Raw genomic sequence first — 57671 nt, 5'->3', positions numbered from 1 at the left:
AATGCTGGAGCAAGTTTGCGGATTAAAAGGCTTGGTTTTATTTTCGATTTTTTTTAGAATTTTAAGAAAGTAAAAACGAAAAGCCTATGTTGTGAAATTCTGAAAATTAATCTGAATTCTCACTCAAATGGGGAATGAAAAGCGACGTCGGAATTGCTTACTCAAAATCTGACTGAATTGCTGTGCGGAATTTGACTAAAATTATGGAAATGCAGAAATCAGAACAGAACGCAAAAATTACGCATGACTTCCACTCTACTGAAAAAATAATAAATCTGAATTGGAACAAGTTTGAGGAATTGAAAACGAACGAACTTACTCAAACCCTGAAAAGAGAAACGTTGAATTAAAGTAAGAAAAAAGCACTGTAGGCAACAACGTATATAAAAAATTGCTACTTTTAGCTAAATCAAAAGGTCGTTGCATGTTTGCTACGTCTGAATTTCCGTTGGAAATTCCTCGCACGCAAACCCGCAACTTTACATATACAAAACCGTTGTGATTAATATTGCCGACTTTCGGTCATCCACCAAACATTGTAGCTTTCTTCGAGGTCTTTTAAGTTTCTAAAAATGATGTGATTTGAAAATCGACGTAGGAAGATTTTTAAAGCGCCAAACTGTTCGATTGAAATCGTTGAGAGCGCGCTCTCAGAACGTTTGAAAACGTTAAACAGTTTGTCTGAAGTTATTGAAAAAAAATGAGAAAGTCAAGTTTATTGTATTATTTAACATTAACAAATACCTGATTGACAGTTCCTTACATTAATGTTTTTTTTCAATAACTCATCATTTTCAGAAATTTAAATAATAAGGATTCGAAGAAAGCTTTTATTTTAAAACAAGCCATATATCGGTATATAACCAATTTTAAAACAAAACAAGGTTTGGTGGCTGGCTCTTTATGTAGCGTCGTCAAGACTACGTATTTTAAATTTTTTGTAGATAACTAAATCTAAACCTATAATAAAGATCCTGGAAAGCTATAAACGAAATAGAAAAGAAAAATACTAAACACAACAGCGTATATAAATAATAGCTAAGTCATTGGTCTCATTTATTTTTCGTTACTTTATAAACAGATATACAATCCGAATAGCAGTTGAATATTTAAGGCTACTATTCATATACGTACACCGTTGTGTGTCATTTAAGAAAAACCTACTACTAATGAAACAGATTTCTAAAAAAATAAAAACTGGAATTGGAGTCGGTGAACTTAAATTTGGAATATCAAAAGATGATGCAAAACAAATATTAGGTGAACCTGACGATTGTGAAAAATATTCATATTCGAATACTGAAAAAGATTTAACCGAAATTTGGTATTATAAAAATCTAGGGCTGAACATTTCTTTTGATGAGGATGAAGATTGGAGACTCGGTTCAATAACAATAGAATCTGAAACTTACTTATTTGAAAATAGTATATTTATTGGACAAGATAAAAACGAGATATTATCAAAATTAAAAAACCTTAAAATAATTGATGTTGAATATGAAGATATGTCAACTATTGAAAACCCAACTCACGAATTATATTCTTCTGACACTTTAGGAATTAATTTTTGGTTTGATAATAATAAATTATCTGAAATTCAAATCAATCCTTTATTTATAGATGATGAAACAATAAAATGGCCTGAATAAAAACGAACACACAACACCGTGTATAATTAATTGCTTTGTTCTTCCCTACTTGCGAATATTCCTGCGGAATATTCACGGGTTCGTAAATGTTTGCTAACTTAGTCGCTTAACCACGCAACTAACCATACACAATCACGTTGTACAACATTAAAAAAAAATATGATAAGAATTATAAACAATGTCCAATACCTTAAAGTGAACAACAATGATTTATTGGACTTAAATGGTGTACTAAATGAAACTTTTACGGATATTTTACTTTGTATAGAAAGCAGCTTCGATTCATTAATTTTAAATGATGGTGCCGAAGTAACAGTTTCAGGAACAACAAAAGAATATAGTTTTTCAATAAAAGCAGAAGACGAAAAGTCTGCCAATATGATTCAGTCAGTAATAGATAATTGCACTAATTAATTTTAAATTATGAGTGTAGACGAAAAGACAATAATAAAATATTTAGATATTATTATAGTTGAATGTTCAGACATAAACTTAATTAATATTAATAACATACTTTTTGACAAAAGGTATTTTAATCCAAAAGTTAAATCACAACTTGAAAATGCAGAGGACATTATATATGCTGTTAAAGAGTTTGGTCAAACTTATGGTTATTTTGGAAAAGAAAGTAGCGGAGGTTATTTGAAATTAACAAAAGAAGGTATCGCTGCGAGGAATATAAAAGGACACAACAAATATCAAAAATCTTTAAAAAAAAATCCTCTTACACTTTATCAAAAAATTTTTTTAATCTTTTTTACTGCTTTTGGTTTTTTTGGCATTTATAAATATTTTCAATCAGAAAATTTAAAAACTGAATATAATTCAACTCAAAACGAGAACAAATTATTAAAAGAACAAGTAAATATTCTTGAAAAAAGAATTGACTCATTAAATTCAAAAGAGAATCAATTTCAAATAACACCTATTAAAAAAGAATAAAACGTTGTACAACACCGTATAAAAATAATTGCTATTTTTAGGCTAAACCAAAGGTCGTTGCACTTTTGTTACATCTGATTTTCCTGCGGAAAATCCTCGCACACAAAACCACAACTATTCTTATACATAAACGTTATATGCAAGTTGAAAAATCACTCAAATGGAGAAAGTAGTTTTCGAAAAAAGCTTTATTGAAAAACTGGATAAAAACTTTCCGGAGTTGGCTAAATATTTTGATTTTAATCTCGAAATTTTCTGTGAATTTAACACATTGATTTTTGAGATAAACAAGTGCCTAATTCTTGAATTTGATAGAGCTACAATAACTCTAACAAACAACTTACTGGAACGTCTTCTAAAACTTGCTTTGATTAAAAATGATACAGGAATTGGACCAATACCGATTGAAAAATGGAATGACGTATTTGAAGAGCCGAATAAAAAATATGGTTCAATTCCATTAGGAAACTCAATAGAAAAATGTAAAAAACTTGAACTGATTTCGGACAAAGAAAAAAGCTTTCTATTCGATATAATTCGTGAGTTAATGAGAAATGGATTTTCGCACGCTGACTCAAGTAAAATTCTAGCTGATTTACCTGATAATTCGCCAATGTTTCAAGGAAGTTTTACAAATCCAAATGCTGACTTAAAAGAAGTAAGTATAAATCAAAAAATCATACCGACTTTTCAAGCTTTACAAATGGAGAATTTTGCGAAAGAAAATGCTAAATTCTATTTCGATTTTGTTTTCCATCTTATTTTTCGGATTGAAAAGCGTTTAAAAGAGAAACTGAAATAAAACCTGCATATAACACCGTGTATAATTAATTGCTTTTTAAGTGCTTACTTGCGAAAATTCCTGCGGAATTTTCACGGGTTCGTAAAAGTTTGCTAAATTAGTTGCTCAACCACGCAACTAACCATACACAAGACCGTTCTACGCAATTTAAAAACGACAATGAGAATATACAAAATTTTAATTTTTATTTTATTGATTTCGGGTTGTAATCAACCGAATTCTGAATTAATGGAACAACGAAAATCTTGGGGATTTGATAATTGGGAATCTGAATTTAAGGAAAGAGCGTTATGCTTATGTTTATTGGAGGGTTACGAAAATGAAGAAATCAAAAACTATATTTTGAAAAATGACAAATCGTATTATAACGGAATTGGAATCGCAATTTTTGACCCAACTCTGAAACAAATAATACGAAAAGAAGTTGCTAAAATAAAGCAGGACTCAATTCAATCAGTTGAAAGAGTTCCTGAACATTTAGTTGGAAAAAGAATTTTCAGTCATTGTATGGAATTTTATAAAAGCGAAAGATTGGATTCTATCGTGAAAAAAGAAATTCCTAAATGGAATGAAATAAAAAACATTCAAGCAGAAGTTTGGAAACATATACCAACTTACTAATGAATGAAACAAAAACTGCGTAGAACACCGTATATAATTTATTGCTAGTTCTAGCCTACTTACGAAAGTCCTCGCGGACTTTCTATTCGGTTTATATTTACTAAATTACGTGCTTAACCACGCAACAAACCATATATAACAACGTTGCCACACATTTGAAAAAAGCAATCTACATAGCATTAATATTCGGAATTCTGATTTCTTGCAGACAGAAAGACAGAACAAAACAAGCGGAAATTAAACCGAGTGAGATTCGTGAATATCCAACTGACCGAGAATTTAAAATAGATATTGGAGAATTAATCGGACTTGATACGACTGCCTTAAATTTTAAGCAAATAACTAATAGAATTAGTTCTTTTCAAGAAGAAAATTATGGGCAACTTACAGTAGAGTTTGAAGATAACAAAATAAAAAAACGATTAACGCCTTATGTTTATGACGAAGGATTAATAAAACAGAAGAATATTTTACGAATAAAATCTGACTCAATTTTAATTGACGATGGATATTCAATCGATGAACTGAAACGAATTTTAAAGAGACACTATTTGAATAAAGGTAAGATTCCTTATTATTCCGATTCACCTCAAAAAGCACTTGTTGAAGTAACAATCGATACGAGTAAAAACGGAAAAGAACTTAAAGAGGTGTTGATAAAACTAACAAGCACATTTGACGAGATAAACGAAGAAATAAATGATTCTATCGAATTAAGAGTTTTCTTTGATTATTTCAGGCAAATTCCGCCACCACCAATGCCACTAAAATGAACTAAAAAAATATGAAAAAGGAATAAAAAACGTGTGGCAACACCGTGTATAATTAATTGCTTGGTTCTTGCCTACTTGCGAATATTCCTGCGGAATATTCATAGGTTCGTAAAAGTTTGCTAACTTAGTAGCTAAACCACGCAACTAACCATACACAAAACCGTTGTGATTAATATTGCCGACTTTCGGTCATCCACCAAACATTGTAGCTTTCTTCGAGGTCTTTTAAGTTTCTAAAAATGATGTGATTTGAAAATCGACGTAGGAAGATTTTTAAAGCGCCAAACTGTTCGATTGAAATCGTTGAGAGCGCGCTCTCAGAACGTTTGAAAACGTTAAACAGTTTGTCTGAAGTTATTGAAAAAAAATGAGAAAGTCAAGTTTGTTATATTATTTAACACTAATAAATATCTGACTTATAGTCCCTTACATTGATGTTTTTTTCAACAACTCATCATTTTTAGAAATTTAAATAATAAGGATTCGAAGAAAGTTTTTATTTTAAAACAAGCCATATATCGGTATATAACCAATTTTAAAACAAAACAATGTCTGGTGGCTGAATATCCTATGTAGCGTCGTCCATACTACGTATTTTAAGCTTAAAGTAGATAACCAAATCTAAGCCTAGAATAAAGATCCTGGAAAGCTATAAACCAAAAGAAAATAAAAATACTAAACACAACAGCGCATATAAAAAATAGCTAAGTCATTGGTCTCATTTATTTTTCGTTACTTTATAAACAGATATACAATCCGAATAGCAGTTGAATATTTAAGGCTACTATTCATATACGTACACCGTTGTAACCAATACGAGAAAAATAATTAGCATTTTATTTTTTATACATCGAACTTCAATGTATATTTGTATTCTAACATATTATAAATGGAAAAATTATCAAAAGAACTGATTGGCGCATCTTCAACACCAATTATATTGTCTATTCTCAAGAAAAATGAATCTTACGGTTATGAAATAATCCAAAACATCAAAGAAATATCAGGCGGAAAAATAGAATTTGGAGAAGGAACTCTATACCCAGTTCTACATAAGTTAGAAAAGAAAGGCTTTATCGAGTCATCTTGGAAAATTGCAGAATCTGGAAGAAAAAGAAAATACTACAACATCAGCAATGAAGGAGAAAAAGAACTAAAGACAGAAAAAAAAAATTGGAATACAATTAATCAAATAATAACAAAAATATGGAAAATAGAACCGAATTTAATTTAGAAAATAATGTCCAAAAATGGAAATCAATTCTAACTAAAAAAAACAATTTGACTAAATCAAATATAATTGAACTCGAAAATCACTTACTTGATTTGATTGATGATTTGGAATCCAAGGGACTAAATAAAGAGGAATCTTTTCTTATCGCAAAAAAAAGAATTGGAAAAATCGATGACATCTGCTTAGAATTTGATAAGATTAATAATAACTTCTCATTTATTAATAAACTTATTCCATATTTAAAAGGTGCTCTAATTTATATTTCATTCATAATTTTGAGTAAATTATTTTTAGTTATAACTCTACTTTTATCTCAAAAGTTAAATATTGATAAAAGTACATTCAACATTATTTCTATAACACTGTTGGCTTTTGCTTCAATTTCTATCTTTAGCATAATATATTTTAATTTAAAAAGAGGAAAACAACTTTTAAGTAATGCTAATATATTAGTTACATTAATTATTATATCCTCTTTAATTACATATAGATTATATGCTCAAGTTCCACTTCCTGGAATAGATGTTTCTAAATTGGGAAATCCAATTGCTGATTTTTATACATTGGAATTAAATTTTGGAATTTATAAAATGTTGAGTGGATTAATATTGTTGACAACCTCACTAATTTTCTTTTGGAAAAATAAAAAGTATAATAAATTAAAATACACGAAATAAGTACTGGTTACAACACCGTATATAATTTATTGCTGGCTTCTTGCCTACTTACGAAAGTCCTCGCGGACTTTCTTTGTTCGTAATTATTTACTAAATTAGTTGCTTGAAACACGCAACAAACCATATACAAACACGTTGGCAATAATTTATGAAAACCGTAATCCAAATCATATTAGTAATGACATTTCTGCAAAGTTGTTCGAAAAACAACATCAATTCTGACTTACTTGGAAATTGGAAATCAACTAAAAGTGCGAATATTGTGGAATTGAATTTCTTTAAGGATTCTTTAGTTTCTAACGCTTGGGAAAAAACTACAAAATTCTCTTGGAAAAGTGACGGAACAAAAATTTACTATACTCAACTGACAAACATTAACCCTGAATTAGAAACAGACTTTATTATGGAGTATAAATTCAATTCGGAAAAAGACACTCTGTTTGTAAAAACCTCGGAATCTGAATTCACGAATGAATTTATAAAAAAAACTGCTGACTGAATAAATAGCAGAAATACTAACTGAAATAAAAAAACTATTGCCAACACCGTATAAAAAAAATTACTAGTTTTACCTAAACCAATGTTAGTTGCTCGTTTGCTAGCTTCTGATTTTCCTTCGGAAAATCCTCGCACACAAACACGCAACTTTCCTTATACATCAACGTTGTGCTTAATTATTAAAAAACATTGTGACTAAAATTAAAATCCTTTTTCTACTGTTTTCAATGCAATTATTTTCACAGAATTTGGTTGAAAATCCAAGTTTTGAAGAAACCAAAAGATGTGCGGAATTAATTGGAAATTTTGACAATAATGTAAAATATTGGTCAACACCAACTTGGGGAACTACAGATGTATTCAGTACTTGTGCTAAAGGAGCAGTTGGAATTCCTAATAATTACAACGGAATGCAAGAAACAAAATCTGGAAAGAATTATGCTGGATTCTATTTGCACTCTGATGAAAATTATCGCGAATATATTCAAGTAGAATTATCCGAAAAATTGGAAAAAGGAACTAAATACAAACTATCATTTTATGTAAATCTTGCTGAAAAATCCGATTTTGCAATAAAGAATATTGATTTTATGTTATCGGCAGATAAGTTAAACACAACTATTTCAAGAGAATTATCTGAAAAGCAATTAAAAAAATCCAAAATTGATAGCTATTCAATTTACAAAATTGACAACACAAGATTTTATGCCAACTCTAGTACTTGGACATTAATCTCTAAAGAATTCAATGCGAAAGGAACTGAACAATTTTTGACGATTGGTAACTTCAACAAAAACTCAAAAACTGACAAAATTCTTGTTTCAAATAAAAACAGATTTAATATCTCTTATTACTATATCGACTTAGTAAGTTTGGAACAAACCGATTTACCAAAAATAGAAAATGAACAAAACACTGAAGTATTTCAAGAAAAAACAGTAAAAACAGAAACTGAAAAAATTGAATTAAATAAAGACTATACTTTTACAAATGTAGTTTTCAATTTTAATAGTACTGAACTATCGGAAAATGCAAAATTGGAAATTAAATCTATTTATAAATTCCTTGAAAAAAATACTGAAACTAGAATTTTAATTTCTGGTCATACAGACAATGTTGGAACATCTATTTTTAATCAAGAGCTGTCAGAAAATCGGGCTAAATCGGTCTCCAATTTTTTAGTGTTTTTAGGCTTAGATAATAGTAGAATTTCTGCAATTGGATACGGCAATACAAAACCAATTTCGACAAATGAAACGGAAAAAGGTCGGAATAAAAACAGGCGAGTTTCATTTATGATTGTACAAAAATAACTAAGCACAACACCGTGTATAATTAATTGCTAGGTTCTTCCCTACTTGCGAATATTCCTGCGGAATATTCACGGGTTCGTAAAAGTTTGCTAAATTAGTTGCTGAACCACGCAACTAACCATACACAATCACGTTAGGTGTTATTTAAAAAAAATGAATAGATTTTCGAAAAAATATGGTTTCGACGAAAAAGTCAGTAAAGAAATCATTGAGGATTTTCCTGAATGGACAAGAGTTGCATTATTACAAATTCTAGAAGATTTACTTTATATAGATATGGATTCTAGATATTCTAGTGAAAATAGACCACTAGGTATTAAAAAAATGCACAAAGATTTTTCAAGTATTACGAGAATAGAAATGGACCAAGATGATTATGATTCTTGGTTATGTCAAGAAAGGCTTTTCGAGCATTTAAAATCAACACCTTGGTATTATGTTTATGACTTCATTGAGCTTGTTTCTAAAGAATTAAAATTGAATGAAATTAACTATCTATTTGAGGACGAAAAATTAAAAGAATTTGGGTTCAATTCATTTCAAAAAAAAATCAATGACCTTTTTAAAGAAGACAATGTTGTTTGGAGATTAAATGAAAAGGGAGAAATATCTAGAAATATACCTGAAGTTTTACTAAAAACAGTTACAACAGCAGAAAACGAACTTGAAGATAAATTTGAACCTGCTCGTAATCATTATAAAAAAGCAATTAAATATATTTTCTCAATTCCAATTGATTCTGAAAATGGAATAAAAGAAATAGTTAGTGCAATTGAAAGTATTGGACGGACAATTTATCCAAAAACTAGTACATTAGGTCAAGTAATTAAAGAATTAAAAAAAGAATCTGAATTTCCTAAATTATTGGTTGATGTAATTGATAAAATATATATTTTTTCAAATGCAACACCTTCAATACGACACGGAGGAACAAGTCATTCTAACCTGAAAATTGAAGACGCTGAATTTGTTTTTTATACTGGTGTGTCATTGATAAGATACTTAATGAAATTGGACAAAATAAAAAACAACACCTAACACCGTGTATAATTAATTGCTAGGTTCTTCCCTACTTGCGAATATTCCTGCGGAATATTCACGGGTTCGTAAAAGTTTGCTAACTTAGTTGCTGAACCACGCAACTAACCATACACAAAACCGTTGCCAACTATAACTCGGAAAAAAACCGAATGGAATTCCTCCAAACTTTACGAGGAAAAAATTACTCACAATCTGAATTAAATTTTACGAAATTATTTACTCCAATTCGGAATTAACTCTTGCGGAATTTTACTTGTTTGCGGAAAAGCCACTCAAACGGAATTAAAAAAGAACCACTTTACGAACTTCACTCAGAATTTATCCATTAAACGGAATTAAAAAAAAGAACTACTTTACGAACTTCACTCGGAATTGATCTATTAAGCGGAATTAAAAAACGTGATTACTCAGATGTCTCGCAACAGTTGGCAACAACGCATAAAAAAAATCGCTATATTTAGAACTAATTTAAAAGTCGTTGCACTTTTGCTACATCTGAATTTCCTACGGAAATTCCTCGCACGCAAAAACGCAACTCTTTTTATACAAGACCGTTAGGCACAATTAGAGAAAACCATTGGAATTAATCAAAAGCACAAAATCGAAAACTGGAAAAGGTCTGACTTACTCTGTTGGACTGAAACAAATCTCGGAACTCTTATCTGAAGTGGAAATTTATGATAAGTTGAATATTTGGTTCAATAAAAATGAAGGTGGCGGAATGGGACTTTTTATTCCAGGAGAAAACACATTAAATTATTTGAAAGGGAGTTCTAAAGAATTATTAAGATTTAACATTCTGATATCTGGAAATTATTCTACGCCTTTAGACAAATGGACAATTATACTTCACGCTGTTAAGGCAGAAATCAGTAAACCGACAAAGGAATTCCTAATTGAAATCGGAATCCCACTGTTGCGGAATTGGTTCGAATCTGAAAAACCTGAAACTTGGTTTTCTGGTCGTCGCTATTTCCAAATTGGTCTGAATGAAAGTCAAACGGAATATTGTGTTTTGGAAACTCAAAATGACCGAATTATTAAAAAGAAAATAAATAACTGTGCCTAACACCGTGTATAATTAATTGCTTTGGCAAGTGCTTATTTGGAAAATTCCTTCGGAATTTTCTCGCGTTCGTTTTTGTTTACTAACTTAGTTGCTGAAACACGCAACTAACCATACACAATCACGTTGGCAGTAATGCCGTGACCAACCTTAGTAAACGAAATGACAATGAAAAGACTTGACACAAAATCAAAAGCTGATATAAGATTCTTTACATTTTATCTATTAAACGGAACACTTGATTTTGATTTACTTAACAACAAGCTAAAAACAAACCATATTTCCTTTTTCAATGAAAACCCGAATTTACTCTTTGAATCATTTTGTGTTTTTGCAAACCACAAACAGAGAAATTCTGACTCAAATAGAATAAATAAAAGAGTTGCAGAATATATATGTAAATCTATTGAACCAGACAACTTTCAAATTTTTAACAACTTTGAAAAATGGGAATTGAATTTTGACTTTGATGGAAATGACTTTGCTAACTCGTTAAAAGATTTCGCTAATAGACTTTCATTCGACAAAATAGACAAACTAAGATTATCTGGAAATATGATAAAAGATTGTATAACCTATGGAGCAACTTTTTGGGAAACAGTATTTGTCATATGGGCTAACAATTTAGAATTTATAAACGAAAAAATTGTAAATCAAGAATATGCAATAAAAAGAGCCGTTCAATGGTATATAGACAACGAAAAAGTAGAAGATTGGGAATTAGAATTGGAAATGTAAGCAAAACACTACTGCCAACACCGTGTATAATTAATTGCTAGGTTCTTCCCTACTTGCGAATATTCCTGCGGAATATTCACGGGTTCGTAAATGTTTACTAACTTAGTTGCTTAACCACGCAACTAACCATACACAACAACGTTGGCAATAATTTGAAAGACAGCACAATAAAGATAAATGGAACATAATAATTCAAAAATATTTAAATTCAATGAAAAAGCTGATTATATATTTTATTTGTCCGAATTGATTATTGACTTAATTCAAAAAAAAGATAGACTAACAAAATACAGTTCTGAAATTGAATTAATTATAAAACACAACCCAAACGCTAAATTTATAAATTCTGACCTTTTCGATTCAATAAGCGACAAAACAAATAGATTATATCAGTATCTATTCAATCTAATTGGAGACGAAAGCAAAAAAGCAGTTTCATATAGAAAATTTAGGAAAATACTTTATAAGCAAAGAAATAACTTGAATATATCTCTTGAACAATTAACTCAAGAAGAGAATGAAATCCTTTCAGCATTTAATAGTTTAAGGAATTGGAGCTTACATATTCCTGAATCATTGTATCTTCAGAAAAAAGTGTTTTTTAATATGTCTTCAGATTTTATAAATGCAAATAAAAGTATTATTCCAATACCACAATATGACAACTTTGAAATTGAGTTTCTTCACAAAGTACAAGAGGAAATCGGAGAAGTTATGGAATGTTGCGAAAAAATTTTGGAGAGAATGAAAAATGATTATTCTTCATTGATTGGATATGAATTTAAAATCGTTTATGAAAATAATTTAGTTAAACCTTATGCATTTATGAAAGCCGTAGAGAAATCTTGGAATGTTCAGAATGGAAAATAAAAAACTATTGCCAACACCGTATATAATTTATTGCTGGCTTCTTGCCTACTTGCGAAAGTCCTCGCGGACTTTCTTTGTCCGTAATTATTTACTAAATTAGTTGCTTGAAACACGCAACAAACCATATACAACAACGTTGGCAATAATATCCAAGCAGAATGCTGAAAAAAAATATACTGAAAGAATAAACGATAGAATGAAAAGGCACAAATTTAAAACATCCAAAAAATTAAAAACAATACATCGTAAAATGATAGTAAATTTTGGTGCGGAAAACATAAGATATGAATACGAACATTATTATTTCGATGTCAAAACTGAAAAAGTAGAAAGTGTACAAGCTCATTTTAAGAGAATTGGGTTAGTGTTGTTAGAAATTTAACTAGAAGTATCTAAAATAGATGCTGGAAAAAAAATAAACATAATGCCGGAAATTTTTATGTGTTTTTATATCAATAAAGAATTTTAATAAATCAATCCGATAGATTGAGAAAAACCGAACTGAATGTTGAAAAAAGTATTTCGGAATTATTAATCGTTTGGTATCTCTAGCAAATTAAAAAACTGAACAGAACGCTGAAAATTATTTCGAATTGAAACAAACCTTAAAAAAATAAAAATACTATCGCCAACACCGTGTATAATTAATTGCTGTTTTCTTCTCTACTTGCGAATATTCCTGCGGAATATTCACAGGTTCGTAAAAGTTTACTAATTTAGTTGCTCAACCACGCAACTAACCATACACAACAACGTTAGCTGTAATAACTCACAGAACTCACGAACTAAATAAAACATTATGACTGAAAAAGAAATCAAAAAAATTAAATCACAGAAAAATGCTGCTATAATATTAATTATTGTTCCAATCATTATGTTAATATCATATCTGGGAAAGACTAATTTTAATGAATATGGTCTAAATAACTATATTATTTGCGGAGCACTAGTAGTTTTGATGATTTGTGGTGCAGTAGGTTTAAAGAATAGTTTACGAAAACAAAAAAATATAATATTTAAATAAGCTCATTAAAAGTTTATTGTAGTCTTAATTTTTTCGACTAAAAGGTACTAGTTTAGCTGACTAGAATAACGCTAGATATTCTCACTCAACTCTCGGATTTCATTTAATCGGAATTTTATGCTCGAAATCTGAATATAATTTCGCTGGATTTTTTAGCTGGTTTGCGAAATTAGAATTGTAAATACAAATAATAAATTTATCACTCGAAATCTGACTTCAGCTCTTTTTTCTAAAACGGAACTAAAACTGAAAATGGAATTTTAAACGTACAAAATCACTCAAATAAATAAAAAATAAATCAATTACTACAGCTAACACCGTGTATAATTAATTGCTAGGTTCTAGCCTACTTGCGAAAATTCCTGCGGAATTTTCACGGGTTCGTTAAAGTTTACTAACTTAGTTGCTTAACCACGCAACTAACCATACACAAACACGTTGTGTGCAATTAAAAAAAACGAAATGTCAGCATTAATTGAAAGAGTTTTAAAATTAGCAAATGAGATTGAAGAATTTCCATTAGGAAACTGTTCACCAAGTGATGACCCTGACAAACAAACTGCATTTTTGTATTCATTTAGAGACATTGCCAACAGATTTTTAGCATCAGTAAAAAGAGTAGATGATAAGGAACTTCAAGGTATGGTTAATCTTATGAACCCTAGACCTGAATTTATCACAGAAGCTTATGAATTAAAAACTGATTTGATTGGTGTAATTGACTATATAAATGATATTAAGGACATTTATAACTCAACACTTAAAGAAAAAACTCAAATATCTAATAATACAGCGAATAGTCTATCTAATCTAGTATGTGAAAATCTAATAAAAGAATCAGCGAATAATTTGCCAATGCTTTGTGAAGGCTATGGACTAGCAAATGGAACGATAGAAGAAGCATTTAAAAGTAAATACAACTATGTATATTCTAGAATTACACATATAGAACCTAATGAAATATTCAAATTAGCAAAAAAATTAAAAGGTAAATATCCAGACAGCGAATTAGATAGCTTGTTGAACATTATACAAGATGGTAACGATGTTAATTTAATATCAAAATTCGAAAATATTAGAGAGCTGATTAAAAATGAAGTGAATAAAGCTCAATTTACAATTTGGATTGCAGTTGCTTGGTTTACAGATAATGAATTAGCGAATCTATTATATAAGAAATCAAAACAAGGTGTAAACATTCAAATCATAATAAATGATGACAAAATAAATTCTAAATTAAGCACTAAATTAAAGGAATACTTTGAGGTTCATTTGGTTCCTCAAAATGGAGTTTTTAATAAATTAATGCACCATAAATTTTGTGTAATAGATTTAAAGAAAGTTATCCACGGTTCATATAATTGGACTGTTAAAGCTGAATACAATAATGAAACTATTTCATTTGTAGAAAGTAAAGTAATGGCAGAAGAATTTGCATCTGAATTTATTAAATTAAAAAAAGAATTAAGTTAAAAACTGCACACAACACCGTGTATAATTAATTGCTTTATTTCTGCCTACTTGCGAATATTCCTGCGGAATATTCACGGGTTCGTAAAAGTTTACTAAATTAGTTGCTTAACCACGCAACTAACCATACACAACAACGTTAGGCACAAGCTGAAAAAACCATTCTGGATACAATGAACAAACGAAAAATAGTTTTAGGAATAATTGTAATTCTACTTTCCTATTTGTTCTATTGGACTTTTGAGCCTTATAGTTTAAATCCATTTTCAGACAAGCCAATTTCACTATCAGAAAGTCAAAATCATCTAAATTGTGACAACTTAAATAGTTTTAGCTTCAAAGCTGATAGTATTATTAATTCCGCAATAAATAAAAATGTGTTTTTAGCAATTTCAACAGCTGTTTATTCAGAAAAATGTGGAAATTGGTTATCTACAGCAGGATTTTTAAATAAAGGAAATCAAGAAAAACCATCTAAAAACAGTCAGTTCAGAATTGCATCTGTGAGCAAACCAATGACAGCTGTTGCTATTCTTCAACTTTACGAAAAAGGAAAAATAAATTTAGATTTACCAATCCAAAACTATTTACCTGATTTTCCAAAAAAGAAAAAAGGAGAAATTACAATTCGTCAATTATTAAATCATACATCTGGAATTCCTCATTACAAATCTGATTTAGGAATTTTCAACTTTACTCACTATGATAATTGCGAAAAAGCTCTTGAAAAATTTGAGAATAGAGAACTAGTTTTTAAACCAGAAACTGAATTTTTATATTCATCATTTGGTTACACACTACTTGGTGCAATTTTAGAGAAAGTTTCAGGAAAATCATATCAAACTTATATGCAGGAAAATATTTGGAAACCAGCAAATATGACTAACACTAATTTAGAACAGACCAAAACGAATGTTTACATAAAACTCGGAAATCATTTTTACAGAAGTCCAAAAAATGATTTGAGTTACACATATTCTGGCGGAGGAATACAATCAACAGCAGAAGACCTTCTAAAATTTGGAAAAGGAGTCTTAAATTATAAGTTTTTAAATCCTTCGACAACAAAACTAATGATTCAGTTGACTAATAATGACAGTAAGGAAATGGAATATACTTTCGGATGGGATAATTGGAAAAGTCCTAAATTTGGAAAAGTCATTGAACATAATGGAACACAAGTTGGGGCAAGTAGCTATTTTAGAATATATTTTGATAAAAAAGTGGTAGTTGCTACTTTAGCAAATAATTTGAATTCAAGCGAAGAGGTTCGAAATTTATCAATTGAACTTTCATATCTATTATTAAAAATGGAAAAAGAATAAAAAGCCAGATGCCTAACACCGTGTATAATTAATTGCTAGGTTCTTCCCTACTTGCGAATATTCCTGCGGAATATTCACGGGTTCGTAAATGTTTGCTAACTTAGTTGCTTAACCACGCAACTAACCATACACAAACACGTTAACTGTAATAACGCAGCGAAATCAAATTCGGAATTTTCAGCAAAAAAAATCAAGTTCCTTAAGCCGAATAAAATGCAAAAATCTCACTCGAATTCTGAATTTTAAAAGATTAGATTGATAAACATAACGCACGAATTTCTCACTCGAAATCTGAATGAAAATACATTGGAATTTTAGCTCGTTTGATTAATTGGAATTGGAATCTTACTCAATAGGAATTCTCACTCAAATCCGAATTGAAAACTGTTGAAATTCACTCAGTCGGAATTTTAGCAACTTTGTAAAAGCCGAACTTAGCGGAAATCGAGCATCGCTCGATTTTTTTTTTCTAAATTAGAGGTTTAATAATTAAAATTAATTCAGAATCATCGGAATATAAATATTGTGGAATATCAAGAAATCGAAAACACTCAAATAAATAAAAACCAAGTAATTACTACAGTTAACACCGTGTATAATTAATTGCTTTATAGAGCTTACGTACGAAAATCCTCTCGGATTTTCTATTCGGTAAATATTTAGTAACTTAGTTGCCAAACCACGCAACTAACTCATACACAAACACGTTGTGCATAATTTAACAAAACCTCGAAATGCCATTTCCAGTTGACGAAAAATACATAGAAGAAACTGAATCGGAATTAAATGTAAAATTTCCGACTGAATTCAAAAATCGAATGATTAAATTAAATGGTGGAGAATTATTGATTTCCAGCGAATTTGAATTTGAACTACATCCTTTCTTTGATAAATCTGACCGAAAACGAATAAGTCGGACTTGCAATCACATCGGACTTGAAACTAAAAATGCTCATGAATGGAATGGATTTCCTGAAAATGGAATCGCTATTGGTGCGGACGGATTTGGAAATAAATTAATCTTGACTCATAACGGAAATGGAAATCTGACTGACCAACTATATTTCTGGAATCACGAAACAAGAAAAGTAGAAAAAATAGCTGAATCGGTTAATAAGCTTAATATTAGAGAAAGTTCATTATGGGAAAAATTAAAATCAAAATTTTAATCTTTATTGGACTAATAATCTCTTGTAATTCAAATAAAATCGAATTTGGCAATACAGAACTTTCGCAAAAAATTGAACTGACGAACATTAGTGATTTAATGCAAAATCCAACGGGATTTGACAATGACACTCTCAAAATCGTTGGCGAATTACATCTCGATTTAGAAAACAAAGGAATTTTTTCAAAATCAGAAAAAATTTGGATTAATTCATTCAAACCAGCAACCGAATTAGATAGCGTGTGGAAAAGAATAAATGGAAAAAAAGTCGAAATAATCGGACTTTATAAAGCTGGAAAAACTGGACATTTAGGTCTATATAATGGTCAATTAAAAGAAATTTATTATATCAAAACGAAATAAAAAACTATGCACAACACCGTGTATAATTAATTGCTTTATTGAGCTTACTTGCGAATATTCCTGCGGAATATTCACGGGTTCGTAAATGTTTACTAACTTAGTTGCTTAACCACGCAACTAACCATACACAACAACGTTATGCCACATATGAAAAAACGCCTATGAATAAAATTAAGCTATTTTTTTTAACCTCAATATTTCTTTATTCTAGCTACTCAGATGGTCAGAATTCTAACTCTGAAATGGCACTATATAATATTGGATTCGGTGCAGTTTTTAGTGGAATTGGTGCGCTTATAAATAAAAAGCCTAATGAAAAGTGGGACAAAGTTCTTCTGAAAGGTATGGGACAAGGAGCTTTAGGTGGTTATCTGGTTTATGAAAGCAAAAATTTAATAGTTAAAATCGGACAAAAACAAGCATTAGAATATAGTTGGTATGGAAAACTTGTTAATTCTGCCGGAACTTCAGTCATTGAAAATGCTTCATCTAATAGAAATTTTTGGGAACAATGGCATTTAAACATAGGTTTCAATCGACTAGAATTTTACACAAAAAATAAATTTAAAGTAAAATATAAAATAATGCCTGTTTCATTATTTCTTACAGTTGCTGTTGCAAGTAATACAAAATTTGAATTTAGCAAAACTTTAAAGACTGGCGAATTTATATTCTCAACGAGCGACCCAAAATATGATAGTGGAGCATCCACATATGGAAATGTTATCGCTTTTACAAATGACAGAATAAATGACTATACTCTATATTCTCACGAAATAATACATATCTATCAATATTATGATTATAATTTTGTGAATACATATTTGAATAAACCATTTGATAATTGGAAAACAAAATCAAATACGTTCAATAAAATAAATAATATATTCTATTTTGATTTGCAAGGAGCTATATTAAGACCTTTGTACCTGATAGAAAACATAAATCGTAATTGCTACTATGACAATTTCTTTGAAAATGAAGCAGGATTTTACGCGAGAAAAAGACCTTGTAACTAAAGAAAATACGTGGCATAACACCGTGTATAATTAATTGCTTGGTTCTTGCCTACTTGCGAAAATTCCTGCGGAATTTTCACGGGTTCGTAAATGTTTACTAAATTAATTGCTTAAACACGCAACTAACCATACACAAAACCGTTGTACACAACCTAATGAAAATCGATAAGAAACAAAAAGACGAATTAGATTTAGCATTCAACGAATCTAAAATAAACTATGTCGGAATTGAATCTGATATAGTGGAAGTCTTGTTGAACTGTATTTCGATGAACTCAAATAATGAATTTCCTGATGATAACCGATTTAGAATACTTTTTGAGAAGTATGGACGAATTGCAGTAAGTTATCGAAAAGGAAGTTGGGATGATGAAAGTGCCGAAATTGAAAAAATAAAACCGAACGAGCTGAAATCAAAATTTCACGGACTTATTCTCGACTCAATGTATGGTTGGGAATTTCTAAACCTTGACGAAAAGCAATTTAAAGATTGGTCGGACAAAATAAGTCTTGACGTAATTCAGAAATCTAATTGGTCAAGTATGAATACAATTGACCTTTTTGCCGAACAAATTGGTAAAGATGAAGTTACGATTGACATAAGAATTTGGTTTACCGATTTCAAAATTTTTGATTTTAAGAACAGAGAATTAACGAAAACAGAATTTGCGGAAAACGGACAAAGAGGATGGAATCAAATGTATAAAACAGGAATATCAACAACTGATAATAAAACGACAAAACTCTGAAAAAGGCAATGTACAACACCGTGTATAATTAATTGCTGTTTTATTCTCTACTTGCGAATATTCCTGCGGAATATTCACGGGTTCGTAAAAGTTTGCTAACTTAGTTGCTTAACCACGCAACTAACCATACACAATCACGTTAACTGTAATAACGCAGCGCAATCAAATTCGGAACTTTAAGCAAAAAAAACAAGTTGCTTAAGCCGAATTGAATGCAAAAAACTCACTCGAATTCTGAATTTTAAAACGTTAGATTGATAAACACAACGCACGAATTTCACACTCGAAATCTGAATAAAAATACGTTGGAATTTTAGCTCGTTTGATTAATTGGAATTGGAATCTCACTCAATCCGAATTCTCACTCAATCCGAATTGAAAACTGCAGAAATTCACTCAGTCGGAATTTTAGCAAGTTTGCAAAAGCCGAACTTAACGGAAATCGAGCATCGCTCGATTTTTTTTTTTATAAATTAGAGGTTTAATAATTAAAATTAATTCAGAATCATCGGAATATAAATATTGTGGAATATCAAGAAATCGAAAACACTCAAACAAATAAAAACCAAGTAATTACTACAGTTAACACCATGTATAATTAATTGCTTTATAGAGCTTACGTACGAAAATCCTCTCGGATTTTCTATTCGGTAAATATTTAGTAACTTAGTTGCCAAACCACGCAACTAACTCATACACAACCACGTTGTGATTAATATTGCCGACTTTCGGTCATCCACCAAACATTGTAGCTTTCTTCGAGGTCTTTTAAGTTTCTAAAAATGATGTGATTTGAAAATCGACGTAGGAAGATTTTTAAAGCGCCAAACTGTTCGATTGAAATCGTTGAGAGCGCGCTCTCAGAACGTTTGAAAACGTTAAACAGTTTGTCTGAAGTTATTGAAAAAAAATGAGAAAGTCAAGTTTGTTATATTATTTAACACTAATAAATATCTGACTTATAGTCCCTTACATTGATGTTTTTTTCAACAACTCATCATTTTTAGAAATTTAAATAATAAGGATTCGAAGAAAGTTTTTATTTTAAAACAAGCCATATATCGGTATATAACCAATTTTAAAACAAAACAATGTCTGGTGGCTGAATATCCTATGTAGCGTCGTCCATACTACGTATTTTAAGCTTAAAGTAGATAACCAAATCTAAGCCTAGAATAAAGATCCTGGAAAGCTATAAACCAAAAGAAAATAAAAATACTAAACACAACAGCGCATATAAAAAATAGCTAAGTCATTGGTCTCATTTATTTTTCGTTACTTTATAAACAGATATACAATCCGAATAGCAGTTGAATATTTAAGGCTACTATTCATATACGTACACCGTTAGGCACAAGCTGAAAATCACTCAAATGGAAAAAAATTTCACTTCAATTTATAAGATTAGAGAATATGGTTTGAATTGGGGAATATTGATTAAAATTTCAGCAAGAATTGAAAAAGATAACGGTGGAATAAAAATATCTCAGAACTTATTTTATGAAAATAAAGTCGAAAACATAAAATTGACTACTCAAGAAATTAACCTTTTGTTATCTGGAATAAAATGGGTAGACTCAATGATTACGGAAAAAACTAAACATACAACAAAAATAATCCTTGAAGAAATTGAATTAAATGAATGTGATTATCAAAGCGAGGGACTATTTTATGCAATTGCATTTTGGGCATCGGAAGCTTTCGAATTTAATTTACCCGATTATAAATTTGTATATGACAAAGAAAATGATAAATATATTTTCCCGAACCTAACTGAATATTAAAAAAAGCCAATGCCTAACACCGTGTATAATTAATTGCTGTATTCTTGTCTACTTGCGAATATTCCTGCGGAATATTCACGGGTTCGTAAAAGTTTACTAATTTAGTTGCTTAACCACGCAACTAACTCATACACAATCACGTTGTGATTAATATTGCCGACTTTCGGTCATCCACCAAACATTGTAGCTTTCTTCGAGGTCTTTTAAGTTTCCAAAAATGATGTGATTTGAAAATCGACGTAGGAAGATTTTTAAAGCGCCAAACTGTTCGATTGAAATCGTTGAGAGCGCGCTCTCAGAACGTTTGAAAACGTTAAACAGTTTGTCTGAAGTTATTGAAAAAAAATGAGAAAGTCAAGTTTGTTATATTATTTAACACTAATAAACACCTGACTTATAGTCCCTTACATTGATGTTTTTTTCAACAACTCATCATTTTTAGAAATTTAAATAATAAGGATTCGAAGAAAGTTTTTATTTTAAAACAAGCCATATATCGGTATATAACCAATTTTAAAACAAAACAATGTCTGGTGGCTGAATATCCTATGTAGCGTCGTCCATACTACGTATTTTAAGCTTAAAGTAGATAACCAAATCTAAGCCTAGAATAAAGATCCTGGAAAGCTATAAACCAAAAGAAAATAAAAATACTAAACACAACAGCGCATATAAAAAATAGCTTAGTCATTGATTTAATTTTATTTTTTGTTTCTTTATAGAAGATATATAAACCCGAAAGGCAGCTGATAATGAAGACGCTACTTTTCATATACGTACACCGTTGTGCATAATTTACCTAAACCCGATAAAAATTGACATTTAAGGAAGTTTATAATCTGACAATTAAATATTATCCATCTGAAATTGATATTTCGGACGGAACAATGGTTGTAAAAAGTGGCGGAAATTTTAAAACATTATCCGAATTATGGGACAATGCGGAATTGAAAACCGAAAATGAATCCAATTTTATAAAGTTAATGGTTTGGGGAATTTTTTGCGCTTATCACAAAAAAGCGATTGAAAACTTTATGGACGGAAAAAAGACTGTTTCTCTGACTGAATTGGATATGAAATATTTGAAATACAAGTTTGAGGAAAGCTTACTCGATAAGGAATATGATTATTATGCTGAATTAAGAACGGAATATAAAACTGAATAAAAAATTACTAGACAATAAGTGATAATATTTAAATCTACCTTGATAATCTCTATAGCAATAATTATGATAAAAATGCTGATTATCATAAATAACAATAGGGAATTAGTAAGTGACTGGATATCTAAAGATTCTGATTCCGCGAAGATGTTTGGTGTCTCTAAAAAAGAAAAAGCAACACTAACTTTGCTGAAAAAATTAGGAATATTAGTTTTTTTAATATTTGTCATATTCTTCTTTACGCAAGTCGCGTCAATTGCTTAAAGTAAAAAACTATGCACAACACCGTGTATAATTAATTGCTTCATTGAGCTTACTTGCGAATATTCCTGCGGAATATTCACGGGTTCGTAAATGTTTGCTAACTTAGTCGCTAAACCACGCAACTAACCATACACAAAACCGTTGCCAGTAATTTAAGAAACATTGAAAAAACTATTAATATTCGGAATAATTTTAACCTTTTTGTCTTGTAATTTATCGGACAAAAAATCGCAAAAAGACAAAGAAATGTTTGGACTATTTAAGAAAAAAACTGAAAAGAAAACCGAAATACTTTCTCACGCTGATTACAATCTGATTTTTGACAATAAAGAAGTTGAACAAACACCAATTGAATTAATTGAAATTGGAGATTTAAATGTTCCAAGTGGACGAATCGTAGTTTGTGACCCATTAGTTTATTCAGAAACTAAACCTTTGACAAAAACAGTCAAACCTGGTAAATATCCAATCAAAATTTACGTTGCAAAAACCAAAGAATCTGGAGACAGATATGCTATTGCAAAACTTGAATTTAATAACAAAAGAGCCGAAAAATGGGTTATGGCTTTAAGAGAAGAAGATGACATAAATGAATTGACTGATGAAGCCGACTATTTTGGATTTCCGGTTGACGCAGGTTTAGGCGGATTTTATGACTTTCAATCTGGAAAAGAATATCAAAAATTTGAATCGGATTTTATGAAAGCAAATCCCGAAGGCAATATTTATGACGACTTATTTGCGGCTGAATTTAAGAAAAATGCAAAAGACCAAAATGATGAAAATGATTATGGAGATTGGATAAACTTTAAACTTCCTAACTCGGAATTAAATATTACTATGTTTCATTCAGGTTATGGAGATGGTTCTTATCCTTCATATTGGGGAATTGACAAAGACGGAGAAATAGTTTCTCTTGTAATTGATTTTTTAGTGTTACTTGTACCAGAATATGCATAAAAAACTACTGGCAACACCGTGTATAATTAATGGCTGGTTCTCGCCTACTTACGAAAATCCTCGCGGATTTTCTATTTGGTTTTTATTTGCTAAATTAGGTGCTTAAACACGCCACTAATCATACACAAACACGTTGGCAATAATTATGACCAACAACGTGCATTTCAAAATACCCAGTAAAGGGGATAATTAATTCATAATTTATTTCTTATTTTTAAGAAACTATAAACCAATCAATTATGAAATATATTTTTTTAATAATCATCGGGTTAAGTCTTTTTAATTGTAACGATGAAAAACGAGCAATTGATAATAATTTTGTTAATGGTGAATGGGTCTATCGCAGTATTCTCAATATACCAGATGAAAATGTTCCATTTTGTGAACAAGACTCTTTAGAGTGTAAAAACAACCTTGAATTTGCAACAGCAATTATGCGATTAACATCTAAAGATGGAATAATAGATGGAGAATTAGATATGGGACAATGGGGAAAATTAAAAATGATTGGTAAATTTAACTCAGAAACAAATTTCACTATTACTGGGAATGGCTTAAAAAACACTTCTACTGAAGGCTGGGTATATGATTACAATGGCTATATAATTCCAAAATGGGAATTTGGAATTGACCAAAGAGAAGCACTTGTGGGGAGTGTTATACGTTCCGCTGACCACGGAACCTCACTAAAAGGTAAAGTTGCAAGCTTTTATATGGTAAAAAAATAAAAACTAACCAAAAACTTATAAAAAATGGACAGAAAAGAATTTATTAAGTCAGCTGCATTAGGAGTTGGAAGTCTATCTATTATCTCTGCTGTATCAGCTTGTGAAAATGAAACAAAAGACGATTCGAAACAGAGTAATGATAAGTCTAGTTCAAAAAACATCGTCAATCCAATAGCTTTACCTGTGAAAGTAGCGGAATTATTTGCATCTCGTAATCACCGACTACATCACGCTTTATGGCACGGTTTGAGAGATTATTGGAATAACGAAAATTTAGTTTCAGAATCAGCAAAGGTTGAAATAACTAAATTAAAATGGAATCCACCAAGACCATCTTTAAAATGGAATAGAGATGGTTGGACACCGTTAACAACAAATGGTTCTGGAATCGATTTTCTTTTTATGCATCGAGAGATGATTTTAGAGTTTGATGAAGCTATGAAAAAGGAGGGAGCTGACCCTGACATTGGTTGGAAATTAATACCTGAACCTGGTAGACCAGAATCAACTCACCCTGGAATTTCAGTTCCACTTACTTGGGAATTACCTGAATCGTTAAAATGGTTGGAAAGGAGATTTGACGCTGTAAAATCTGATGAATTTTATTGGTCGAGAATGAGATGGTGGGATAGAGATTTTCACGACCATAGATATTTGAGGAACTTAACATTAGGAGAGTTAGGCTCACTAATAGAAACCTCTGTACACAACGATATGCATATGCGATGGGCTGGAACGCCAATTGACCCTGAAACCGGCAAACCTACAGTAATGGGTAGACCTGAAAACAGTATGGATAAAAAGTGGGACAATGTAAATTATGATTTTATCGGAGAAACTTACTCATCACAAGTAAATCCTATATTTTGGCGATTACACAAATGGGTAGACAGTATTATTGATGAGTGGTTTATTGCTCATAATTCATTTAAAAAAGGAAGCATAACGAGAAAAACAATAGATGGAATTCCTTGGTTCGAATCGACTGATTGGGTTGAAAACGATTCACCTTGGTCAGCACCTTCAAAACACGCTCACCACGATATTCCAACAATGGAAAAAGTATTTGAATTATTATTCCCAGCTGATGAACAGAAATTCCTCGAATCAACTGATGAAGTGAGAATTCCAATGACTTGGTTCTAAAATAACTATTGCCAACAATGTGTATAATTCATTGCTAGTTATAGCTTACTTACGAAAGTCCTCGCGGACTTTCTATCTGTGATTTTTTGCTAACTTTAATGCTTAAACACGCAACGAAATCATACACGAGACCGTTGGCAGTAATTTGAGCAAATGAATAGAATATCGAAATCTTTAGTATTAATATTAACCATAATTTCATTTTTCCAATGTTCTACGAAAAAAGAATTATTGACTTCTGAAAAGATAGTTAATCAAATAGAACTAATAAAAGGATGGTCTACATCAAAAGTAAATCGACCAAATTTTTATGTTTTTAAAATTAAGCGAGATTCAGGATATGCATCTATTGCTGTAAGTATGGAAAAGGAATTACTATTTGGAAAATATAAAAGTTCTGATTTTGAAAATATAGAAGAGTTATTGTCTCAACATTCTGATAATGAAATAAAGTTACAATTTAAACAATGGGAGTCGAAAGATGAAAGATCAATTCCTGAATTAGTTAGTATTAGAAAAAAATCACTAGGAAAATATAATTCTCTTGAATTTGTAACGGAATATAATATGAGTGGTAGAATATTAAGTGTTGACTATGAGATTTTACTCGGAAATAATGGTTGGATATTAATTGGTTGTTCTTACTCGAAATCGGAAAACGAACAGTACAAAAATGAATTTGATTTAATATTAAGTAATGTTGGAATTAGAATATAAAAACTACTGCCAACACCGTGTATAATTAATTGCTTTATTGAGCCTACTTGCGAATATTCCTGCGGAATATTCACGGGTTCGTAAATGTTTACTAACTTAGTTGCTTAACCACGCAACTAACCATACACAACAACGTTACCACCAATTACAAAAATGACGAAACTGAAATTCATATATCTTTTTTTTATTCCACTAATTTTAGGTTGTGAAACCGAGGAAAAAAAACCTGAAAATAATCTAATCGGAGAATGGAGTAAAATAGAAAAAATAGAAATTGATGATTTTCCACCAATGTTTTATAGACCTTTTGGTATTGGATTTACAGAAGATAAAATTGAACTGTTTAATGGATTCAAAAGATACGACCAAGATTCAATTACAAAAAAAAGACACCTAAACTACAAAGGAACCTTTACTGACTATAAAGTTAAAAATGATAGTATTTTTATCTTAAATCCATTTAATGAAAATTGGGAGTTCAAATGGAAAATTAAAAAACAATTGATAGACACTTTAATTCTTACAAAGAATGACACAAGTCTCATAAAACTTCAAAGAATAAAGGAAAGGAAAGATAACTCATTTGACCAAATTATATTTTCAAGTTCTGGTTGTTATGGTTCTTGCCCAATAATCGACATTTCAATAAATAATAAAAACAAAATATATTTTCAAGGAGAAGGTTATATTAAACCATTAGGGTTTTATGAATCCATAATTGATAGTATTAAGACTGACTATATATTTTCAAAGTTTGCAAAAACAAATATTGACAGCTTAAAAAGTGATTACGCAGTCGGACATACAGATGATGAAAGTATTACAACAACATTTGTTAAAAATGGACAAATAATTAAAACGATTCACGATTATGGGAAAGCAGGTCCAAAAGAATTAATTTGGGCTTATGTTCCAATTCAAAATTTATACACACAAATTGAACTGGATAGTTTAGCAAATGACGAACCATTTTACCCAAAACTACATTACTACACTTTCGAAAAAGATTCACAAATATTACGATTAGAAAAATCAGAAAGCTTCTTTTTATGGACAGAAATAAAAGACTCTAAAATAGTTAACACAAAATTTAATTCTAAATATAATATCGGCTTTAGAGGTAACTACACATATTGGGGAGCTGACCCAAACGAAAAAAGAAAACACCAATATGAATTGGATAAAATTGAATCCGATGGCAAATTATTTAAGTTTTCATTTAAAGACCAAAAATCAATAACATATGATTTAGGATACAACTTTATTGAAAGGAATTTTAAAGAATCTGATTTTAAGAAAAAAACGAAATACGATTAAAAAACTGGTGGTAACACCGTATATAATTTATTGCTAGTTCTAGCTTACTTACGAAAATCCTCGCGGATTTTCTATTCGGTTTTTATTTGCTAAATTACCTGCTAAACCACGCAACAAACCATATACAAACACGTTGCCAACAATATAACCCAAGATGCTGAATAAAGATATTTTATATAAAAGATTGTCTCATATTAAACAATTATTCAATATTGGAATTGGACAATCAAGTCAACACGAAAATATAGCTGTTTTTTCGATTTTGGCATTTCACGATAGTATTGAAATGTTTCTTAAACTTTTAGCGGAGCATAAGGGAATTAATGCCTCAAAGTTTAGCTTTCTCGATTATTGGGGAAAAATTCCTGATTTAACTCTTAAGGAATCAATGAGAAATTTGAATGCTCGAAGAGTGAATATTAAACACAAAGGGCTTCTACCTGCGAAATCCGAAATTGAAATCTCAAAAGTTAATGCAATTGACTTTTTTAATCAAAACACAATAAAACAATTTGACATTGAATTTACCGATGTTTCACTTATTGAACTGATAGGTTACAAGAAAGTAAAGGAATATTTAAATAAATCTCAAACAGCATTAAATACTGGTAATACAGCTCATAGCATAGAGAATTGTGCTTATGCATTTGAGGAATTGCTTCACACTTACGAAAAAAATAAATCTGTTTGGGGAGATTCACCGTTTTCAGTTGGTGCAGATATGACATTTATGAGTAGTTTCTCAATGGGAGTATCTAGAGATGGCAACGATAATGGAATTGGAAAATTAGCGGAATTTATAGACAAAGTAAAAGATTCGATTGAGGGACTTCAAAGAGCAGTAAAAATTACAAGCTTCGGAATTGATTATAAAGAATATGTGAAATTTAATATTCTAACACCAACAGTCACAAGATTTATTGGTGGAAATGTGGATTGTCAAATTAGAGGAGAAAGAAAATGGACTAATGAAAATTGTCAATACTGTATCGATTTTGTTGTAAAAAGTGCTTTAAATCTTCAAGAATTTGATTTTGATATTGACACTTTAGAAGTTGACAGATTTAAACAAATTGAATTATAAATACTGTTGGCAACACCGTGTATAATTAATTGCTGGGTTATTACCTACTTGCGAAAATTCCTGCGGAATTTTCACGGGTTCGTAAAAGTTTGCTAAATTAGTTACTTAACCACGCAACTAACCATACACAAAACCGTTGTGATTAATATTGCCGACTTTCGGTCATCCACCAAACATTGTAGCTTTCTTCGAGGTCTTTTAAGTTTCTAAAAATGATGTGATTTGAAAATCGACGTAGGAAGATTTTTAAAGCGCCAAACTGTTCGATTGAAATCGTTGAGAGCGCGCTCTCAGAACGTTTGAAAACGTTAAACAGTTTGTCTGAAGTTATTGAAAAAAAATGAGAAAGTCAAGTTTGTTATATTATTTAACACTAATAAACATCTGACTTATAGTCCCTTACATTGATGTTTTTTTCAACAACTCATCATTTTTAGAAATTTAAATAATAAGGATTCGAAGAAAGTTTTTATTTTAAAACAAGCCATATATCGGTATATAACCAATTTTAAAACAAAACAATGTCTGGTGGCTGAATATCCTATGTAGCGTCGTCCATACTACGTATTTTAAGCTTAAAGTAGATAACCAAATCTAAGCCTAGAATAAAGATCCTGGAAAGCTATAAACCAAAAGAAAATAAAATTACTAAACACAACAGCGCATATAAAAAATAGCTTAGTCATTGATTTAATTTTATTTTTTGTTTCTTTATAGAAGATATATAAACCCGAAAGGCAGCTGATAATGAAGACGCTACTTTTCATATACGTACACCGTTGGCAATAATTAAACTCACTCAAAACCGAAGAAATACTAACTAATGAAAACGAAACTTCTCTTTTTGATTTTTATTTCAATAATATTTATTAGTTGCGACCCTGAAAATGACTTCTATATAAGCGGAAAAATATCTGATAAAAAACATAAGACTACAATTGAAAATGCGGATATTGAATTTATTTGTTACACGAATAGTATGGAATGGAATTTTGAGAAAAATATAACCCAAACCAATATAAACGGAATGTACAATGACACAATAGTATCATTAAGACGTTTTGATAGCATAAAAATCAAGATTAATAAAAAAGGGTATTTAACAAAAGAAATAATATCAGAAAGAAAAGAATGGGAAATTACTCGAGGATTTATGAAAACGGAATTTGATATTGATTGTGGAAATATCGAACTGATAAAAAAATAACTATTGCCAACAACGTATAAAATTAATTGCTATTTTAGGCTTAATCAAAGGTCGTTGCAATTTTGTTACGTCTGAATTTCCTACGGAAATTCCTCGCACACAAAACCGCAACTAATCTTATACAATCACGTTGGCAAACATTATGAAAAGGACATTGATAATTTTGAATTTACTGTTTTTTACCAATATTTCTGTTGGTCAGGAAATGAATGAACCGTATTATTTAATTAGCAATGAATACGAAGGAATAACATATAGAATGCACGAATTAGTTTTTAAAAATGACTCAATCGTTAACGAGATATTTAAGTATAGTTGCGGAAGTAAAACGAGCGAATATAAATACAAAGTTGAGAATGATTCATTAACTATTTTTAATTTTCGAGAAAATCAGAATAAATCTTATGAAATAAAGAATAATGAACTATGGAATTCTGACTTAAAGCAAATCTATATGACTAATGAAAAGTTGGAAAACAAAGAATCATTTATTGTAGCTGTTGAAGGAGACATTTGGAATGGGAATAGTATTGATTCAAAAAGAAAACGGAAAAAAGAATTTAAAAAGTTTCTCAAAAAGAGAATTAAGAACAAAAAGCAAATGGAACAGAATTTCTTGAAAGGTTACGACTCTTTCATAAAATACGGTTCATATAAAGGAACAATTGAATATCTGAATAAATAACGATTTGCCAACACCGTATATAATTTATTGCTAGTTCTAGCCTACTTACGAAAGTCCTAGCGGACTTTCTATTCTGTTTTTATTTGCTAAATTAGGTGCTTAAAACACGCAACAAACCATATACAAAACCGTTGTGATTAATATTGCCGACTTTCGGTCATCCACCAAACATTGTAGCTTTCTTCGAGGTCTTTTAAGTTTCTAAAAATGATGTGATTTGAAAATCGACGTAGGAAGATTTTTAAAGCGCCAAACTGTTCGATTGAAATCGTTGAGAGCGCGCTCTCAGAACGTTTGAAAACGTTAAACAGTTTGTCTGAAGTTATTGAAAAAAAATGAGAAAGTCAAGTTTATTGTATTATTTAACATTAACAAATACCTGATTGACAGTTCCTTACATTAATGTTTTTTTTCAATAACTCATCATTTTCAGAAATTTAAATAATAAGGATTCGAAGAAAGCTTTTATTTTAAAACAAGCCATATATCGGTATATAACCAATTTTAAAACAAAACAAGGTTTGGTGGCTGGCTCTTTATGTAGCGTCGTCAAGACTACGTATTTTAAATTTTTTGTAGATAACTAAATCTAAACCTATAATAAAGATCCTGGAAAGCTATAAACGAAATAGAAAAGAAAAATACTAAACACAACAGCGTATATAAATAATAGCTAAGTCATTGGTCTCATTTATTTTTCGTTACTTTATAAACAGATATACAATCCGAATAGCAGTTGAATATTTAAGGCTACTATTCATATACGTACACCGTTGTACACCATTTAACCAAATCTATGCGAAAAATTATATTTCTGATTTTTATTTTACAATCCTCTCTGACTTTTTCTCAAATTCAGCAGTATTTTTTCGTCGATGATGTCGAAGTTGTTGAATATCTGTATGTAAAAATTTGCATTGGAGAAAACGGAGAAACGACCTCTGTAACTGAAATTCCCGAAAGAACGACTTATAAAAACAAAGAAGTAACCCAACAAATCATCGATTACCGAAAAGGAATTGATTTTTTAAAAGGAAGTAAATACAGTAATAAATGTTTTGACTATCCATTTACAATCGTAAATTCTAAATATCAATCATTGGAAATGACCAATACTGATTGCGTTACTAATTTTGGAAAAGGAAAATACAGGTATATAAATCCTGAATATCAAGACGTCAAAATAAAAAGACGAAAAAGAAAACAAATTGAGAAAACAAAAGATTCAAAATCAGTTTATAAAATCGAATGGATTTCGCCTTGTAATTATGTTTTGACTTATTTAAAAGTTTCTAAACCAGAATATGAATATCTGATTGGACAAAAAATAGATGTCAAAATAATCGACGTTCTTGAAAATGAAAATTACGTCTATTATTCAAATCTGTCTGACAGAACATATGGGTTTGGAGAAATGAAAAAACTTTAAAATATGAGTTGGGACATTGTACTTTTTAATTCAAAACAGAAAATAAAATCAGTTGCAGAATTGGACGAAAGCCAACTCAAACCGACCGATTTTAGCGGAATTTTAGAGAGTTCATTTGACCAAGTAAAAAAAGATGATAATCACAGAGAAATAATCGGAATTAATTTTACGATTGGCTTTTTTATAAACAAAGAACATTCAAGTAATTTTATGCTTCAATTATATGGAGAAAATGGACTTTATGAATTGATTGAATTGGCTAAAAAACATAATTGGCAGATTTACGATTCAGGAATTGACGGAATGATTGACTTGGAAAATCTCGAAAAAAACGGATTTGAAAATCATAAAAAATATGTGGAACAAATACTCAATCGGAAATAAAAAACGGTGTACAACACCGTATATAATTTATTGCTAGTTCTAGCCTACTTACGAAAATCCTATCGGATTTTCTATTCGGTTTTTATTTGCTAAATTACGTGCTAAACCACGCAACAAACCATATACAAAAACGTTGCCCACAATTAGAAAAACAGTTCCCTAATTGAAATGAACAGTTCACTCATTATGAATTTTTACTGTTAATAAAGGAATGTAGTTTTGAATAAACTACCAAACTATGAATAGAATAATTATTGTTTTGTTCTTTTTTTTTCCGACTTTTCTAATAAGTCAAAATGACTGTGAAAAATACGTCGAAAAATACATTCCGACTGACCTAAATGACGCAATTTCCTTTTTTGAATGTAAGTGGTCAGAAGATGACTTAATCGGGTTTAAAGAAAAAGAAGAACAAAGTGCGTCTTCAGAATTACATTTCGGAACAGGAATGTCGTTAAGGAATAATTGGAAACTTTGGGCTGGAACATCTGAAATTTCAAAATTTTTCAGAGATTTAGGAATTCATCATCCAGACGATATGTCAAGTATCATTTTGACATCGTTGCACAGAAAACTGAATAAAAAGCCTATCGAATTAGAAAAGCAAATTAAATATTATCAAGACTATTGGGCAGAATCTGAACGAAAAAAAACCGAACGAAAAAAAGAAGAGTTTAGTGAATTTGAAATTGGAGACACAGTTGAATTTCTATATAACAATGATTTCATTTCAAAACGTCAAGAAAAAAAATATATGAACGATAAGTGCTTTGCCACAGGAAAGGTAATTGAATTGAATAAAGAAAATTTTGAACTAAAAATTAAACTAATACAGAGTTGCGACAGAAAAGGAATCATAATTTCTGAATACGATGTTTGGGACAAAATTGATGGGAAATTAGAAAAAATAGAAGAAGATAAAATTGAGGTAATGAAAAAAGGAGAAACACGTTGGACATCATATGAATTATGGGAAACTACGGAATAAATAACTGTGGGCAACAACGTGTATAATTAATTGCTTTGGTCGTTGCTTATTTGGAAAATTCCTTCGGAATTTTCTCGCGTTCGTTTTTGTTTACTAAATTAGTTGCTTAAACACGCAACTAACCATACACAAGACCGTTGTAGTGCATTTAAGAGAAACATTTTAGATAAAATTAAACTTATGAATAAAGAAAATTATGTAATTAAAAATGCGTCTGAATTTTCGACTGAAGAAAAGAATAAGTTTAAAGAAATAGTTTTGTCTATGGGAGAAGTTTCCGAAAATACTTTTGACGGATTAATGAGAAAAAATCCTGTCATATTGTTTTATCCAAACACTAATAATATTGAAGCTGTTGGAGCTTTAAAAGTCCCAAATAAAAGTTATAAAACAAAAGTATTTGACCATTCAAAAACGGAATTTGAATCGGTAGACTTTGAATATGAATTGGGTTGGATTGTTTCGTTAAAACAGAAAAAAGGAATTGGGAAACTAATAACCGAAGTACTTTCTGAATTTAAACCAAAAATATATTCTACTGTCCGAACTGAAAATATTGGAATGAATAAAATAATGAACTCACTCGGATTTGAAAAGACTGGAATTGAATACAAATCTGAAAGAGGTAATTATAATAATTTATTATACATTAAAATCAAATAAAGAAACATAAAACCAATTTCGGAGCTGGTGATAGATAGAAAAAAGTTAGATTACCACTAACAGAGCACTTTTAAAAAAGAATAAGTTTTCTTTGTTAAATAATTAATTTAAAACCTATAAAATGGACATATTTAACAAACTTCATATTTCGTATCAAGTCGAATCAATTGAACAAAAAGGAGAATTCAGAACTTTTAACGTCTTTGTTGATGGAGAAACAATTTTAATCAAAAATTCAAACTTTTCGCAAATACCATTAAATGAACAGTTTTTAATCGTTAAAGAATTTATTGAAAAAAATCGGTTGATATATAAAACAAAAGAATACAAAAATATTCGATGGGAAGAAGTTGAGAATGTAAAAAACGCACTACAACACCGCATATAATTTATTGCTAGTTCAAACCTACTTACGAAAATCCTCGCGGATTTTCTATTCGGTTTTTATTTACTAAATTAGGTGTTTAAAAACGCAACAAACCATATTCAAACACGTTGTAGCTAATACCTCAAAAAACACTCAAACTATAATGAACAAACACATAACAGACTATTTAAATTACTACATAGATTTAGAAAAACCTCAATATGCTGTTTTATTAATTGGGAATTGGGGATGTGGAAAAACTTTTTTTATTAAAAATGCAATAGCGAATTGGACAAACACAAATATTGAATCTGAAAAAATATCCTTAAAACCCATCTATGTCAGCTTGAATGGAATATCAAACACACATTCTATAAACGAAAAAATCAGAGCAGAAATAAGTCCTTTCCTATATTCTAAAGGAATGAAAGTGGCTAAAAAAGTATTAAACGGTCTTCTTAAGACTACGGTCAAAATCGATTTGAATCTTGATGAAGATGATAAGAGCGATGGGAATTTTTCATTTAATGTAGATTCATTAGGTTTACTTGATTCATCGAGTAACGAAATTAAGGGGAAAAGGATATTAATCTTTGATGATATAGAGAGATGTAAAATAGAGACAGATGAAATTTTTGGATATATAAATAATTTTGTTGAGCATTCTTCCTGTAAAGTAATTTTACTTACCGATGAGAAAAAAATAAAAGATAAGTACGAAAAAAGTAAAACTGGGTTTGATGTAAGTTATAAGGATTTCAAAGAAAAGTTAGTAGGGCAAACTTTTGAAGTAAAAAGTGATATTGAATCCGCAATCAACTTCTTTATTGAAGACACAAAAAACTTAAATGAAAATTCTGAATTAATACATCATAATCAGATGATTATTGATTTGTTTAAATCTTCAAAATTAGAAAATCTTCGTGTCTTAAAACAAGCTTTATTAGACTTCAGTAGAATAATTAAGAATGTTGACCCGAAACTAAAAAAACACGAAAATTATCCAGAATTCACTAAAAACTTTCTGACATATTTCATAATAATATACGCTGAATTTAAAACTGGTAATGATGAAATAAAGAACTTTCAAACTTTACTTTTTGTTGGCGAAAAAGAGAAAGAAAACAAAAAACAAATCGAAAGTAAATATCAAGAAATACTTAGTACATACAATATATACCATTCATCATATACATTTTCAATAAGCAAAATATTATATTATATTGAAAATGGTTTTATAGAGACTGAACTTTTTAACAATGAGCTGAAATCAAATACTTTTTTCAGACAAAATAAAGAACAGGATTGGGAAAAGTTGTGGTATTGGACATATTTAGAGGATGCTGATTTCAAAAAATATAGAGATTCTGTTTGGTCACAATTTACCAATGGAAAAATAGACCAAATAACTGTTTTAATTCATATCTCAGGAATTTTCCTTAAACTAATTGATGCAGGTTTACTATCAAAAAATAAAGCTTACGTACTAAGCAAGTCTAAACAAATTTTAAAAACGATTTTTTCTAAAGATACCATCGAAAATAAACATTTGGCTTTTGGCCATATGAATTCTTCTTGGGGAAAGCAATATCAGTCTCAAGATACTATTGAATTTAAATCTTTACGTGAACAGTTTAATAAGTTACTTAAGAAAAAACAATCAAGTAACAGTAAAAATTTTTTAAAAGATATTTTTGAAAACCTTAATTCAAATTCTCTCGTTGAAATATATTCAAAACTAAAAGAGGCTATACCTGACGCAACAAATGTTTATGAAAGGACAGCAATTTTCAAAGACGTTAATGGAAATAAATTAGGGAGAAAAATTAAATTATTGAACAATAAAGCACTATTTGATTTTAAAAACTTTATTCATTCAAGGTATTATCCAGAAGAGACTTATTCTAATGTTGTTTTACAACCTTATCATAAAGATGATTTAACTTGTTTGATTGATTTAAAAGACGAAATTCAAAAAAATCGTAAAAAAAGAGAACTGATTAAAAACAGATTATTGACAGAGTTCAAAAATGATTTAGAAAATATTATTGAAAAAGTAAAAAGCGTAGTATAAGTACTAGCTACAACACCGTGTATAATTAATTGCTGTTTTCTGCCTACTTGCGAATATTCCTGCGGAATATTCACGGGTTCGTAAAAGTTTACTAATTTAGTTGCTTAACCACGCAACTAACCATACACAAACACGTTGTATGCAATTTGACAAAAGTTCCTGAAATAGACTGACTAAAATTTATTAATTCATTAAAAAGATGACACCAAAATTTGAACTTACAGAATCGGAAAATATTGGATACTACACTACTTTTGACACGTTATTTACAGATTATGTTCCTTACCTAAACATTAAAGAAGAAGACAGAACTATTATAGTCAACTTTCTATTTACTGATGAAGATACTCAACCGAATCAAGCTCAACTTACAGCAAATGAATTTCTTTTAGCTCATTCAAACCAAATGCTTGAAAATTTAGTTAAATACCTAAAACAAGATGAAGAGTATTTTATGGAGTTTTATGGAGTTTATAGAGAAATAAGTTATGAAAATACTCACTTTAAAGGAAAAAAATATACAACTGTAAACAAAGATGGCTTTCCTGCTGTTAAGGTATTACAAGATTTTATCAATTATTTTGGAATAAGTGAAATCAATATTAGTGATTCTGGAGAAAATGGTATTTCTTATATAGGTTTTGCAGGTGGATGCCCATGGGATGGCGAACATGGTTTTGGAGCATCGTTTCATAAACAGAAGCTACTGCATGTAGAAGATTGGAGCTATGGATATCACCCAAGTTGGGGAAGTCGTGAGAACGGAGACTTATTGACTGATAATTTTACGAATTTTCATAAATTAGAGCCTTTAGATAAAAGGAAAAAGCGATTAGCCAAAGCAAGCGAACTTATTCAAGTTGAACATACTGGTGATTATGACCAAATATTCGATTGGTTAGCAAGTAATCAAATGATTTATGGCTACAGAAATAATCCTGTAGATTTAACATCTAAGGAAAAAATAGTTGTTCTAAATGAAATTAAAGAACTATCTTTTAATGGTAATAACATTGGAAAAGTTCCTGACTCAATAAATCTTTTAAAAAACCTAACATCACTTTCATTATCATCTAATGATTTAGCATTTGTACCAACACAATTATTAAATCTACCTAAGCTCGAAAGACTTTCAATTCTAAATAATAACATAAAAGAAATCCCAAAAGAAATAGGTTTACTAATAAATTTAAATTCTCTTAATCTTAGCAGAAATAAGTTAAATTCAATACCTGAAGAAATTGGACAGTTAAAAAAGCTTCAGAATCTTGACTTATCTTTTAATTATCTTTATGATATGCCAAAATCTATTTCTGGATTAACAACCCTTGAGCAGTTAAATATAAATTACAATTCATTTTCGACCATCCCAGATAATATTCTATTTCTAGAAAATTTAAAAGGACTAAATTTGACTAATAACAAATTGACTGAAGTCCAAGAATCTATTTATAAACTTAAAGAATTAGAAAGACTAGATTTAAGATATAATGAATTATCAAAATTTCCTGAAACCTTAATTAATCAATGGCATTCTCTCAAATCTATTTATTTAGTCGGAAATAAATTTAGTATTGATGCTTTAGAGCGAATTCTAAGATTTAATAATAGAAAAATTAATTCTGATATCGACACTGAACTTTCATATACAAAAGATAGACTTATAAGACAATTAAGAGATGAAAAGAGAGAAACTCAAAAACAAAAAAATCTTAAAGAGCAAAATTTAAAAAATAATTTAAACAATTTTAAAAAAGAGGTACAGAGTTTAGACTATAATTTTCAGCAAAATAAAAAAGATAAATTCAATTTCTTCATCGGTATTTCTGAAAGAGATTTAAAAAATAATTATAATAAGAAAGAGCTTAAAGTATTGTTTTTTAAAATTCTAAAGCATTTTCAAGATTTTAAAATAAACTTCTGGGTTTATAATCCAAACCCTGAGGAGATAGTCTATGATGAAAACAATGAGAATATAACATCAATACCTATTCAAAATATATCACGTTTGAAGAAAGTAATTGAAAAGGATAGATATTTAGTACAATCTATTTGTGAATATTTTCCAAAAAAAGATGAAGATTTTTTTAAGAGAATTGTAGCATATTCAAGGCAAAGTTTTGATAATAATATTTGCAAACAAATCATTGATGTCCAATCGGCAATTAAAATTCCATTAGAACTTCTAAAAAAACCCAAAGACAAATGGTGGAAGCTATGGGAATAAAACTGCATACAACACCGTGTATAATTAATTGCTTCATTGAGCTAACTTGCGAATATTCCTGCGGAATTTTCACGGGTTCGTAAAAGTTTGCTAAATTAGTTGCTTAACCACGCAACTAACCATACACAAACACGTTGTGTGCAATACGAGAAATGACTTCAAGACTAAAAAATAACATCAAAGATTTATATGAAACTTTCGGAAAGTATCATAGCAATATGAATATGAACGGAAGTCCACTTTATGAAGATTTGAACAAATGGAATGTGGAATTGTTCTCAAAACCATTAACTGAATTAAATGAAGATGATTTGTCTCGTTTCACAGGAAAAGCAATTACAACTTGGGGAAATGCAAACGACTATAAACATTTTCTACCTCGAATTTTTGAATTAACAGCGGAATTAAAAACGCCTTATGAAATTTGGATTGCATTTGACAAACTCACTCTTGCGGAATGGAATTATTGGACGGAAAACGAGCAAAAGGTTATTCGGGAATTTATGATTGCGCTTTGGGAAAGTATTCTGAATGATAATAGTGAAAAAGCGGAATGGGAATTTAAAGATTACTTTTCTGCGATTGCCCACTTTTATCCGAATTTTACGGAATTACTAAACATTTGGAGTGAATCGGAATCGAAAGCATCAATTAAACATCTATCGGAATTTTTAGTTGACGAACAAACTGCACTTTTTGAAAGAAAAAAAATCAGCGGATTTAACGACCAAAAAGAGAATGCAGAAGAATTTATAAATTGGATTTTATCAGATAAAATGTTGAGTAAAATTCAACAGAAATATTTTGAATTTGAAACAGAAAGTTTTGCCGAAAAAATATCTTGGGCTGAACAAATAATAACCGCAGAACGTAAAAGTACTGCACACAACACCGTGTATAATTAATTGCTTCATTCTTCTCTACTTGCGAATATTCCTGCGGAATATTCACGGGTTCGTAAATGTTTGCTAACTTAGTTGCCTAACCACGCAACTAACCATACACAACAACGTTACCCAACATTTGAAAAAAAATCGAACTTCAAACAAAAATAAAGTATGAAATTAAAGAAAATCGCTTTTAGCATCTTGTGTCTGATTTGTATTAATCTCACTTTTTCACAAGAAAAAACAGAAAAACCAATTAAGCTGAAAGGTGTTTTAATGGAAAATGATTATCACAATAATATTACGTGGATTAAATCAAAACCTGTTCCATTAGTTTCAAAAGATTTTTCTGTAAGCGCAACCAACGTTACTCATATGCAAATCTATTTCGGAATGTATATGCAAGACAGCGTTCAGAAAATTACACCAATTCGACTTGTGAATAAATACAAAGACAGCGATTGGATTTTCTTCGACAAAATCAGTTACCTTTTTGGAACTCGGAAAGAAGTTCGTGCTGGAAAAGGAAAAACATTTAAAATTGAGAATCTCGAAACTGACCGAAATGTGAATCGTGGAGTTTCGGAAAAATCTGATATTGCTGTTGACGACAATGTTAAAGAATTAATTAGATACATAATCGAAAATGAAACTGGATTAAATATTCGATATACTGACTCTGATAAAAGCCAATATGTGGAATTAAACGTGCCAAAAGGAACTAAAAGATTACAAAAGAATTTTAAAGCATTAATTGATGCTTACAGTTTAATGAACGAAAAATTTTCATTAAACAAACCGTTTTGAAATTAAAAAATCGAACTAATTAAATTAAGCGGAAAATAAAAACGTTGGGTAACACCGTGTATAATTAATTGCTTGGTTCTTGCCTACTTGCGAAAATTCCTGCGGAATTTTCACGGGTTCGTGAAAGTTTACTAAATTAGTTGCTTAACCACGCAACTAACCATACACAAAACCGTTGTGCGTAAGCTGAAAAAACCAATGAACATTAAAGATAAAGCACTAAATTTCCAATACCAATACAGCCGAATTTTTGCTTCCGGCCTGAATAGGAAAAAGTTTGTGTGCTTACCGAAAAGTAATAGCTTGTTTGCGTCAAATAATTCCAGAAACACATTTATTGCACTCGGATTTACATTGTTTTCTTGTGGACTATTTTTTTCTGGATTTATAGAATGGTTTACAAACGGAACTGAAATCACAACGGTATTTATACTTGTATTTTTTGTAGCTCATCCAATTGTTGCGACTATCGGATTACGACAATTTTTGTGGCTGATTAATGGACGACAAGAATTACGAATTGAAAATGGAAAAATGACATTAATTAAAAAAGGAACTTTTCTAACTAACACACACACTTTTGAATTGGAACACGTGGAAAACGTTCGAAATGAAATACACGAAAACTCATTATCGACTTATGACAAAACATTGCGGAATATCGCTCTAAATAGGAAATTGCTTTTTAGTCACATAATGGGAGAAATAATATTTGACTATAAAGGGAAAAAGATAAAATTATTTAATGAATTGACCGAAAATCAAAAAGTGGAATTAATAACTGAAATCAATAATCTGAAAGAAAAGCCTACGCACAACACCGTGTATAATTAATTGCTGTATTATTCTCTACTTGCGAATATTCCTGCGGAATATTCACGGGTTCGTAAAAGTTTACTAATTTAGTTGCTAACCACGCAACTAACCATACACAAAACCGTTGTGATTAATATTGCCGACTTTCGGTCATCCACCAAACATTGTAGCTTTCTTCGAGGTCTTTTAAGTTTCTAAAAATGATGTGATTTGAAAATCGACGTAGGAAGATTTTTAAAGCGCCAAACTGTTCGATTGAAATCGTTGAGAGCGCGCTCTCAGAACGTTTGAAAACGTTAAACAGTTTGTCTGAAGTTATTGAAAAAAAATGAGAAAGTCAAGTTTATTGTATTATTTAACATTAACAAATACCTGATTGACAGTTCCTTACATTAATGTTTTTTTCAATAACTCATCATTTTCAGAAATTTAAATAATAAGGATTCGAAGAAAGCTTTTATTTTAAAACAAGCCATATATCGGTATATAACCAATTTTAAAACAAAACAAGGTTTGGTGGCTGGCTCTTTATGTAGCGTCGTCAAGACTACGTATTTTAAATTTTTTGTAGATAACTAAATCTAAACCTATAATAAAGATCCTGGAAAGCTATAAACGAAATAGAAAAGAAAAATACTAAACACAACAGCGTATATAAATAATAGCTAAGTCATTGGTCTCATTTATTTTTCGTTACTTTATAAACAGATATACAATCCGAATAGCAGTTGAATATTTAAGGCTACTATTCATATACGTACACCGTTGTGGTTAATTTTGACCAAACCAAGAGCCAGTTAACTAAGTGAAAAGCATAGTTGACTCATTAACGATTTGAAAACAAAATGACCAGACTTAAATTTGAATTATTAACCTTAAACCAACAACGGAATGAAAAAAAACTTTAAAAATTACCTCAAACATGGAATCCTACTCTTTGGGATTTTAATGTTATGTCTCACATGCCAAAAAGATGATTCAGTTACTGTAGATGAAATCGCTACTGAACTTAAATTCAATCTCAAAGTTATTAATAAAGCTGAAGTCAATGAAAACAAAGGAGTAAATGCTATTATAGAAGCATTTCCCAAAGTGGACGAAATATCTGATAGTAGTACAAACTTGCAAGGCAGGTCTACTTATATAGAAGCATACGATTTTTATGTAGATGATGAAACTGTTAACTATGTAACTTACGGTACTTATGACTCTTATACTTTTGCTATACACAGAGATGAAGATAATGGTTTGGTGGAAAATTTAGTATTAAGCAAACAAGTAAATGGTTCTTATAAAGCTTCAATTGTCAGATATGATTTATCTGAAGCAGAAAAAGAAGACGTAAAAGCAGGTAATATACCTTTAGATATGGCGCAAAAAACGTCTATGAATACTTTAATGAGTAGAGAATCTACAGATGAAGAACCGTGTTACGTAGCTCAGACTATTACCGTAATTAGCCCTAGAGCTTTTGGTGCAAGCCATACTATAAATATACAAGCCGAAGTACCCTGTCCTGATGATAATTCTAATGGCGATTTTTGGGATGACGATGGTGATACCTCTGGAGGTGGTGGCTCTGGTGGCATAGGTTCTGATCCTTTTGGTGGATTATTAGGTGGAGGTAATGGTATTGGAGACGGAACTGGTAATCCAAACCAAACGGATCCAAATGACCCAGACACTACTGATCCAGACGACACCCAAGATTGTCTAGAACTTGATGCTGAGGGTAATTGTATGGATGATGCTACTGCGATTTTAATAACGGAAAATAATAGTACTGGCGCAGACGACCCATGTTTCCAGCTTAAAAGATTGACCTCGCCACCTGCTTACAGTGAAACAAATCCATATACTCAAAGCAGTAGCCCATATAATACAGACGGTAAGAACACAAAACCACGCTTAGCACTTATTAATATTGATAATGAGTTAAGTAGCAATTGGGAGCATGGTTTTGGGTTTTATAATAGAGGTAATTATCCTAAACATGGCCCTTATGCGCAACACATACCATCAAAAAATCAGAAAAATGTAATTTTTCCGCAACAACCCTACCAATATGGTACTGTACATACACACCCAATTAATGATGTTGCAATTCCTATGTTTTCCGCAGAAGATCTATATTCGCTTCTAAGTGTAAGAAACTACTATACCAATAATAGCTTACAAGAATACAATACAGCTGGTGACAACCTTTTTGTAACAGCATTGGTGGTTAAACAAAACGGCGTAACACATACGTATGCTATAAAGATTGAAGATATTAGCAAATTGCAAAGCTTGCAGGCACTTTGGGATGACAGTAAAGACTCAAACAACGATGGTATAGATGAATGGAAGGATTTTTCAGATAAAATTGATGGTATGTATTCAGAAGGCGCAGATAATATAAATAGCGAAGGCGCTGTATATCAAAAAATATTTTTAGAAATAGTAAGAGATTTAGATCTTGGTATAGGGCTTTACGAAATGGAAGCTACAGGAGATCAACCTCCTTTACCTTTAGAAAAATGGAAAAAATTAACACTTAATACTAATAATCAAGTTGCAGCAACACCTTGCAACTAAAAAACATACATTATGAAGAATATATTAATTGCTGTAATATTAATGACATCTTTTGCCTGTAAAGCACAATCTCCTATTGTACCCTTAGATACTTATATACATAATACACCAGAAGAAGGTTATATTAAAGACTTGGATAACGAACTCGATAAGTTTGTTGGCACTTGGAAATTCACAAGCGGTTTAACCTCGTTAACAATTGAACTTCAAAAATTAGAACTATTTTATAATGGTAAATATTATCAAGATTTATTAATAGGTGAGTATAAATATATAGAAAACGGTATTGAAATTGTTAATTATTTACCTCTATTAGATGAAGACAGCGGCATTATTGCACAAGGTCATACGATAAATGGACGACAAATTATTCCAAAAGACAGATATGTTAGTTGTGATGATTGTAGTGATAATGAAAGACGGCTAAGGTTAAGTTTTCATGATTCAGAAAGATTATATTTATCTACTTCAGTAGTGCTACGTTATCTTTTAGATGAGACCAACCCAGAAAAAATGACAGCAACAATATATATAGGTCATGGTGGTATGAAACCTACTGAGGATTCTCCTGAGGTTCTAAGAGTACCATTTGGAGAATATACAATGGTAAAACAATAAAACTAACCACAACAATGTATATAAGAAATAGCAGTTAAGAGCTAAATCAAAAATTTTGTTCTTTTCTGCTTTTTTGTGTTAAATCCGAAAAACTACTGCATTTTAATCTGCTACTTCTCATATACGGAAACGTTAGCAAAAATATAAAACCAACTATGGGAATCTTCGACTTTCTTAAACCAAAGAAAAATGGTATTGATATTAATACATTCAATTCAAAGCAATATCAAACAGAAATTACAGCATTAGCACAAACACTTTACTTTGAAAACGACCACAACTATAAGATAGTAAAAGCGAAACTGGGTAAGCAAGGGTTAGATGATAATCAATCTAATGTAATCATTGAAAACCTTAAGAAGATTAACTCAAAAATGGTTAATGAATTTCAAGCCGATTTAGATTCTGGAAAAATATCCGAAATTAAAATTCAACCAAACCCTGAACACAAAAAAGGAAATGTTGACAAAGACCAAGTAGATAAATATATTGGATTTGGCGCTTATCAAATGGAAAGAGGAGATTTAGACAACGCTCTTGAACTTTTTAACAAAGCAATTGAACTCGATGATAAAGCTACTTTAGCATACGCTAATAAGGGAACATTATTTGCTAAAAAAAGGAGACAACATAAAATCTGTTGAGTTTTACAACAAGGCATTAGAATTTGAGCCAAATCACATTCAAATTCTTGAAAATAAAATGAACAGTATGTATGAAATTATGGCAACTGTAGGAGAAGAAAAATTTATTGATTCTGTTAAAGATGTTTTAAATGCAGACAAAAAAAGCCCAAATGCTCTTATTTATATCATCCAATATCATATAAAGCAAAATGACAGAGAGTTAGCATTAAAAAATTTAAAACACCTTTTTTCAGATTACTATTCTGAACAAATAGCGATACAATTACTACTACAAATATTTAATTCTATTACGGACAAAGAGAAAGCATTTATCGAATTTGACAAATTAGAAAGCGGACTTTCAAATGACGCGAAATATCAAATGAATTATTGCAAAGCTTTATATTTAAAAGGTATTAGAAATTTTGAAGAAGCGATTGAATTATTTAAAAGCCTTAATAAACAACAAGAATTTTCTTGGAATTATTATCAAATTGGAATTATAAAAAATATTCAAAATAAGACCGATGAAAGTATCGAATATTTAAAAAAGACATTTGAACTGGAAAAAGACTTAAAGCAAGATGCTAAACGATATTCAGAACTACAAAATCTTTGGAGTAATCCAGAATTTATTAAAATAACGGAATAAATACTTTTGCTAACACCGTGTATAATTAATTGCTTTTTTCTTCTCTACTTGCGAATATTCCTGCGGAATATTCTCAGGTTCGTAAAAGTTTACTAATTTAGTTGCCAAGCCACGCAACTAAGCATACACAAACACGTTAACTACAAGCTGATTCCAAATCAACATTTTTCTAAAATTTAAACATCAAACTAACAACTTTGGATTGATTACTCGGATGAATAATGCAAACTCAAAAGCATTACGGAGTAAACTCAACTTGACTAAATAACCAAGATAATTTAGATTTAAAAAATTAAAGAAAGTTAACCAACTTACAACTAACTCTACTCTGCTTGAATTAAAACAACTAAGATAATTTAAGATAAAAAAAAGACTAATATAGAAACCAAATATCAACTCACTCTACTCTATTTGACAATTAAAACAACTAAGATAAATTGAGATTAAAAAGATTGACATTGTAAACCTAGATTGAAAAGCAAACGTTTATCATTGCGGCTGAACTACACGCGGAAAAACCAATCTGTACTAATCTGGATTCACTAAACGGAGTAATACGCTTAAACTCTTGCGAGAATTTAAGTTCCAAAATGAATTTAAAGGAAAATATAAAAATTTGAACGCTGCCTAAATAGAAAAAAGCCAGTAGTTAACAACGTGTATAATTAATTGCTTTTTTTAGATTACGTGCGAAAATTCCGCTGGAATTTTCTCGGGTTCGGTCAATTTTTGCTAAATTAGTTGCCAAACCACGCAACTAACCATACACAATCACGTTGTGATTAATATTGCCGACTTTCGGTCATCCACCAAACATTGTAGCTTTCTTCGAGGTCTTTTAAGTTTCTAAAAATGATGTGATTTGAAAATCGACGTAGGAAGATTTTTAAAGCGCCAAACTGTTCGATTGAAATCGTTGAGAGCGCGCTCTCAGAACGTTTGAAAACGTTAAACAGTTTGTCTGAAGTTATTGAAAAAAAATTTTATTGTATTATTTAACATTAACAAATACCTGATTGACAGTTCCTTACATTAATGTTTTTTTTCAATAACTCATCATTTTCAGAAATTTAAATAATAAGGATTCGAAGAAAGCTTTTATTTTAAAACAAGCCATATATCGGTATATAACCAATTTTAAAACAAAACAAGGTTTGGTGGCTGGCTCTTTATGTAGCGTCGTCAAGACTACGTATTTTAAATTTTTTGTAGATAACTAAATCTAAACCTATAATAAAGATCCTGGAAAGCTATAAACGAAATAGAAAAGAAAAATACTAAACACAACAGCGTATATAAATAATAGCTAAGTCATTGGTCTCATTTATTTTTCGTTACTTTATAAACAGATATACAATCCGAATAGCAGTTGAATATTTAAGGCTACTATTCATATACGTACACCGTTGTAAGCAAGCTGAGCAACTAACGAACCAAATAACATTTAATAAATGCTAATAATTCAAAACATTATAATCCCTTTAGTTTCAGCTTTAATTGGAGGGTTATTTTCCGTTTGGATTTTTGACAAAGGATTAAATAAGAAAAAACAGGAAGAAAAAGAGAAAAGAATTCAAAATAACTTTGAAACAGAAGAGTATTTCTTTTATAATTTAGAATCAATTTTATATTTTATAGATTGTCAAGTAGATGCTATATCCCAAGCTTCTAAAAAAACCAAAAATTGGTATCATAAAAATTTGACTTTAGCTATATACTCTGAATTAAAAATGACCGAATTAAGAGAAATAAATTTTAAAACGTTATTTCAAATTTTAGTAATTGATAGAGACGGCAATAATAATGAAAAAATGCAGGATTTTATTAATATCAAAAACTGCCTACATAATATAGAGGACTTCGTTGAAAAACAAAAGGAAGATAACAAAGGACCATATGCTGAATTAATTAAATATTCAGATATTTGGAATAACAATTTAAAAAATTTAACTCAATTATATAATCATTACATTCTTTCAAAACCTAATAAAAACGATAATCTGATTCCTATTTTAAAAAAGTATATTATAATTGAACAACGTAAAATTATAGCAAATAAAGATGAACAAAATATGGAATTATTTTATCAGACAATTATTTTTCCATTAATGAATGAACTAACTACTATTAAGAACTCTGAAGACCAAAGAATTTTACCAATATTAAATAGTTTAATGGAATGTAGAGATAGCTATGAACAAACACGCGAAATAAGGTATCATAGAAGAAAAAATATAATAGAATCTGGAAGACGACTATTAAAGATAAAGCAACTATTGAGTGAAAGTCTGAACTCAATTAAGAGTAGAAAAAAAAGAATTGAATAAAAAGCCTGCTTACAACACCGTGTATAATTAATTGCTAGGTTCTTCCCTACTTACGAAAATTCTGAATTAAATTCTCTCAATGCTTTTATAGAAAACGAATTGGAAACCAAACTATTTTTTGCAAAATATCCAAATCTTGAAATAATAGAATTTTCTCAACTCAAAGAAAAAAAAGGTAATTACTGTAAATATTTTAATTTCGACCTAAATATACATAATATACAATCTGGAAAAAGTATTATAGTAATTGAAAACGGAAATTTATTGCCAATATATATAAACAATAATGAAGCTAATAACCAATCATTATGGAAATATTATTACTTCTACGATTTGAATGTGGAATTTGAATTTGAGTATGATTCTAAAGGAGAATTTAAACAATTGTCAGTATATGACGTAAACCTGATTTGCGATAGTGATAATACTAGTATTTATCCTGATGACGTAGGTATTGGATTAAATGATTTCAATTTTAATTGGAAAGGAATGGAATATTATAAAAACTCTGAACCAATTATTCCGGATGGAGAAATAACTACACACAACACCGTGTATAATTAATTGCTTTGGTCGTTGCCTATTTGGAAAATTCCTTCGGAATTTTCTCGCGTTCGTTTTTGTTTACTAAATTAGTTGCTTAAACACGCAACTAACCATACACAAAACCGTTGGCAACAATTTGGAAGTGATTCGTATTTGATGTATATTTACACCAAAACATAAAGTTATGTCAAGACAAAGTATATCATTTACCGAACCGAACGACGAATGGCTGAAAGCGCAAGTGAATAAAAATGAATATTCAAGTAAAAGCGAATTAGTAAACGATTTAATTAGACAAGCCAGAAAACAGCAAATTCAAATTGATTGGGTTAGAGCCAAACTGGATAAAGCTGAAAAAAGCGGATTTACGAGTGACAATAAAAACGAAATTTTAGCTCAATCAAAGTCCTTATTGAATGGCTAAATACAGATTAAGTAACGAAGCTAAAAACGATTTAATACGAATTCACCATTACGGAGTTGAAAAATTCGGAATGACTCAAGCGGATAAATATTTTGAATCATTTTTTGAATATTTTGACATTATTTCCCAAAGACCTTATTCTTTTGAATCGGCTGAATATATAAAAAAAGATTATAGACGTTGTGTTTGTGGAGCTGACAGTATCTATTTTAAAGTTAATGAAGATATTATAGATATAATGGCAATTGTTGGAAGACAGGACTTGAATGAAATACTATAACGGAATAATAAAAACTGTTGCCAACACCGTGTATAATTAATTGCTAGGTTCTTGCCTACTTGCGAAAATTCCTGCGGAATTTTCACGGGTTCGTAAATGTTTATTAACTTAGTTGCTGAACCACGCAACTAACCATACACAATCACGTTGCCAGTAATGTAAACTCAACCGCAATATGATAGACAAATTTTTGAAAGCTAAACATTGGCAACTATTTATTTTAATGTTTGGAGTTCCAATTATATTTCAGATTATAATAATGACTTCAATGTTTTCCAATATTGACTCAAATGGAAATCCAGAGCCAGCTACAATGTTTAATTCATTCAAATTATTTCCTATAATTATGTTTATTTATATGGGATTTTTCTTTGGTTGGTTTTGGTCAATTGGAATTGGATTACAGAAATATATTCCTAATGAAATACAATTAAAATTAAAGAAATTCAAAATATTCTTTTTCATCCCTTTAATTTATATAACATTTTTTTTAACCTTAATTGGAACAACTATTTATGGAATTTCTTCTGGAGATAGAACTGTTGGTGGAATAATTGGAAAAATGATGTTCTTTATTTTACCCTTGCATTTATTCTCTATGTTCTGTATGTTTTACCAATTATACTTCGCTTCCAAAACAATAAAAACGGCTGAATTGAAACGAGAAGTAACTCTGAATGATTATATGGGCGATTTTTTTATGATTTGGTTTTTTCCGATTGGTATTTGGTTTATACAACCGAGAATAAATAAGATTGTGGAGGAATAAAACACTACTGGCAACACCGTGTATAATTAATTGCTTGGTTCTTGCCTACTTGCGAATATTCCTGCGGAATATTCACGGGTTCGTAAAAGTTTGCTAACTTAGTTGCTTAACCACGCAACTAACCATACACAATCACGTTGGCAAACATTTTGGGGAAACGACTAGAATAATGAAATTTAGAATAGACAACGATTACAAAGTAAATATTTTTGGAAAACAACTTAATAGCCTTCAACATATGGGTATTTTATTTGGATATGTGTTTTTCCTAATGATTCCTTGGCCATTAATTAGCAACTCATATTTATTTATTCCATTAGCTATTGCCATACTACCTATTATACTTCCAGAATTTATTTATTCTGAAATCTATAGTGGAATAAAAATGTATAGAATATTAATGTATGGAGGTTATGTTATTGCAACATTCATTTATACTCATTTTTTCCTAGATTCTTCTTTTTTTGTTAGCATTATACATTTCATTGTTTATGCCACTTTTGGATATATTTATAGTAAAAAAATAAGCAAATAAATGGAAACAATAGCAACAATATTTGGCATATTATCATTTTTATTCATTGCAATTCCTGTAGTTGGAATTGTATTATTATTAAGATATGTTATAAAAAAATCTCGTTCGGAACAACCAACTCATGTTCTTACTAAAGAAAAAAAAGAATTGATTTTAAAAGCTCGTTCTAAAAAAAAGAACTTGATTAAATGGCAATCTGATGATGTAGAAAAAATATCAAATAATTTAGATTTTAATTTTAGTAAAGGTTTTACAAGAAAATTTAATGGATACATTAAAACTTTAGACAATGAACGTATTATTTCATTTAGAAAAATAGATAGAGGTGCTTTTAATTTAACCTCAAGAATACTCGCTGTGACAAGTGATTACGAAATTTATTATGACCAATTAGATAATGAGATTTTAATCGAGTTTAATGGCTCTTATATAGGTAAAATTGTTAACAATACTAATTTGATAGATGACACAAACCAAAATATTGGTTCATTTAATCGAAATAATAGCACATCAGATTTTTATGTCGTGCAACTCAATAATGAAAAACTTGCATATGTAGTTAAAAACTCTGACAGAAGAACATTTGTTAGAAATCCATTTCACGACTTTCATCCCGAAAGCTCAATTCAAAAAGATACAGTTTGGGAAAGAGATGTAAAATATTCAAACTTAATGAAGTTATACAGAAAACCCAATGAAAAGGAATATAATTGGATACTTGCTATTGTAATTTATGAGGCTATCTATTATGGAATTGATTTTACTCAATAATTTAAAAATAAAAAAAACGATTTGCCAACACCGTGTATAATTAATTGCTGCATTGAGCTTACTTGCGAATATTCCTGCGGAATATTCGCGGGTTCGTAAAAGTTTACTAATTTAGTTGCTTAACCACGCAACTAACCATACACAACAACGTTAGCTTTAATGCAGGAGCAAGTTTGCGGAAATAAAAAAAGTATAATTTTATGATTCTATTTTTTTAACTTTAGGCAGAGTAATTTAGAAAAACTGTATTATGGAATTTTAAAAATTTACGCAAACTCACTCAAAACCTGACTGAATTACTGTACGGAATTTGATAAAAATGAGGAATCGTAAACTGTAAATGAATAAAAATACGCTGGACTTCTACTCTGCTGAATAAAAAATATAATCGGAATATTAGCAAGTTTTCGGAATTAAAGCACAAAATAGAAATAAATAAAATATGGATAACCTACTTAATGATTTCTCAGTTGGACTTTTTATATGGCAAGCTTTAGTTCTTATATCAATTGGACTTTGGATTTATTGTTTGATTGATATTTTAAAGAATAAGTTCGTTCAAAATGACAAGCTAATTTGGATTTTAGTAGTCATATTTATCCCATTTATAGGTTCATTATTGTACTTATTCATTGGAAAAAATAAGAAAATGAAATTAGATTGATATAAAGCACTAAAAGCTAACACCGTGTATAATTAATTGCTTTGTTCTTCTCTACTTGCGAATATTCCTGCGGAATATTCACGGGTTCGTAAATGTTTGCTAACTTAGTCGCTTAACCACGCAACTAACCATACACAAGACCGTTATGTGCAAGCTGAAGAAACATCGATGAAACTACAAAATACAGTCATTTTAACCATATTACTTCTCATTACAAGTTGCGGAATGAAAAGTAAAAAAGGACTTACTGAAAACTACGATAAAAATAAAACTGGAATAATTGAATTAAAGGAATATTTCACCCAAATTGTTCCCGAAAAATTTTTAGTACGAATAAGATATAACTCATCTGACAATATTGATTTATTTGTTTACCAACCAATCGAGAATTCAGAAAAACGTGAATTACTTTTCCAACAATGGGACTTAGATATTGACGATTATGAACCTGAATACCCACGAAGTGATTATGATAAAAAATATCACGGAAAAACTAACTCGCTCGATATTGTAAAAGAAAAATTAAATTGGACTGACAAAACGCTTGCCGAATTATATAATAAATTGGATAACGTAAACTGTATGGGAATTTCCAACCGAAACCCAATCGAAATAGAATACGGATTTAAGGGAATGGGAGTGTTTAGTTATTTAGTTTTTGATGAAAATCTGAATTTGGAAATGCAAGAAAAATATTCTGACGATTGCTCTAAAATGTTTTATAAGGACAATGTAGTTCTTTCCTATGGAAGTGGAGCAATTGGAAGTTTTTGTACGCCCGAATTTAAACGAAAAAAATAAAGCCAGCACATAACACCGTGTATAATTAATTGCTTTGTTCTTCCCTACTTGCGAATATTCCTGCGGAATATTCACGGGTTCGTAAAAGTTTGCTAACTTAGTTGCTGAACCACGCAACTAACCATACACAATCACGTTAGGCACAATATGACAAAACCGACAAACTAAATGGCAATATTTGACTTATTTTCTAAAAGACAAAAAAGATTGAGAGGAGAATTTCCTGAAATCTACACTTATGATAGTATACCTGAACATTTGAGAGTTCAAATCGTTCACATAATAAAAGATGCTATTGGAGTTGTGAAACATGGACATAAAAATGAACCTGAAGAAGCATATGAATTCATTCACCAAACTCTTTGTCGTGAGTACGGAATCTTTAGTTTAGGAGACAGATATTCAAAAAATGATGAAGACCATGTTTTAAACTTCCTTTTATCCACTAAAGATACTGAAAGGGTAATTGACGTAATTGAACTTTCATTTAAATTTATAGATAGAATTATAAAACCATCATATGATGAATACGCGTGGAATACAGAAGTTAAAATAAAACCAGACGAAGCAATTGAAGAATTAAATGAAAGGTTCAAAGAACATGGAATTGGTTATTCATTTGACGGAAGTGAAATTATAAGAGTCGATTCAACTTACGCACATGCTGAAATCACTAAGCCAACAATTTCCTTATTATGGAACACTAAATTTGATGGAGCTAATGAGGAATATTTAAAAGCACATGAACATTATAGGCATGGAAGAAACAAAGAGTGTTTAACAGAGTGTCTGAAAGCTCTTGAAAGCACAATGAAAATAATTTGCTCTGAAAAAGGATGGAATTATAAACAAACTGACACAGCAAAAACTTTAATTCAAATTTGTTTTCAAAATCAATTAGTACCGACTTTTACCCAAAATCAATTTACCTCTTTAAAGAGTTTGCTTGAAAGTGGAATTCCTACAATTAGGAATAAATTAGGAGGACATGGACAAGGCCAAACACCGCAGATAGTAGATGATGAAATGACTCGCTATGGTTTGAATTTAACTGGAACAAATATTATTTTTTTAATTGAACAAAGCGGAATAAAATAAATACTGTGCCTAACACCGTATAAAAATAATTGCGGTTTAGTGCTTAATCAAAGGTCGTTGCGTGTTTGTAACGTCTGAATTTCCTTCGGAAATTCCTCGCATACAAACCCGCAACTATTCTTATACATAAACGTTGGCAGTAATATCCGTCACGAATAAAATATAGTTTTCAACAGATTGTTTATAATTTTATTTATTGTACTTTTGCAGAGTGGAAAAAATGTCTTACATAAAATTATCTGAAAACCAAATAGATAAAGTTGGGAATTCAATTGTTTACCTTTCTGAAAAAATTGGTGAACTATCAAAAACCAAAGCTTTAAAGCTAATCTATATTTTAGATGAATTATCAATTAAAAAAAGTGGAATACCTTTCTTTAATCTAAAGTACAAAGTTTGGAAATTCGGTCCAGTTTCAGAAGAAATATTCATTGATTTATCTTCGGAGACAACACTTCTTAAAAATTACATAGAAAGAACTTCGGAAGATGGAGTTACTGTAATTAAACCAATTGTAGGTTTTAATGACGATGAATTTTCTGATAATGATATTGATTTGTTAGATTTTGTCATTGAAAAATTCGGTGATAAAACTGCAAAGGATTTAATTTATTACACTCATCGTAAAAATTCACCTTGGCATAATACAGCTAAAGAAAATTCTGTTTTAGAATTATTAGAAAAAGAAATAATCAATAATACAGAGTTATTAATTGATATGGGTTCTTTAATAAACCACGATGAAAGAAAAAAAATAGTTTACGGTGACTTTATAGAGGCAAACTAAAATGTTTAAAGAAGGAACTATAATCTACTTTGACCCTTTTTATTTTAAAAATGGAAATACGGCAAAACCAAAATATTTCGTTGTTTTAAAAAATCAAGCTGACCAAAATATATTAGCATCACTACCAACAAGAACAGATTCAATTCCCCAAAAAGAAGAGATTGATAATGGATGTATTGAGCTTCCTTCTATAAATCTTAACTGCTTTGTTATTTCTGATGATATAGAAGTAACTGAATGTGGTAAAACTTTTGATTTTAAAACTCATATATATGGACATCAAATAGATGTTTATGAAATTGAATCCCTAAAAGAGATTTATCCTCTTGAGAACACGGATTATGAAATATGGGGAAAAATGAAAGACGAACTTTTCCTTTCACTAATTGAATGCTTGAAAAACTCTAAGTCAGTAAAAAGAAAATACCGAAAAATATTAGAGAATTAAATACTACTGCCAACACCGTGTATAATTAATTGCTGTGTTCTTCACTACTTGCGAATATTCCTGCGGAATATTCACGGGTTCGTAAAAGTTTGCTAACTTAGTTGCTTAACCACGCAACTAACCATACACAAACACGTTAGCTGTAATAACTCACAGAACTCACGAACTAAATAAAACATTATGACTGAAAAAGAAATCAAAAAAATTAAATCTCAGAAAAATGCTGCTATAATATTAATTATTGTTCCAATCATTATGTTAATATCATATCTGGGAAAGACTAATTTTAATGAATATGGTCTAAATAACTATATTATTTGCGGAGCACTAGTAGTTTTGATGATTTGTGGTGCAGTAGGTTTAAAGAATAGTTTACGAAAACAAAAAAATATAATATTTAAATAAGCTCATTAAAAGTTTATTGTAGTCTTAATTTTTTCGACTAAAAGGTACTAGTTTAGCTGACTAGAATAACGCTGGATATTCTCACTCAACTCTCGGATTTCATTTAATCGGAATTTTATGCTCGAAATCTGAATATAATTGTGCTGGATTTTTTAGCTGGTTTGCGCAATTGGAATTGTAAATACAAATAATAAATTTATCACTCGAAATCTGACTTCAGCTCTTTTTTCTAAAACGGAACTAAAACTGAAAATGGAATTTTAAACGTACAAAATCACTCAAATAAAGAAAAAAGAAATCAATTACTACAGCTAACACCGTGTATAATTAATTGCTAGGTTCTAGCCTACTTGCGAAAATTCCTGCGGAATTTTCACGGGTTCGTTAAAGTTTACTAACTTAGTTGCTTAACCACGCAACTAAGCATACACAAACACGTTGTCAGTAATTTAACCAAACTATGAGTAAAGCTTTTCTGAGAATATTATTTTTTGTTGTTCCCCTTCTGATTTTAGGATGTAAAGTTGATAAAGAAAAGACAATAGTAGGTTCAAAATCGAATAACTGCGAAAGTCCAACTGATGCAATTGTAAAATTCAATACAGTAAAAGAAAGTGATGTTTCTGAAAGTATTTTGAAATATACTAAAAGTCAATCTATTGAATTTAGTAATTTAGAGGAAAAAGAAATTTCCGATTGGATTAATAATAATGTATTCAGCGAAAAGAGAGGTTACTCTGGAATTAAAGAATGGAATATTAATGATAATGACATTTGCTTTACACAAAATACAAGAATTGAATCTGCTTCAGATTCAACTCAAGTTTCCGAAGTTGATATCAAAATATGCAATTCCATTTTGACTGAAGATGTTTCTGCTGGAAATTATTGGGAATTTGAATCAGAAAATTTTGAAATCAACTTAAGCTACTGCTTCGATTCAATAGAATTTATTAAACCAGTTGGGTATTATGAAATTGTCGATAACAATGGAAAATTGGAACGTTCATTAACAACAGACTTAAGAAAATATACCTGTTTAGTAAATATTAACTTGACCTTTCTCGATAAAAGAAGCAATACAGAATTTAACAAATTGATATTATCTGATAATGGATTTTTATATACTGATTTTAGAAACTGGAAATAAAAAACTACAGACAACACCGTGTATAATTAATTGCTTTGTTCTTCCCTACTTGCGAAAATTCCTGCGGAATTTTCACGGGTTCGTAAAAGTTTGCTAAATTAGTTGCTGAACCACGCAACTAATCATACACAAACACGTTGCCCACAATATGAGAAAAACGATATTCACAACATTAATCTTAATGATTTTCCAAATTGGAATTTCACAAGAAATAGCTGAATCTGATTTAATCGGAGAATGGACATTTATAGAATTGCAAGATGAGAACGGAGAAAAACAAACGAAAATTCCTCTGACAAGATTCGGTCGAGATATGGGAATAGAAAAAGTAAATCGTGACAGTTATATTTTTAATGATGATGGAACTTATAAAAGTTTCAATCCTTTGAACATTTCATATGGAACTTGGTTTTTGGACAAAGAAACGAATGAATTAAATCTTGAATTACGGATCGAACCTGAAAGCCCTTATTTACCCTCTCTTAAAAAAGCTGGAATTGTAACCAAAAGAGAAGACGGGTTTTATTACCAAAAAGCAGTTAAAAAAAGAATTCTAATATTCGGAACTGACTCAATGACGATTGCGGATAGAGAAGAATACGTTTTGATTTATAATCGGAAATAAAAATAGTGAGCAACATCTTGTATAATTAATTGCTTGAGTTTGTAAAAACTAATTAGAAAATGAAAAATTTCCTATTAAAAAAAATCTCTGTTCTATTTGTGTTTTCAGTTCTATTAATCCTGATGTGTTTTTTGATAATGGTTTTTGATTTCAGAGCAGTCAATGACCCATTTGGATATGGTTTTATAGCAATGGCAGTGGGAATAGGAATTGGACTTTTCGGAATATTAATTGACTTTCTACTTTCGTTATTTATTAAAAATAAAATAATACTCAACACATCGGAATTAATATTGGTAAGTCTATTTTTATATACAGTATGGCCGAAATAAATACTGTGGGCAACACCGTGTATAATTAATTGCTTGGTCACTGCCGACTTACGAACATTCCTGCGGAATATTCTATCTGTGATTTATTTACTAAATTAGTTGCTTAAACACGCAACTAACCATACACAATCACGTTAGCAAAAATATAAAAAGACCTATGGGATTATTCGACTTTCTTAGAAAAAAGAATACAGGAA

62 protein-coding genes (1 of these 62 only partly in view) are annotated in these 57671 nt (G+C 30.0%); all 62 read left to right on the top strand.

What is annotated here, in order from left to right; translation table 11 throughout:
- Nucleotides 1-1169 precede the first annotated feature (1169 nt).
- Nucleotides 1170-1649 carry a hypothetical protein gene (locus tag H0I32_RS16765; RefSeq protein ID WP_179314866.1) on the top strand — a complete coding sequence of 160 codons (480 nt, stop codon included), beginning with the start codon at nt 1170-1172 and terminating at the stop codon, nt 1647-1649.
- A gap of 159 nt (nt 1650-1808) precedes the next feature.
- Nucleotides 1809-2063 carry a hypothetical protein gene (locus H0I32_RS16760; RefSeq protein WP_179314867.1) on the top strand — a complete coding sequence of 85 codons (255 nt, stop codon included), beginning with the start codon at nt 1809-1811 and terminating at the stop codon, nt 2061-2063.
- Between the two features lie 9 nt (nt 2064-2072).
- Nucleotides 2073-2591, top strand: a complete 519-nt coding sequence (locus H0I32_RS16755) for a hypothetical protein (protein WP_179314868.1) — start codon at nt 2073-2075, stop codon at nt 2589-2591.
- Between the two features lie 160 nt (nt 2592-2751).
- Nucleotides 2752-3393 (top strand): hypothetical protein, encoded by a 642-nt coding sequence (locus tag H0I32_RS16750; protein WP_179314869.1) that lies wholly within the window; start codon nt 2752-2754, stop codon nt 3391-3393.
- A 159-nt stretch (nt 3394-3552) separates the two neighbouring features.
- On the top strand, nt 3553-4014 hold the full coding sequence (locus tag H0I32_RS16745; protein ID WP_179314870.1) for a hypothetical protein: 462 nt from the start codon (nt 3553-3555) through the stop codon (nt 4012-4014).
- A 155-nt stretch (nt 4015-4169) separates the two neighbouring features.
- Entirely contained in the window at nt 4170-4787 is a 618-nt protein-coding gene (locus H0I32_RS16740) for a hypothetical protein (RefSeq protein ID WP_179314871.1), read from the top strand.
- Between the two features lie 889 nt (nt 4788-5676).
- Complete coding sequence (locus H0I32_RS16735; protein ID WP_179314907.1) at nt 5677-6021, top strand: PadR family transcriptional regulator; 345 nt, start codon at nt 5677-5679, stop codon at nt 6019-6021.
- Nucleotides 5994-6698 carry a hypothetical protein gene (locus H0I32_RS16730; RefSeq protein WP_179314908.1) on the top strand — a complete coding sequence of 235 codons (705 nt, stop codon included), beginning with the start codon at nt 5994-5996 and terminating at the stop codon, nt 6696-6698. The genes H0I32_RS16735 and H0I32_RS16730 overlap by 28 nt, the downstream gene beginning before the upstream one ends.
- 178 nt (nt 6699-6876) lie before the next feature.
- Nucleotides 6877-7197 carry a hypothetical protein gene (locus H0I32_RS16725; protein WP_179314909.1) on the top strand — a complete coding sequence of 107 codons (321 nt, stop codon included), beginning with the start codon at nt 6877-6879 and terminating at the stop codon, nt 7195-7197.
- Between the two features lie 226 nt (nt 7198-7423).
- Nucleotides 7424-8509, top strand: a complete 1086-nt coding sequence (locus H0I32_RS16720) for an OmpA family protein (RefSeq protein ID WP_179314918.1) — start codon at nt 7424-7426, stop codon at nt 8507-8509.
- A gap of 153 nt (nt 8510-8662) precedes the next feature.
- Nucleotides 8663-9547 (top strand): AbiJ-NTD4 domain-containing protein, encoded by an 885-nt coding sequence (locus tag H0I32_RS16715; protein ID WP_179314904.1) that lies wholly within the window; start codon nt 8663-8665, stop codon nt 9545-9547.
- 580 nt (nt 9548-10127) lie between these two features.
- Nucleotides 10128-10619 carry a hypothetical protein gene (locus H0I32_RS16710; protein ID WP_179314903.1) on the top strand — a complete coding sequence of 164 codons (492 nt, stop codon included), beginning with the start codon at nt 10128-10130 and terminating at the stop codon, nt 10617-10619.
- A 165-nt stretch (nt 10620-10784) separates the two neighbouring features.
- Nucleotides 10785-11354, top strand: coding sequence for a hypothetical protein (locus tag H0I32_RS16705; protein WP_179314931.1), 570 nt, complete (start codon nt 10785-10787; stop codon nt 11352-11354).
- Nucleotides 11355-11531: 177 nt separating this feature from the next.
- Complete coding sequence (locus H0I32_RS16700) at nt 11532-12224, top strand: hypothetical protein (protein WP_179314913.1); 693 nt, start codon at nt 11532-11534, stop codon at nt 12222-12224.
- Between the two features lie 196 nt (nt 12225-12420).
- Nucleotides 12421-12606, top strand: coding sequence for a hypothetical protein (locus tag H0I32_RS16695; protein ID WP_218747100.1), 186 nt, complete (start codon nt 12421-12423; stop codon nt 12604-12606).
- 417 nt (nt 12607-13023) lie between these two features.
- Complete coding sequence (locus H0I32_RS16690) at nt 13024-13248, top strand: hypothetical protein (RefSeq protein WP_179314935.1); 225 nt, start codon at nt 13024-13026, stop codon at nt 13246-13248.
- Nucleotides 13249-13710: 462 nt separating this feature from the next.
- Nucleotides 13711-14721, top strand: a complete 1011-nt coding sequence (locus tag H0I32_RS16685) for a phospholipase D-like domain-containing protein (protein ID WP_179314841.1) — start codon at nt 13711-13713, stop codon at nt 14719-14721.
- A 170-nt stretch (nt 14722-14891) separates the two neighbouring features.
- Nucleotides 14892-16043: a serine hydrolase domain-containing protein gene (locus H0I32_RS16680; protein ID WP_179314840.1), complete on the top strand. Its 1152-nt coding sequence runs from the start codon at nt 14892-14894 to the stop codon at nt 16041-16043.
- 734 nt (nt 16044-16777) lie between these two features.
- Nucleotides 16778-17212 carry an SMI1/KNR4 family protein gene (locus H0I32_RS16675; RefSeq protein ID WP_179314839.1) on the top strand — a complete coding sequence of 145 codons (435 nt, stop codon included), beginning with the start codon at nt 16778-16780 and terminating at the stop codon, nt 17210-17212.
- Nucleotides 17185-17574 (top strand): hypothetical protein, encoded by a 390-nt coding sequence (locus H0I32_RS16670; RefSeq protein ID WP_179314838.1) that lies wholly within the window; start codon nt 17185-17187, stop codon nt 17572-17574. Before H0I32_RS16675 ends, H0I32_RS16670 begins: the two co-directional genes overlap by 28 nt.
- 161 nt (nt 17575-17735) lie before the next feature.
- Nucleotides 17736-18593: a hypothetical protein gene (locus tag H0I32_RS16665; protein WP_246293655.1), complete on the top strand. Its 858-nt coding sequence runs from the start codon at nt 17736-17738 to the stop codon at nt 18591-18593.
- 155 nt (nt 18594-18748) lie between these two features.
- Complete coding sequence (locus H0I32_RS16660; RefSeq protein WP_179314837.1) at nt 18749-19342, top strand: hypothetical protein; 594 nt, start codon at nt 18749-18751, stop codon at nt 19340-19342.
- Nucleotides 19343-20715: 1373 nt separating this feature from the next.
- Entirely contained in the window at nt 20716-21126 is a 411-nt protein-coding gene (locus H0I32_RS16655) for a hypothetical protein (RefSeq protein ID WP_179314933.1), read from the top strand.
- Between the two features lie 815 nt (nt 21127-21941).
- On the top strand, nt 21942-22292 hold the full coding sequence (locus H0I32_RS16650; protein WP_179314774.1) for a hypothetical protein: 351 nt from the start codon (nt 21942-21944) through the stop codon (nt 22290-22292).
- Between the two features lie 423 nt (nt 22293-22715).
- Entirely contained in the window at nt 22716-23513 is a 798-nt protein-coding gene (locus H0I32_RS16645; RefSeq protein WP_179314773.1) for a DUF4241 domain-containing protein, read from the top strand.
- Nucleotides 23514-23752: 239 nt separating this feature from the next.
- Nucleotides 23753-24241: a hypothetical protein gene (locus tag H0I32_RS16640; protein WP_179314772.1), complete on the top strand. Its 489-nt coding sequence runs from the start codon at nt 23753-23755 to the stop codon at nt 24239-24241.
- Between the two features lie 24 nt (nt 24242-24265).
- The gene (locus H0I32_RS16635) at nt 24266-25387 is read left to right on the top strand and encodes a hypothetical protein (protein WP_179314771.1); all 1122 of its coding nucleotides are present in this window, start codon (nt 24266-24268) and stop codon (nt 25385-25387) included.
- A 231-nt stretch (nt 25388-25618) separates the two neighbouring features.
- Nucleotides 25619-26104, top strand: a complete 486-nt coding sequence (locus tag H0I32_RS16630; protein ID WP_179314770.1) for a hypothetical protein — start codon at nt 25619-25621, stop codon at nt 26102-26104.
- Between the two features lie 153 nt (nt 26105-26257).
- Nucleotides 26258-27421, top strand: coding sequence for a DUF6438 domain-containing protein (locus tag H0I32_RS16625; protein WP_179314769.1), 1164 nt, complete (start codon nt 26258-26260; stop codon nt 27419-27421).
- Nucleotides 27422-27575: 154 nt separating this feature from the next.
- Complete coding sequence (locus tag H0I32_RS16620) at nt 27576-28505, top strand: hypothetical protein (protein WP_179314768.1); 930 nt, start codon at nt 27576-27578, stop codon at nt 28503-28505.
- 823 nt (nt 28506-29328) lie between these two features.
- On the top strand, nt 29329-29712 hold the full coding sequence (locus tag H0I32_RS16615) for a hypothetical protein (protein ID WP_179314767.1): 384 nt from the start codon (nt 29329-29331) through the stop codon (nt 29710-29712).
- A 142-nt stretch (nt 29713-29854) separates the two neighbouring features.
- A complete protein-coding gene (locus H0I32_RS16610; RefSeq protein WP_218747099.1) occupies nt 29855-30397 on the top strand; it encodes a hypothetical protein in 543 nt (180 codons plus the stop codon).
- Nucleotides 30398-31193: 796 nt separating this feature from the next.
- Entirely contained in the window at nt 31194-31826 is a 633-nt protein-coding gene (locus H0I32_RS16605) for a hypothetical protein (RefSeq protein WP_179314756.1), read from the top strand.
- Nucleotides 31827-31829: 3 nt separating this feature from the next.
- Nucleotides 31830-32210, top strand: a complete 381-nt coding sequence (locus tag H0I32_RS16600; protein ID WP_179314757.1) for a hypothetical protein — start codon at nt 31830-31832, stop codon at nt 32208-32210.
- 238 nt (nt 32211-32448) lie between these two features.
- Entirely contained in the window at nt 32449-33198 is a 750-nt protein-coding gene (locus tag H0I32_RS16595) for a DUF6794 domain-containing protein (RefSeq protein WP_179314758.1), read from the top strand.
- A gap of 180 nt (nt 33199-33378) precedes the next feature.
- On the top strand, nt 33379-33861 hold the full coding sequence (locus H0I32_RS16590; RefSeq protein ID WP_179314759.1) for a hypothetical protein: 483 nt from the start codon (nt 33379-33381) through the stop codon (nt 33859-33861).
- Between the two features lie 121 nt (nt 33862-33982).
- A complete protein-coding gene (locus H0I32_RS16585) occupies nt 33983-34249 on the top strand; it encodes a hypothetical protein (RefSeq protein WP_179314760.1) in 267 nt (88 codons plus the stop codon).
- Nucleotides 34250-34391: 142 nt separating this feature from the next.
- Entirely contained in the window at nt 34392-36302 is a 1911-nt protein-coding gene (locus tag H0I32_RS16580; protein ID WP_179314761.1) for a P-loop NTPase fold protein, read from the top strand.
- A gap of 199 nt (nt 36303-36501) precedes the next feature.
- A complete protein-coding gene (locus H0I32_RS16575; protein ID WP_179314762.1) occupies nt 36502-38529 on the top strand; it encodes a DUF6985 domain-containing protein in 2028 nt (675 codons plus the stop codon).
- 152 nt (nt 38530-38681) lie between these two features.
- Entirely contained in the window at nt 38682-39434 is a 753-nt protein-coding gene (locus H0I32_RS16570; RefSeq protein ID WP_179314763.1) for a hypothetical protein, read from the top strand.
- Nucleotides 39435-39587: 153 nt separating this feature from the next.
- The gene (locus tag H0I32_RS16565) at nt 39588-40223 is read left to right on the top strand and encodes a hypothetical protein (RefSeq protein ID WP_179314764.1); all 636 of its coding nucleotides are present in this window, start codon (nt 39588-39590) and stop codon (nt 40221-40223) included.
- A gap of 198 nt (nt 40224-40421) precedes the next feature.
- The gene (locus H0I32_RS16560) at nt 40422-41057 is read left to right on the top strand and encodes a hypothetical protein (RefSeq protein WP_179314765.1); all 636 of its coding nucleotides are present in this window, start codon (nt 40422-40424) and stop codon (nt 41055-41057) included.
- Nucleotides 41058-41930: 873 nt separating this feature from the next.
- On the top strand, nt 41931-43616 hold the full coding sequence (locus tag H0I32_RS16555; RefSeq protein ID WP_173589663.1) for a hypothetical protein: 1686 nt from the start codon (nt 41931-41933) through the stop codon (nt 43614-43616).
- Between the two features lie 12 nt (nt 43617-43628).
- Nucleotides 43629-44234, top strand: a complete 606-nt coding sequence (locus H0I32_RS16550) for a DUF6705 family protein (RefSeq protein WP_179314865.1) — start codon at nt 43629-43631, stop codon at nt 44232-44234.
- 155 nt (nt 44235-44389) lie between these two features.
- Nucleotides 44390-44878 carry a hypothetical protein gene (locus H0I32_RS16545; RefSeq protein WP_179314864.1) on the top strand — a complete coding sequence of 163 codons (489 nt, stop codon included), beginning with the start codon at nt 44390-44392 and terminating at the stop codon, nt 44876-44878.
- On the top strand, nt 44844-45512 hold the full coding sequence (locus H0I32_RS16540) for a tetratricopeptide repeat protein (RefSeq protein WP_179314863.1): 669 nt from the start codon (nt 44844-44846) through the stop codon (nt 45510-45512). Before H0I32_RS16545 ends, H0I32_RS16540 begins: the two co-directional genes overlap by 35 nt.
- Nucleotides 45513-46963: 1451 nt before the next feature.
- Nucleotides 46964-47839, top strand: a complete 876-nt coding sequence (locus tag H0I32_RS16535) for a hypothetical protein (protein WP_179314800.1) — start codon at nt 46964-46966, stop codon at nt 47837-47839.
- 99 nt (nt 47840-47938) lie between these two features.
- Entirely contained in the window at nt 47939-48403 is a 465-nt protein-coding gene (locus H0I32_RS16530) for a hypothetical protein (RefSeq protein WP_179314799.1), read from the top strand.
- Nucleotides 48404-48569: 166 nt separating this feature from the next.
- Nucleotides 48570-48809, top strand: a complete 240-nt coding sequence (locus H0I32_RS16525; protein WP_042507096.1) for a type II toxin-antitoxin system ParD family antitoxin — start codon at nt 48570-48572, stop codon at nt 48807-48809.
- Complete coding sequence (locus tag H0I32_RS16520; RefSeq protein ID WP_179314798.1) at nt 48802-49089, top strand: type II toxin-antitoxin system RelE/ParE family toxin; 288 nt, start codon at nt 48802-48804, stop codon at nt 49087-49089. The genes H0I32_RS16525 and H0I32_RS16520 overlap by 8 nt, the downstream gene beginning before the upstream one ends.
- Before the next feature lie 175 nt (nt 49090-49264).
- Nucleotides 49265-49858: a hypothetical protein gene (locus H0I32_RS16515; RefSeq protein ID WP_179314797.1), complete on the top strand. Its 594-nt coding sequence runs from the start codon at nt 49265-49267 to the stop codon at nt 49856-49858.
- A gap of 169 nt (nt 49859-50027) precedes the next feature.
- Nucleotides 50028-50393 carry a hypothetical protein gene (locus H0I32_RS16510; RefSeq protein ID WP_179314796.1) on the top strand — a complete coding sequence of 122 codons (366 nt, stop codon included), beginning with the start codon at nt 50028-50030 and terminating at the stop codon, nt 50391-50393.
- Nucleotides 50394-51164: a hypothetical protein gene (locus tag H0I32_RS16505; protein ID WP_179314795.1), complete on the top strand. Its 771-nt coding sequence runs from the start codon at nt 50394-50396 to the stop codon at nt 51162-51164.
- 442 nt (nt 51165-51606) lie between these two features.
- On the top strand, nt 51607-51828 hold the full coding sequence (locus tag H0I32_RS16500; protein WP_179314794.1) for a PLDc N-terminal domain-containing protein: 222 nt from the start codon (nt 51607-51609) through the stop codon (nt 51826-51828).
- A gap of 225 nt (nt 51829-52053) precedes the next feature.
- Nucleotides 52054-52629, top strand: a complete 576-nt coding sequence (locus H0I32_RS16495; protein WP_218747098.1) for a hypothetical protein — start codon at nt 52054-52056, stop codon at nt 52627-52629.
- A 168-nt stretch (nt 52630-52797) separates the two neighbouring features.
- On the top strand, nt 52798-53727 hold the full coding sequence (locus H0I32_RS16490) for an STM4504/CBY_0614 family protein (RefSeq protein ID WP_179314792.1): 930 nt from the start codon (nt 52798-52800) through the stop codon (nt 53725-53727).
- Between the two features lie 220 nt (nt 53728-53947).
- Nucleotides 53948-54514: a Panacea domain-containing protein gene (locus tag H0I32_RS16485; protein ID WP_218841367.1), complete on the top strand. Its 567-nt coding sequence runs from the start codon at nt 53948-53950 to the stop codon at nt 54512-54514.
- A gap of 1 nt (nt 54515) precedes the next feature.
- Nucleotides 54516-54962, top strand: a complete 447-nt coding sequence (locus H0I32_RS16480; protein WP_179314790.1) for a hypothetical protein — start codon at nt 54516-54518, stop codon at nt 54960-54962.
- 180 nt (nt 54963-55142) lie between these two features.
- A complete protein-coding gene (locus tag H0I32_RS16475; protein WP_179314935.1) occupies nt 55143-55367 on the top strand; it encodes a hypothetical protein in 225 nt (74 codons plus the stop codon).
- Between the two features lie 460 nt (nt 55368-55827).
- The gene (locus tag H0I32_RS16470) at nt 55828-56517 is read left to right on the top strand and encodes a hypothetical protein (RefSeq protein ID WP_179314886.1); all 690 of its coding nucleotides are present in this window, start codon (nt 55828-55830) and stop codon (nt 56515-56517) included.
- Nucleotides 56518-56698: 181 nt separating this feature from the next.
- Nucleotides 56699-57142 carry a hypothetical protein gene (locus H0I32_RS16465; protein ID WP_218747097.1) on the top strand — a complete coding sequence of 148 codons (444 nt, stop codon included), beginning with the start codon at nt 56699-56701 and terminating at the stop codon, nt 57140-57142.
- Between the two features lie 489 nt (nt 57143-57631).
- Nucleotides 57632-57671, top strand: partial view of a tetratricopeptide repeat protein gene (locus H0I32_RS16460; RefSeq protein WP_179314888.1) — the beginning only. The gene runs 1583 nt beyond the window's last position; the window shows 40 of its 1623 coding nt (coding positions 1-40); it begins with the start codon at nt 57632-57634; its stop codon lies off the right edge, out of view.

This window comes from Winogradskyella sp. HaHa_3_26, from assembly GCF_019278425.1.
GTDB classification, from domain to species: domain Bacteria; phylum Bacteroidota; class Bacteroidia; order Flavobacteriales; family Flavobacteriaceae; genus Winogradskyella; species Winogradskyella undariae.
Note: the sequence above shows the minus strand (reverse complement) of the source record. Positions and strands in the feature narration are given on the sequence as shown.

Coding starts and splice junctions, on each gene's coding strand:
- H0I32_RS16600 (WP_179314757.1), top strand. CDS start 31,830: ATGAGTTGGGACATTGTACTTTTTAATTCAAAACAGAAAATAAAATCA.
- H0I32_RS16610 (WP_218747099.1), top strand. CDS start 29,855: ATGAAAAGGACATTGATAATTTTGAATTTACTGTTTTTTACCAATATT.
- H0I32_RS16675 (WP_179314839.1), top strand. CDS start 16,778: ATGCCATTTCCAGTTGACGAAAAATACATAGAAGAAACTGAATCGGAA.
- H0I32_RS16510 (WP_179314796.1), top strand. CDS start 50,028: ATGAAATTTAGAATAGACAACGATTACAAAGTAAATATTTTTGGAAAA.
- H0I32_RS16700 (WP_179314913.1), top strand. CDS start 11,532: ATGGAACATAATAATTCAAAAATATTTAAATTCAATGAAAAAGCTGAT.
- H0I32_RS16705 (WP_179314931.1), top strand. CDS start 10,785: ATGAAAAGACTTGACACAAAATCAAAAGCTGATATAAGATTCTTTACA.
- H0I32_RS16695 (WP_218747100.1), top strand. CDS start 12,421: ATGAAAAGGCACAAATTTAAAACATCCAAAAAATTAAAAACAATACAT.
- H0I32_RS16670 (WP_179314838.1), top strand. CDS start 17,185: ATGGGAAAAATTAAAATCAAAATTTTAATCTTTATTGGACTAATAATC.
- H0I32_RS16480 (WP_179314790.1), top strand. CDS start 54,516: ATGTTTAAAGAAGGAACTATAATCTACTTTGACCCTTTTTATTTTAAA.
- H0I32_RS16685 (WP_179314841.1), top strand. CDS start 13,711: ATGTCAGCATTAATTGAAAGAGTTTTAAAATTAGCAAATGAGATTGAA.
- H0I32_RS16590 (WP_179314759.1), top strand. CDS start 33,379: ATGAATAAAGAAAATTATGTAATTAAAAATGCGTCTGAATTTTCGACT.
- H0I32_RS16765 (WP_179314866.1), top strand. CDS start 1,170: ATGAAACAGATTTCTAAAAAAATAAAAACTGGAATTGGAGTCGGTGAA.
- H0I32_RS16715 (WP_179314904.1), top strand. CDS start 8,663: ATGAATAGATTTTCGAAAAAATATGGTTTCGACGAAAAAGTCAGTAAA.
- H0I32_RS16475 (WP_179314935.1), top strand. CDS start 55,143: ATGACTGAAAAAGAAATCAAAAAAATTAAATCTCAGAAAAATGCTGCT.
- H0I32_RS16570 (WP_179314763.1), top strand. CDS start 38,682: ATGACTTCAAGACTAAAAAATAACATCAAAGATTTATATGAAACTTTC.
- H0I32_RS16560 (WP_179314765.1), top strand. CDS start 40,422: ATGAACATTAAAGATAAAGCACTAAATTTCCAATACCAATACAGCCGA.
- H0I32_RS16595 (WP_179314758.1), top strand. CDS start 32,449: ATGAATAGAATAATTATTGTTTTGTTCTTTTTTTTTCCGACTTTTCTA.
- H0I32_RS16495 (WP_218747098.1), top strand. CDS start 52,054: ATGAAAAGTAAAAAAGGACTTACTGAAAACTACGATAAAAATAAAACT.
- H0I32_RS16640 (WP_179314772.1), top strand. CDS start 23,753: ATGAAATATATTTTTTTAATAATCATCGGGTTAAGTCTTTTTAATTGT.
- H0I32_RS16520 (WP_179314798.1), top strand. CDS start 48,802: ATGGCTAAATACAGATTAAGTAACGAAGCTAAAAACGATTTAATACGA.
- H0I32_RS16485 (WP_218841367.1), top strand. CDS start 53,948: ATGTCTTACATAAAATTATCTGAAAACCAAATAGATAAAGTTGGGAAT.
- H0I32_RS16535 (WP_179314800.1), top strand. CDS start 46,964: ATGCTAATAATTCAAAACATTATAATCCCTTTAGTTTCAGCTTTAATT.
- H0I32_RS16655 (WP_179314933.1), top strand. CDS start 20,716: ATGGAAAAAAATTTCACTTCAATTTATAAGATTAGAGAATATGGTTTG.
- H0I32_RS16680 (WP_179314840.1), top strand. CDS start 14,892: ATGAACAAACGAAAAATAGTTTTAGGAATAATTGTAATTCTACTTTCC.
- H0I32_RS16745 (WP_179314870.1), top strand. CDS start 3,553: ATGAGAATATACAAAATTTTAATTTTTATTTTATTGATTTCGGGTTGT.
- H0I32_RS16470 (WP_179314886.1), top strand. CDS start 55,828: ATGAGTAAAGCTTTTCTGAGAATATTATTTTTTGTTGTTCCCCTTCTG.
- H0I32_RS16665 (WP_246293655.1), top strand. CDS start 17,736: ATGAATAAAATTAAGCTATTTTTTTTAACCTCAATATTTCTTTATTCT.
- H0I32_RS16565 (WP_179314764.1), top strand. CDS start 39,588: ATGAAATTAAAGAAAATCGCTTTTAGCATCTTGTGTCTGATTTGTATT.
- H0I32_RS16580 (WP_179314761.1), top strand. CDS start 34,392: ATGAACAAACACATAACAGACTATTTAAATTACTACATAGATTTAGAA.
- H0I32_RS16525 (WP_042507096.1), top strand. CDS start 48,570: ATGTCAAGACAAAGTATATCATTTACCGAACCGAACGACGAATGGCTG.
- H0I32_RS16755 (WP_179314868.1), top strand. CDS start 2,073: ATGAGTGTAGACGAAAAGACAATAATAAAATATTTAGATATTATTATA.
- H0I32_RS16515 (WP_179314797.1), top strand. CDS start 49,265: ATGATAGACAAATTTTTGAAAGCTAAACATTGGCAACTATTTATTTTA.
- H0I32_RS16635 (WP_179314771.1), top strand. CDS start 24,266: ATGGACAGAAAAGAATTTATTAAGTCAGCTGCATTAGGAGTTGGAAGT.
- H0I32_RS16500 (WP_179314794.1), top strand. CDS start 51,607: ATGGATAACCTACTTAATGATTTCTCAGTTGGACTTTTTATATGGCAA.
- H0I32_RS16690 (WP_179314935.1), top strand. CDS start 13,024: ATGACTGAAAAAGAAATCAAAAAAATTAAATCACAGAAAAATGCTGCT.
- H0I32_RS16605 (WP_179314756.1), top strand. CDS start 31,194: ATGCGAAAAATTATATTTCTGATTTTTATTTTACAATCCTCTCTGACT.
- H0I32_RS16550 (WP_179314865.1), top strand. CDS start 43,629: ATGAAGAATATATTAATTGCTGTAATATTAATGACATCTTTTGCCTGT.
- H0I32_RS16615 (WP_179314767.1), top strand. CDS start 29,329: ATGAAAACGAAACTTCTCTTTTTGATTTTTATTTCAATAATATTTATT.
- H0I32_RS16585 (WP_179314760.1), top strand. CDS start 33,983: ATGGACATATTTAACAAACTTCATATTTCGTATCAAGTCGAATCAATT.
- H0I32_RS16725 (WP_179314909.1), top strand. CDS start 6,877: ATGACATTTCTGCAAAGTTGTTCGAAAAACAACATCAATTCTGACTTA.
- H0I32_RS16465 (WP_218747097.1), top strand. CDS start 56,699: ATGATTTTCCAAATTGGAATTTCACAAGAAATAGCTGAATCTGATTTA.
- H0I32_RS16660 (WP_179314837.1), top strand. CDS start 18,749: ATGAAAATCGATAAGAAACAAAAAGACGAATTAGATTTAGCATTCAAC.
- H0I32_RS16735 (WP_179314907.1), top strand. CDS start 5,677: ATGGAAAAATTATCAAAAGAACTGATTGGCGCATCTTCAACACCAATT.
- H0I32_RS16620 (WP_179314768.1), top strand. CDS start 27,576: ATGCTGAATAAAGATATTTTATATAAAAGATTGTCTCATATTAAACAA.
- H0I32_RS16490 (WP_179314792.1), top strand. CDS start 52,798: ATGGCAATATTTGACTTATTTTCTAAAAGACAAAAAAGATTGAGAGGA.
- H0I32_RS16750 (WP_179314869.1), top strand. CDS start 2,752: ATGGAGAAAGTAGTTTTCGAAAAAAGCTTTATTGAAAAACTGGATAAA.
- H0I32_RS16625 (WP_179314769.1), top strand. CDS start 26,258: ATGACGAAACTGAAATTCATATATCTTTTTTTTATTCCACTAATTTTA.
- H0I32_RS16720 (WP_179314918.1), top strand. CDS start 7,424: ATGCAATTATTTTCACAGAATTTGGTTGAAAATCCAAGTTTTGAAGAA.
- H0I32_RS16555 (WP_173589663.1), top strand. CDS start 41,931: ATGAAAAAAAACTTTAAAAATTACCTCAAACATGGAATCCTACTCTTT.
- H0I32_RS16760 (WP_179314867.1), top strand. CDS start 1,809: ATGATAAGAATTATAAACAATGTCCAATACCTTAAAGTGAACAACAAT.
- H0I32_RS16505 (WP_179314795.1), top strand. CDS start 50,394: ATGGAAACAATAGCAACAATATTTGGCATATTATCATTTTTATTCATT.
- H0I32_RS16575 (WP_179314762.1), top strand. CDS start 36,502: ATGACACCAAAATTTGAACTTACAGAATCGGAAAATATTGGATACTAC.
- H0I32_RS16730 (WP_179314908.1), top strand. CDS start 5,994: ATGGAAAATAGAACCGAATTTAATTTAGAAAATAATGTCCAAAAATGG.
- H0I32_RS16545 (WP_179314864.1), top strand. CDS start 44,390: ATGGGAATCTTCGACTTTCTTAAACCAAAGAAAAATGGTATTGATATT.